This window comes from Aeromicrobium sp., assembly GCF_047606445.1.
Taxonomy (GTDB): domain Bacteria; phylum Actinomycetota; class Actinomycetes; order Propionibacteriales; family Nocardioidaceae; genus Aeromicrobium.
In genome coordinates this window covers 55,264-111,582 of the sequence record NZ_JASGEK010000010.1, presented here as the reverse complement: position 1 = coordinate 111,582, position 56,319 = coordinate 55,264, and the positions used below count along the sequence as shown (strand labels likewise).

Annotated in this window: 57 protein-coding genes and 1 tRNA gene (1 of these 58 only partly in view); 35 read left to right on the top strand and 23 right to left on the bottom strand. The window is 69.6% G+C overall.

The genetic code is table 11. The features are described 5' to 3' along the window. Positions 1-104, top strand: the final stretch of a protein-coding gene (locus QM621_RS02685; RefSeq protein WP_414988809.1) for an SURF1 family protein. 667 nt of this gene lie to the left of the window's left edge; only the last 104 of its 771 coding nucleotides appear in the window; its start codon lies off the left edge, out of view; it ends in the stop codon at positions 102-104. Continuing rightward, the gene (locus tag QM621_RS02680; RefSeq protein ID WP_414988808.1) at positions 101-448 is read left to right on the top strand and encodes a DUF3817 domain-containing protein; all 348 of its coding nucleotides are present in this window, start codon (positions 101-103) and stop codon (positions 446-448) included. The genes QM621_RS02685 and QM621_RS02680 overlap by 4 nt, the downstream gene beginning before the upstream one ends. An 89-nt stretch (positions 449-537) precedes the next feature. On the opposite strand, the gene QM621_RS02675 is transcribed toward QM621_RS02680, so the two are convergent. Beyond that, positions 538-1,323 (bottom strand): enoyl-CoA hydratase/isomerase family protein, encoded by a 786-nt coding sequence (locus QM621_RS02675; RefSeq protein WP_414988807.1) that lies wholly within the window; start codon positions 1,321-1,323, stop codon positions 538-540. Between the two features lie 246 nt (positions 1,324-1,569). Between QM621_RS02675 and QM621_RS02670 the strand changes: the two genes are divergently transcribed. Further along, positions 1,570-2,097, top strand: a complete 528-nt coding sequence (locus QM621_RS02670) for a peptidylprolyl isomerase (protein WP_414988806.1) — start codon at positions 1,570-1,572, stop codon at positions 2,095-2,097. Positions 2,098-2,219: 122 nt separating this feature from the next. Continuing rightward, positions 2,220-2,939, top strand: a complete 720-nt coding sequence (locus tag QM621_RS02665) for a rhomboid family intramembrane serine protease (protein WP_414988805.1) — start codon at positions 2,220-2,222, stop codon at positions 2,937-2,939. A 153-nt stretch (positions 2,940-3,092) separates the two neighbouring features. Here the strand turns inward: QM621_RS02665 and QM621_RS02660 are convergent, their stop codons facing one another. Then, entirely contained in the window at positions 3,093-3,539 is a 447-nt protein-coding gene (locus QM621_RS02660) for a cell division protein CrgA (protein ID WP_414988804.1), read from the bottom strand. Between the two features lie 93 nt (positions 3,540-3,632). On the opposite strand from QM621_RS02660, the gene QM621_RS02655 reads away from it, so the two are divergent. Then, the gene (locus QM621_RS02655) at positions 3,633-4,361 is read left to right on the top strand and encodes a DUF881 domain-containing protein (RefSeq protein WP_414988803.1); all 729 of its coding nucleotides are present in this window, start codon (positions 3,633-3,635) and stop codon (positions 4,359-4,361) included. A gap of 65 nt (positions 4,362-4,426) precedes the next feature. Here the strand turns inward: QM621_RS02655 and pknB are convergent, their stop codons facing one another. The 6 genes from pknB to QM621_RS02625 all read right to left on the bottom strand — a co-directional run bounded on the left by pknB (position 4,427) and on the right by QM621_RS02625 (position 11,545). Then, positions 4,427-6,157 (bottom strand): Stk1 family PASTA domain-containing Ser/Thr kinase, encoded by a 1,731-nt coding sequence (gene pknB / locus QM621_RS02650; RefSeq protein ID WP_414988802.1) that lies wholly within the window; start codon positions 6,155-6,157, stop codon positions 4,427-4,429. Between the two features lie 70 nt (positions 6,158-6,227). After that, positions 6,228-7,700 carry a penicillin-binding transpeptidase domain-containing protein gene (locus tag QM621_RS02645; RefSeq protein ID WP_414988801.1) on the bottom strand — a complete coding sequence of 491 codons (1,473 nt, stop codon included), beginning with the start codon at positions 7,698-7,700 and terminating at the stop codon, positions 6,228-6,230. Continuing rightward, entirely contained in the window at positions 7,697-9,067 is a 1,371-nt protein-coding gene (locus QM621_RS02640) for an FtsW/RodA/SpoVE family cell cycle protein (protein ID WP_414988800.1), read from the bottom strand. Before QM621_RS02640 ends, QM621_RS02645 begins: the two co-directional genes overlap by 4 nt. Continuing rightward, positions 9,064-10,329, bottom strand: a complete 1,266-nt coding sequence (locus QM621_RS02635; RefSeq protein ID WP_414988799.1) for a PP2C family protein-serine/threonine phosphatase — start codon at positions 10,327-10,329, stop codon at positions 9,064-9,066. The genes QM621_RS02640 and QM621_RS02635 overlap by 4 nt, the downstream gene beginning before the upstream one ends. A gap of 2 nt (positions 10,330-10,331) precedes the next feature. Continuing rightward, a complete protein-coding gene (locus QM621_RS02630; RefSeq protein WP_414988798.1) occupies positions 10,332-10,823 on the bottom strand; it encodes an FHA domain-containing protein in 492 nt (163 codons plus the stop codon). Further along, positions 10,823-11,545 carry an FhaA domain-containing protein gene (locus tag QM621_RS02625; RefSeq protein ID WP_414988797.1) on the bottom strand — a complete coding sequence of 241 codons (723 nt, stop codon included), beginning with the start codon at positions 11,543-11,545 and terminating at the stop codon, positions 10,823-10,825. The genes QM621_RS02630 and QM621_RS02625 overlap by 1 nt, the downstream gene beginning before the upstream one ends. 117 nt (positions 11,546-11,662) lie before the next feature. Here QM621_RS02625 and QM621_RS02620 point away from each other — a divergent pair. Beyond that, positions 11,663-11,745 (top strand) — tRNA-Leu (locus QM621_RS02620). Between the two features lie 195 nt (positions 11,746-11,940). On the opposite strand, the gene QM621_RS02615 is transcribed toward QM621_RS02620, so the two are convergent. Next, positions 11,941-13,389 (bottom strand): NAD-dependent succinate-semialdehyde dehydrogenase, encoded by a 1,449-nt coding sequence (locus QM621_RS02615; RefSeq protein WP_414988796.1) that lies wholly within the window; start codon positions 13,387-13,389, stop codon positions 11,941-11,943. 23 nt (positions 13,390-13,412) lie between these two features. Here QM621_RS02615 and QM621_RS02610 point away from each other — a divergent pair, with 23 nt between their 5' ends. Further along, complete coding sequence (locus QM621_RS02610; protein WP_414988795.1) at positions 13,413-14,216, top strand: crotonase/enoyl-CoA hydratase family protein; 804 nt, start codon at positions 13,413-13,415, stop codon at positions 14,214-14,216. A gap of 76 nt (positions 14,217-14,292) precedes the next feature. Here QM621_RS02610 and QM621_RS02605 read toward each other — a convergent pair whose 3' ends face one another. Then, a complete protein-coding gene (locus QM621_RS02605) occupies positions 14,293-14,823 on the bottom strand; it encodes a TetR/AcrR family transcriptional regulator (protein WP_414988794.1) in 531 nt (176 codons plus the stop codon). A 59-nt stretch (positions 14,824-14,882) separates the two neighbouring features. Here QM621_RS02605 and QM621_RS02600 point away from each other — a divergent pair, with 59 nt between their 5' ends. Next, positions 14,883-16,367: an MFS transporter gene (locus QM621_RS02600; protein ID WP_414988793.1), complete on the top strand. Its 1,485-nt coding sequence runs from the start codon at positions 14,883-14,885 to the stop codon at positions 16,365-16,367. A gap of 142 nt (positions 16,368-16,509) precedes the next feature. Here the strand turns inward: QM621_RS02600 and QM621_RS02595 are convergent, their stop codons facing one another. The 9 genes from QM621_RS02595 to QM621_RS02555 all read right to left on the bottom strand — a co-directional run bounded on the left by QM621_RS02595 (position 16,510) and on the right by QM621_RS02555 (position 26,116). Beyond that, positions 16,510-17,514: a nucleotidyl transferase AbiEii/AbiGii toxin family protein gene (locus tag QM621_RS02595; RefSeq protein ID WP_414988792.1), complete on the bottom strand. Its 1,005-nt coding sequence runs from the start codon at positions 17,512-17,514 to the stop codon at positions 16,510-16,512. Further along, on the bottom strand, positions 17,511-18,209 hold the full coding sequence (locus QM621_RS02590) for a hypothetical protein (protein ID WP_414988791.1): 699 nt from the start codon (positions 18,207-18,209) through the stop codon (positions 17,511-17,513). The genes QM621_RS02595 and QM621_RS02590 overlap by 4 nt, the downstream gene beginning before the upstream one ends. Before the next feature lie 183 nt (positions 18,210-18,392). After that, entirely contained in the window at positions 18,393-19,199 is an 807-nt protein-coding gene (locus QM621_RS02585; protein WP_414988790.1) for an alpha/beta fold hydrolase, read from the bottom strand. A 430-nt stretch (positions 19,200-19,629) separates the two neighbouring features. Next, entirely contained in the window at positions 19,630-20,424 is a 795-nt protein-coding gene (locus QM621_RS02580) for an ABC transporter ATP-binding protein (protein WP_414988789.1), read from the bottom strand. After that, positions 20,421-21,419, bottom strand: coding sequence for a FecCD family ABC transporter permease (locus tag QM621_RS02575; protein ID WP_414988788.1), 999 nt, complete (start codon positions 21,417-21,419; stop codon positions 20,421-20,423). Before QM621_RS02575 ends, QM621_RS02580 begins: the two co-directional genes overlap by 4 nt. Next, a complete protein-coding gene (locus tag QM621_RS02570; RefSeq protein WP_414988787.1) occupies positions 21,416-22,417 on the bottom strand; it encodes a FecCD family ABC transporter permease in 1,002 nt (333 codons plus the stop codon). The genes QM621_RS02575 and QM621_RS02570 overlap by 4 nt, the downstream gene beginning before the upstream one ends. Further along, positions 22,417-23,052, bottom strand: coding sequence for a hypothetical protein (locus QM621_RS02565; protein ID WP_414988786.1), 636 nt, complete (start codon positions 23,050-23,052; stop codon positions 22,417-22,419). Before QM621_RS02565 ends, QM621_RS02570 begins: the two co-directional genes overlap by 1 nt. 235 nt (positions 23,053-23,287) lie before the next feature. Continuing rightward, positions 23,288-24,271 (bottom strand): ABC transporter substrate-binding protein, encoded by a 984-nt coding sequence (locus QM621_RS02560; RefSeq protein ID WP_414988785.1) that lies wholly within the window; start codon positions 24,269-24,271, stop codon positions 23,288-23,290. A 45-nt stretch (positions 24,272-24,316) separates the two neighbouring features. Next, the gene (locus QM621_RS02555) at positions 24,317-26,116 is read right to left on the bottom strand and encodes an ABC transporter ATP-binding protein (protein WP_414988784.1); all 1,800 of its coding nucleotides are present in this window, start codon (positions 26,114-26,116) and stop codon (positions 24,317-24,319) included. Between the two features lie 155 nt (positions 26,117-26,271). Here QM621_RS02555 and QM621_RS02550 point away from each other — a divergent pair, with 155 nt between their 5' ends. Beyond that, positions 26,272-26,676: a hypothetical protein gene (locus QM621_RS02550; RefSeq protein WP_414988783.1), complete on the top strand. Its 405-nt coding sequence runs from the start codon at positions 26,272-26,274 to the stop codon at positions 26,674-26,676. Beyond that, positions 26,673-26,996 carry a hypothetical protein gene (locus QM621_RS02545; protein WP_414988782.1) on the top strand — a complete coding sequence of 108 codons (324 nt, stop codon included), beginning with the start codon at positions 26,673-26,675 and terminating at the stop codon, positions 26,994-26,996. Before QM621_RS02550 ends, QM621_RS02545 begins: the two co-directional genes overlap by 4 nt. 90 nt (positions 26,997-27,086) lie before the next feature. Here the strand turns inward: QM621_RS02545 and QM621_RS02540 are convergent, their stop codons facing one another. Then, on the bottom strand, positions 27,087-27,383 hold the full coding sequence (locus tag QM621_RS02540; RefSeq protein WP_414988781.1) for a helix-turn-helix transcriptional regulator: 297 nt from the start codon (positions 27,381-27,383) through the stop codon (positions 27,087-27,089). Continuing rightward, positions 27,380-27,697: a type II toxin-antitoxin system RelE/ParE family toxin gene (locus tag QM621_RS02535; RefSeq protein WP_414988780.1), complete on the bottom strand. Its 318-nt coding sequence runs from the start codon at positions 27,695-27,697 to the stop codon at positions 27,380-27,382. Before QM621_RS02535 ends, QM621_RS02540 begins: the two co-directional genes overlap by 4 nt. Before the next feature lie 146 nt (positions 27,698-27,843). Here QM621_RS02535 and QM621_RS02530 point away from each other — a divergent pair, with 146 nt between their 5' ends. The 13 genes from QM621_RS02530 (at position 27,844) to QM621_RS02470 (ending at position 34,189) form a co-directional block, all read left to right on the top strand. Next, the gene (locus tag QM621_RS02530) at positions 27,844-29,013 is read left to right on the top strand and encodes a CaiB/BaiF CoA transferase family protein (protein ID WP_414988779.1); all 1,170 of its coding nucleotides are present in this window, start codon (positions 27,844-27,846) and stop codon (positions 29,011-29,013) included. Between the two features lie 23 nt (positions 29,014-29,036). Beyond that, the gene (locus tag QM621_RS02525) at positions 29,037-30,179 is read left to right on the top strand and encodes an acyl-CoA dehydrogenase family protein (protein ID WP_414988778.1); all 1,143 of its coding nucleotides are present in this window, start codon (positions 29,037-29,039) and stop codon (positions 30,177-30,179) included. Further along, the gene (locus QM621_RS02520) at positions 30,176-31,225 is read left to right on the top strand and encodes an alpha-hydroxy acid oxidase (protein WP_414988777.1); all 1,050 of its coding nucleotides are present in this window, start codon (positions 30,176-30,178) and stop codon (positions 31,223-31,225) included. The genes QM621_RS02525 and QM621_RS02520 overlap by 4 nt, the downstream gene beginning before the upstream one ends. A gap of 56 nt (positions 31,226-31,281) precedes the next feature. Further along, on the top strand, positions 31,282-31,629 hold the full coding sequence (locus QM621_RS02515; RefSeq protein ID WP_414988776.1) for a helix-turn-helix transcriptional regulator: 348 nt from the start codon (positions 31,282-31,284) through the stop codon (positions 31,627-31,629). 172 nt (positions 31,630-31,801) lie between these two features. Continuing rightward, entirely contained in the window at positions 31,802-32,122 is a 321-nt protein-coding gene (locus tag QM621_RS02510) for a helix-turn-helix domain-containing protein (protein ID WP_414988775.1), read from the top strand. Further along, a complete protein-coding gene (locus QM621_RS02505) occupies positions 32,119-32,328 on the top strand; it encodes a hypothetical protein (RefSeq protein ID WP_414988774.1) in 210 nt (69 codons plus the stop codon). The genes QM621_RS02510 and QM621_RS02505 overlap by 4 nt, the downstream gene beginning before the upstream one ends. 113 nt (positions 32,329-32,441) lie before the next feature. Beyond that, positions 32,442-32,621 (top strand): toxin-antitoxin system HicB family antitoxin, encoded by a 180-nt coding sequence (locus QM621_RS02500; protein WP_414988773.1) that lies wholly within the window; start codon positions 32,442-32,444, stop codon positions 32,619-32,621. Then, positions 32,618-32,755, top strand: coding sequence for a hypothetical protein (locus tag QM621_RS02495; protein WP_414988772.1), 138 nt, complete (start codon positions 32,618-32,620; stop codon positions 32,753-32,755). The genes QM621_RS02500 and QM621_RS02495 overlap by 4 nt, the downstream gene beginning before the upstream one ends. Before the next feature lie 11 nt (positions 32,756-32,766). Further along, complete coding sequence (locus tag QM621_RS02490) at positions 32,767-33,054, top strand: HigA family addiction module antitoxin (protein WP_414988771.1); 288 nt, start codon at positions 32,767-32,769, stop codon at positions 33,052-33,054. A 75-nt stretch (positions 33,055-33,129) separates the two neighbouring features. Further along, entirely contained in the window at positions 33,130-33,300 is a 171-nt protein-coding gene (locus QM621_RS02485) for a hypothetical protein (protein ID WP_414988770.1), read from the top strand. A gap of 46 nt (positions 33,301-33,346) precedes the next feature. Continuing rightward, positions 33,347-33,556, top strand: coding sequence for a type II toxin-antitoxin system HicA family toxin (locus QM621_RS02480; protein WP_414988769.1), 210 nt, complete (start codon positions 33,347-33,349; stop codon positions 33,554-33,556). Positions 33,557-33,573: 17 nt separating this feature from the next. After that, positions 33,574-33,957, top strand: coding sequence for an XRE family transcriptional regulator (locus tag QM621_RS02475; protein WP_414988768.1), 384 nt, complete (start codon positions 33,574-33,576; stop codon positions 33,955-33,957). Between the two features lie 22 nt (positions 33,958-33,979). After that, positions 33,980-34,189, top strand: a complete 210-nt coding sequence (locus QM621_RS02470; RefSeq protein WP_414988767.1) for a helix-turn-helix domain-containing protein — start codon at positions 33,980-33,982, stop codon at positions 34,187-34,189. Positions 34,190-34,326: 137 nt separating this feature from the next. Here QM621_RS02470 and QM621_RS02465 read toward each other — a convergent pair whose 3' ends face one another. Next, a complete protein-coding gene (locus QM621_RS02465) occupies positions 34,327-34,674 on the bottom strand; it encodes a type II toxin-antitoxin system PemK/MazF family toxin (RefSeq protein WP_414988766.1) in 348 nt (115 codons plus the stop codon). Positions 34,675-34,873: 199 nt separating this feature from the next. On the opposite strand from QM621_RS02465, the gene QM621_RS02460 reads away from it, so the two are divergent. Further along, positions 34,874-41,731: a hypothetical protein gene (locus QM621_RS02460; RefSeq protein ID WP_414988765.1), complete on the top strand. Its 6,858-nt coding sequence runs from the start codon at positions 34,874-34,876 to the stop codon at positions 41,729-41,731. Here QM621_RS02460 and QM621_RS02455 read toward each other — a convergent pair. After that, positions 41,709-42,440, bottom strand: coding sequence for a MerR family transcriptional regulator (locus QM621_RS02455; protein WP_414988764.1), 732 nt, complete (start codon positions 42,438-42,440; stop codon positions 41,709-41,711). The genes QM621_RS02460 and QM621_RS02455 overlap by 23 nt on opposite strands. Before the next feature lie 142 nt (positions 42,441-42,582). On the opposite strand from QM621_RS02455, the gene QM621_RS02450 reads away from it, so the two are divergent. The 11 genes from QM621_RS02450 (at position 42,583) to QM621_RS02400 (ending at position 56,289) form a co-directional block, all read left to right on the top strand. Then, positions 42,583-43,797 carry an acetyl-CoA C-acetyltransferase gene (locus QM621_RS02450; protein ID WP_414988763.1) on the top strand — a complete coding sequence of 405 codons (1,215 nt, stop codon included), beginning with the start codon at positions 42,583-42,585 and terminating at the stop codon, positions 43,795-43,797. A 30-nt stretch (positions 43,798-43,827) separates the two neighbouring features. Continuing rightward, positions 43,828-46,014 carry a 3-hydroxyacyl-CoA dehydrogenase NAD-binding domain-containing protein gene (locus QM621_RS02445; protein WP_414988762.1) on the top strand — a complete coding sequence of 729 codons (2,187 nt, stop codon included), beginning with the start codon at positions 43,828-43,830 and terminating at the stop codon, positions 46,012-46,014. Between the two features lie 220 nt (positions 46,015-46,234). After that, positions 46,235-47,254, top strand: coding sequence for a FecCD family ABC transporter permease (locus QM621_RS02440; RefSeq protein ID WP_414988761.1), 1,020 nt, complete (start codon positions 46,235-46,237; stop codon positions 47,252-47,254). Beyond that, the gene (locus QM621_RS02435; RefSeq protein WP_414988760.1) at positions 47,251-48,276 is read left to right on the top strand and encodes a FecCD family ABC transporter permease; all 1,026 of its coding nucleotides are present in this window, start codon (positions 47,251-47,253) and stop codon (positions 48,274-48,276) included. The genes QM621_RS02440 and QM621_RS02435 overlap by 4 nt, the downstream gene beginning before the upstream one ends. Beyond that, positions 48,273-49,073, top strand: coding sequence for an ABC transporter ATP-binding protein (locus tag QM621_RS02430; RefSeq protein ID WP_414988759.1), 801 nt, complete (start codon positions 48,273-48,275; stop codon positions 49,071-49,073). Before QM621_RS02435 ends, QM621_RS02430 begins: the two co-directional genes overlap by 4 nt. Positions 49,074-49,216: 143 nt before the next feature. Further along, positions 49,217-50,575, top strand: a complete 1,359-nt coding sequence (gene allB / locus QM621_RS02425; RefSeq protein WP_414988758.1) for an allantoinase AllB — start codon at positions 49,217-49,219, stop codon at positions 50,573-50,575. After that, positions 50,568-51,788: a pyridoxal-phosphate-dependent aminotransferase family protein gene (locus QM621_RS02420; RefSeq protein ID WP_414988757.1), complete on the top strand. Its 1,221-nt coding sequence runs from the start codon at positions 50,568-50,570 to the stop codon at positions 51,786-51,788. Before allB ends, QM621_RS02420 begins: the two co-directional genes overlap by 8 nt. Continuing rightward, positions 51,785-53,038, top strand: a complete 1,254-nt coding sequence (locus QM621_RS02415) for an allantoate amidohydrolase (RefSeq protein ID WP_414988756.1) — start codon at positions 51,785-51,787, stop codon at positions 53,036-53,038. Before QM621_RS02420 ends, QM621_RS02415 begins: the two co-directional genes overlap by 4 nt. Continuing rightward, positions 53,035-53,763 carry a GntR family transcriptional regulator gene (locus tag QM621_RS02410; protein WP_414988755.1) on the top strand — a complete coding sequence of 243 codons (729 nt, stop codon included), beginning with the start codon at positions 53,035-53,037 and terminating at the stop codon, positions 53,761-53,763. Before QM621_RS02415 ends, QM621_RS02410 begins: the two co-directional genes overlap by 4 nt. A gap of 245 nt (positions 53,764-54,008) precedes the next feature. Further along, positions 54,009-55,544 (top strand): NCS1 family nucleobase:cation symporter-1, encoded by a 1,536-nt coding sequence (locus tag QM621_RS02405; protein WP_414988754.1) that lies wholly within the window; start codon positions 54,009-54,011, stop codon positions 55,542-55,544. A gap of 1 nt (position 55,545) precedes the next feature. Continuing rightward, on the top strand, positions 55,546-56,289 hold the full coding sequence (locus tag QM621_RS02400; protein ID WP_414988753.1) for an aspartate/glutamate racemase family protein: 744 nt from the start codon (positions 55,546-55,548) through the stop codon (positions 56,287-56,289). Positions 56,290-56,319 lie beyond the last annotated feature (30 nt).

The following is a 56,319-nucleotide window of genomic DNA, read 5'->3' as shown; positions in this document are numbered from 1 at the left end:
TCGGCCTCTTCGCGCTGTTCATGTGGTGGCGCTGGGGTCGCGACATGGTGGCTGACCAACGGGCGGCCGAACGTCTGGTTCCGGCCGATAGCCTGACGCCGTGAGCGAGACGACGTCAGAACTCGGGCCGCTGCGGCCCTATCAGGTCATGGCCACCATCGTGGGCCTCAATCTCTTGGTCGTGATGGCCGGTTTCCTCGGCAAGCTGCTGACCGACGACACCTCGTGGTGGAACCGTGAGGACGTGCAGAACACCTTCATGGTCATCGACCAGGTGCACGGCCTGCTGTTCATGATCCTGCTGGTGCTCATCGCCATGCTCGCGACGAAGCACCGCTGGACGCCGGCCTTCACGCTGACCACGATCCTGCTGGCTTGCGTCCCCTTCGTCAGCTTCTGGGCCGAGCGCCGCGCCACCCGCACCGTCCTCACCGCCGCCCAGGGCTAGCGTTCCCACCAGATTTGCGCCCAGTTCAACCGAATCTGCGAAGGAAAACGGTTGAACTTGGCGCACATCTGGGAAGAAGGTGACCCGGGTCAGCGGCCGGTGAAGACAGCCTTGCCGGGGCCGTTGTCGAGGAACGACTTCATGCCGTGCTGCAGGTCCTCGGTGTCGAAGAGCCCGGCGGCGATGGCGGTGGTGTGCTCGACCGCCTCGGGCACGCCGCCGACCTCGTAGTGGCGCAGGATCTGCTTGGCCGCGCCGAAGGCCTTCGTCGGGCCGACCGCGATCTGCTCGGTGAAGGACAGGACGGCCGCGTCGAAGTCGTCGCCGTCGAGCACCCGGTTGACGACGTTCCAGCGCTCCAGCGTGGCCGCGTCGTACAGCTCGCCGGTGAACACGAACTCCTTGGCCCGGGCGACCCCGGCCCGCGCCGCGAACCGTTGTGTGCCGCCCATCGTCGGGGTCAGGCCGATGACCCGCTCGACCAGCCCGAACTTCGCCCGGGGCGCCGCCAGCAGCAGGTCGCAGGCCAGCGCGACCTCCAGCGCCCAGGTCAGTGTCAGGCCGTGCGCGGCGAAGATCGTCGGGTAGTCGAGCGCGTCGAGGCGGTCCGGCAGCGCCATCATGTCGTCGTAGAGCGCCTTCGTGTCGTCCTTGCTCTTGCGCGCGTAGAACTCCGCGACGTCGACCCCGCCGGAGACCAGGCGGCCCTCGGCGCGGATCACCAGCGCGCGCGGCGGATCGGCGTCGAGCTCGTCGAGCGCGGCGTCGAAAGCCTCGTGCATCGCCCGCGAGTAGAGGTTGACCTCGCCGTCGGCGAAGGTGAGGACGGCGACCTCCCCGTGGCGTTCGACGGTGACGGTCGGGGTCGGGCTCATCGCTGCTCCTCCGGGTCGTACACGCCACCGCGGTCGGCGGTGGCCAGCCGGACCACCACGGCGGCGGTGGTCGCGGCGACGGCGGCGAGCAGGAGGCGGCGTCCAGTCAGCTTCATAGGATCACTGTAGAGGGGGTGAGAACGCGGGTGATTCCGACGACAGCGCGCGCCGCGCGCGCGTCGGTGGCCGGTCGTGTCAGTCCCGCGTGGGAGACTAAAGCAAGAATTCGCATGTGAAAGGAATCTCGTGGCCGCCTCATCGCTGATCGCGACGTTACACACCAATCTCGGGGATATTCCGATCGAGTTGTTCGAGCATCATGCGCCGACCACGGTCGAGAACTTCGTCGGCCTGGCCGAGGGCACGAAGGAGTGGGTCGACCCCACCTCCGGCGCGGTCACCACGCGTCCGTTCTACGACGGCCTCGGCTTCCACCGGGTCATCTCCGGTTTCATGATCCAGGGCGGCTGCCCGCTCGGCACCGGCACCGGCGGTCCGGGCTACGCCTTCGGCGACGAGTTCCATCCGGAGAAGAAGTTCGACCGCCCCTACCTGCTGGCGATGGCCAACGCCGGTCCGGGCACCAACGGCTCGCAGTTCTTCATCACGGTCGGCGCCACGCCGCACCTGAACCGCAAGCACACGATCTTCGGCGAGGTCGTCGATCCCGAGGGCCGCAAGGTCGTCGACGCCATCGCGACCACCCGCACCGACCACTTCGACCGGCCTCTGCGGCCGGTCGTCATCGAGAAGGTCGACATCGCGCGCGCGTGAGCGAGCCCGTCTGTTATCGCCACCCTGACCGCGAGACGTATATCGCGTGTCAGCGGTGCGAGCGCCCGATCTGTATCGACTGCATGCGCGATGCGTCGGTCGGCTTCCAGTGTCCTGACTGCGTGAGGGCGGGAGCGAAGGCCGTCCGACAGCCGCGCACGGTCGCCGGGGGGGCTGTCCCCGCGCCGGGTCGCGAGAATCTGGCCACGATGACGCTGATCGGCGTCAACGTCGTTGTCTACCTGCTGACCGGCCCGTTGGCCTTCGACCAGCTGACCGCGTACGGCGCTCTCATCGGCGGCCAGGTCAACTACCACGGCGTCGTCGACGGTGTGGTCGGAGGCGAATACTGGCGGCTCGTCACCTCCGCCTTCCTGCACAACGGCCTGCTGCACCTGGTGTTCAACATGATGGCGCTGTACCTGTTCGGGCCGTTCCTCGAACAGCGTCTCGGCGCGGCGCGCTTCGTCGCGTTCTATCTCGCGGCGGCGCTGTTCTCCGGCGCCGTGGTCTTCTGGCTGACCGATCCGTACACGGTGACGGTCGGGGCCTCCGGCGCGGTGTTCGCGCTCTTCGGCTTCGCCTTGGTGACTTTGGTCAAGGCCGGACAGAACGTCAGCACGCTCGTGGTGTTGTTGCTCATCAACGGCGTGTTCAGCCTGCGGGAGGGCATCAGTTGGCAGGGCCACCTCGGCGGTTTCATCGCCGGGGTGCTGTTCGGCCTGGTGCTCGTGCTGGTCGCGCCGCGCCGGGGGGCGTTGGCGCAGACGCTGGGGGTGGCAATGCTGGTGGCGGGCGCCGTCGTCGTGGTGGCGCTACGCACAGCCTCCCTCACAGCCTGAGCGGGTTTATCCCCAGTCTGCCTCCCTGATCCACAGTTATCCACACAGGTTATCCACACTGTGCATAATCACACCGCTGTCATTCGGTGAACGGCGGAGAAACGCGAAGGGCGCGCCGGGAGGACCCGGCGCGCCCTTCGCGTGTGGTGAGGGTCACTCCCACTTCGTGGCGAAGCCGAAGGCGGCGACGATGAAGCCCATGCCGACCACGAGATTCCAATTCTGCAGATCGGTGATGACCGGGATGTCGATGTCGGTGTTCGAGATCGTGTAGAAGGTGACGATCCACAGCAGGCCGATCACCGCGCAGGCGACCATCAGGTGCGGGGCGTAGCGCCAGCCGAGGCTCGCGCCCGGCTCGGGCTCGGGCGCCGTGCTCGACGCGACGAAGGACGCCGCCAAGGCGAGGGCTGCGGCGATCGCCCAGTTCCAGTTGCCGAGGTCGGAGATGAACGAGGGGATCTCCGGTCCGGGCAGGTTGGTGTCGATCCCGTAGAACAGCCAGGCCACGAACCAGCCGAGGCCCAGGACGCCCAGGACGATGGCGGCCGGATGCCACCAGCCGCCACGGATGCGGGATGTGGAGTCGGACTTGCTCACAGGACACCTCGAAGTTGACAAAGGATTGCGAAGGATCAGGGCGCGAACGCCTCCGCTAGCGTAGTCTCAGCGGCCAGAGGTCGGGAGGTCGGCATGGGGATACCACCGCAGTCGCGCGCGTGGCGCATGGGCGCGCTGTGTGTCGGCATGGCGGCCGGGTACGCCTTCGTGTCGAGCGCCGTCACCTCGCGCGGCTCCGATCTGCGGCCCGCAGGTGGCGACATCTCGGTGCTGTTGCAGGATCGCGCCCGCGAGGTCGAGCAGCAGCGTGACACCGCGACGTCGTTGGAGCGGCAGATCGCCGAGATGTCGTCGGCCGTCGGCGCGCCGGAGCTCGACCAACTGCTGGCCGCCGGCGACACTGCTGCGGTCGAGGCAGGCGTGTCGCCGGTGTCCGGGGCCGGTCTGCGGATCACTCTGACCGACGCCCCGCGCAGCGCCGATGAGAGCGCGGTGGACCCCAATCAGCTCGTCGTGCACCAACAGGACATCCAAGGATTCGTCAACGCTCTGTGGTCGGGCGGCGCGCGGGCGGTCACCCTCCAGGGGCAGCGGCTCGTCTCCACCTCGGGCATCAAGTGCGTGGGCAGCACGGTCGTCGTCGACGGCGTCCCCTACTCCCCGCCGTATGTCATCGAGGCGGTGGGGGCTCCCGCCGACCTGACCCAGGCGCTGGAGGACTCCTCGCAGGTCCGGGTCTACCGCGAGTACGTGCGCGCCTTCGGGCTCGGGCTGCGGACCGAGACGCGTGACTCGGTGGTCGCCCCGGCCTACACCGGCCACGTCGACGTGCGGCATGCCGAGGTGATCGACCCGCTGTAGCCTCTCGCCCGCGGAGACGACGAGGCCCGGCCCCCAGGGGAGCCGGGCCTCGTCGCATGTTCCGGTCAGGGCGTGGGCGTCGCCGTCGTCTCTTCCGGCTTGGGACCGAGCGAGATGGTCAGCGTGATCGTGCTGTCCGGGCTGATCCGGCTTCCTTCGCTCGGATCGATCGCCATCACCATGTCCTTGGCGTACTCGTCGGAGTAGTCGGTCTGCGTCGGGATGCTGCCGGTGAAGCCCTGCTCCTGCAGGATGCTCTTGACCTCGTCGGCGGTCTTGCCCACCAAACCCGTCGGGATGTCGACCTGTCCCTTGGAGACGTACACCTTGACGGTGCTGCCCTTGGCCACCGAACGGCCCTCGGTCGGCGTGACCTGGAAGACGGTGTCCTTCGGGGCGGCGTTGTCTTGGTCGATGCGCTCCACGACGAAGCCGAGCGACGTCAACTCCGATTCCGCGTCAGAGAAGGACAGGTCGATGACGTTGGGGATCTCCTCCTGCTCCGGCCCGGCGCCGACTTTCAAGGTCACCTCGGTGCCCTCGTCGACCTTCGTGCCGGGGGCCGGGTCGGTGTCCATGACGAGTCCGGCCTGCTCGGCGGTGCTGGTGACCGAGACAGTCTCGGTGGCGACTTCCAGACCGGCGTCTTGCAGGACGGTCGTCGCGACCTCGACGGTCTGGCCGACGATGCGTTCACTGCTGGGCACGGTGACCTGCTTGGCCGGATCCTCGTCCGGCTCGGTGAGTTTCCAGATGGCGAAACCGGCCACGATGAGCAGGATCAAGGCGATGACACCGATGATCCACCACTTGCGCTTGCTGGCCTCCTCCTCGTCCTCCTCGGGGAGAGCGCGGCGCGCGCCCGGTTTGGCGGGCTCGGTCACCGACGGGACCACCTGGGTGGCGGAGGTCGCTCCGGCGAGGGCGGTGGGCGCGTCGACTGGCTGACCGACGATGGCCCGCTCGATGTCGCGGCGCATGTCGCCGGCCGACTGGTAGCGGTCCTCGACGCGCTTGGCGAGCGACTTCGCGACGATGTGGTCGATGGTCTGGGAGACCTCGGGGTTGAACTGCGATGGTGGCAGCGCCTGCTCGCGGACGTGCTGGTACGCGACCGAGACCGGGCTGTCGCCCTGGAACGGCGGGCGTCCGGCCAGCAGCTCGTAGAGCACGCAGCCGGTGGAGTAGATGTCGCTACGGGCGTCGACCGTCTCGCCGCGGGCCTGCTCGGGGGACAGGTATTGGGCAGTCCCGATGACGGCCGCGGTCTGGGTCATCGCCGAGGAGGCGTCGGCGATGGCGCGGGCGATGCCGAAGTCCATCACCTTGACCTGGCCGGTGGGCGTCAGCATGACGTTGGCCGGCTTGATGTCACGGTGGACGATGCCGGAGCGGTGGCTGTAGTCGAGGGCGTTGAGGATGTCGCCGGTGATCGACAGCGCCCGCTCGGGCAGGATCTTGCGATCGTTGCGCAGCACCTCGCGCAGCGTCTGGCCTTCGACGTACTCCATCACGATGTACGGGATGGACACACCCATCTCGTTGGGGGCCTCGCCGGTGTCGTAGACCGCGACGATCGACGGGTGGTTGAGCGAGGCGGCCGACTGGGCCTCACGACGGAACCGCTCCTGGAAGGTCGGGTCGGAGGCGAGGTCGGCGCGCAGCTGCTTGACGGCCACCGTCCGTCCGAGCCGCAGGTCTTGGCCGATACGGACGTCGGCCATGCCTCCGCGACCCAGGATCTGGCCGAGCTGGTAACGACCGCCGAGGAGCGCGGCGCTGTGGGGTTCGGTCATGAGGGCATTCTCCCAGTGTCGAGGGCGAAATCGGCCGAGGGTGCGGGTTTTTCGTCGAGTGTGTGCAGAGTCATGATGTCAGCAAGGTCTCCATGACGGCTTTCGCGATGGGCCCGGCGAGCCGTCCGCCGGAGATGTCGTCGGTGCCAGCAGGCGCCTCCACCATGACCGCGACCGCGATCTTCTGGTCGCCGTCGATGGCGAAGGAGGTGAACCAGGCGAGGTTGGGCAGGTCGTCGCCTCGTTCGGCGGTTCCGGTCTTGCCACCCACCTGGACACCCGAGATCTTGGCGGAGGTTGCGGTGCCCGCGTCGACGGTGGCGATCATCATCTGCTGCAGCATGCCCGCCTGGTCCGGCGTCAGCGCCGTGTCGTACTCCTCGGGCTCGGCTTCCGACAGCACCTTGAGATTGGGGGCGCGCACCGTGTCGACGAGGTAGGGCGTCATGACGACGCCGTCGTTGGCGATGCCGGCCGAGACCATGGCGATCTGCAGCGGCGTGGCGGCGACGTCCCTCTGGCCGATGCCGGTCTGTGCCAACGCCATGCGGTCGAGCGTCTCGCCGTCCTGGCTGACCCGACTGGCGCTGCTGGCGACGTCGCTGATGATCTTGTCGCCGAAGCCGAACTTCTTGGCCTGCTCCTCCAGGGCGCCCTGGCCGATCTGGTCGGCGAGCGAGCCGAAAGCGACGTTGCAGGAGACCTGGAGCGCCTTCTCCAAGGTGATCTGGTCACCGCCGCAGTCGCTGCCGCCCTGATTGACCAGCGGAGTGGACCATCCGGGGATGGCGTAGGAGGAGCCGCCCTGCACGACCGAGGACGGAGTGAGATTGAGATTGCTGACGGCTGCTGCGGCGGTGACTAGTTTGAAGGTCGAGCCGGGCGGGGCGATCTCCCGTGCGGCGCGGTTCGCCATCGGCCTGTCGGTGTTGGCGGGGTCGATGAGCGAGGCCCAGGCGGCGTCGACGGCGGCGAAGTCGTGCGAGGCGAGCGTGTTGGGGTCGTAGGACGGCTGGGTCACCATGACTTTGACCGCGCCGGTCTCGGCGTCGATGGCCGCGACCGCGCCCTTGGTGCCTGCGGGCAGCGCGGCCAGCGCGTCGGCGGCGGTGGTCTGCGCGGCGCCGCTGAGCGTCAGCTCGACGCTGCCGCCCTGCGGCTGCTTGTTCGACAGCAGGTCGATGACCCGGGTGACGAAGAGCCGGTCGTCGCTGCCGGACAGGATCGGGTTCTGCGTGTCCTCGATCCCGTCGCGGCCGTAGGTGTAGGAGAAGTACCCGGTGACCGGCGCGTACAGCGGACCGTCGGCGTAGGCGCGCTGATAGACGTAGGAGTCTCCGGAGTCGACGCTCTCGACGATCGGCTCGCCGTCGACGAGGATCTCGCCCCGCTCGCGCGAGTACTGCTCGTCGATGACGCGTTTGTTGGTCACGTGGCTGTTGAGCGCGTCGGCCTTGACGTACTGGACGTAGGTCGCGTTGCCCATGAGCGCCAGGAAGAGCACCAGGGAGGCGATGGCGAGTCGGCGGATCGGTGTGTTCACAGCTTCACCACCTGGGTCGCGTCGTCCTCGGTGACCGGCTGGACGCTCGGCGCGGGACGACGGGTCTGGTCGCTGACGCGCAGTAAGAGCGCGATGATCGCCCAGTTCATGACGATCGACGAGCCGCCCTGGGCGAGGAACGGCGTGGTCAGGCCGGTCAACGGGATGAGGCGGGTCACGCCGCCGATGACGACGAAGACCTGCAGGGCCAGCGAGATCGCGAGGCCGGCGGCGAGCAGCTTGCCGAAGGCGTCACGGCAGGTCAGAGAGATGCGCAGGCCGCGTTCGACGATCAGCCCGTAGACGAGCAGGACCGCCATGAGGCCGGCCAGGCCGAGCTCTTCCCCGAGCGAGGTGGCGATGAAGTCGGAGTAGGCGAAGGGCGTCAGGTCGGGGCTGCCCAGCCCCCAGCCGCGGCCGAGCATGCCGCCGTGCGCCATGCCGTAGAGCGCCGTGACGAGCTGGTAGTTGTTGTCGATGTCGTCGAAGGTGTGCAGCCAGACGTCGAAGCGATGCCGGACGTGGCCGAAGCACTGGTAGCCGAACCACCCGCCGACGACGAACAGGCCGCAGCCGACGACCAGCCAGCCGGACCGCTCGGTGGCGATGTAGAGCATCACCACGAACAGGCCGAAGAACAGCAGCGACGAGCCGAGGTCGCGCTGCAGCACGAGGACGCCGATGCTGACGAGCCAGCCGACGATGATCGGGCCGAGGTCGCGGCCGCGCGGCAGGTCGATGCCGACGACCCGCCGTCCGGCGAGCGCCAGCACCTCGCGCTTCTCGGCGAGATAGCTGGCGAAGAAGATCGCGAGGCAGATCTTCGCGGCTTCGCCCGGTTGAAAGCTGAACGGTCCGACGGCGATCCAGATCTTCGCGCCGAGGTGGGCGGTGCCGAGGCCCGGGACCAGCGGCAGGATCAGCAGCACGATCGCGGCCAGGCCGAAGCTGTACTGCATGGTCTGCAGGCGGCGGTGGTCGCGCACGACGGTCAGGACGAGGGCGAAGGCACCAAGGCCGAGCGCGGTCCACATGAGCTGATTCGGTGCGAGGGCGCTCCACTCGTCGCGGTGCTCCGACATGCCCAGGTCGATCCGGTAGATCATCGCCAGACCGATGCCGTTGAGGCACAGCACGAGCGGCAGCAGGACGGGGTCGGCGTAGGGGGCGAGGCGACGGATCAGCAGATTCGCGGTGATCGCCGCGATGATGAGCGAGCCGGCGATGCCCATGGCCCCGGCGGGGACGTGCCCCTCGACGCCCAGGCCGACCGCGCAGTAGGCGAACACGCCGATCCCGACCGCCATGACGGTCAGGATCAACTCGGCGCCGCGGCGTTTGCGGGGCACCCAGGTGGTGTCGCTCACGGCGTCACCGGCTCCGCGGTCACCGTGCCCGGCTTCGGTGTGGGCGTTGGTGTGGGTGTGTTCTGCTGCTCGGTCTCGGCGCGCAGGTCGTCGACGATGCGCTCGGCGTCGGCGAGGTTGTCGGCCTCCATGCCGCCGGAGACCTGGTCGCGGCGGTGCGAGGGCAGCTCGTCGAGTTCGAGGTCGGTGCGCGACTCGACCTCTTTGAGGGTGATGAGCGGCAGGTCGGCGTTGACGCCGCGGTAGATGGCCACATAGCCGCCGTCCTCGGCGACGAAGTACTGCTGCTGACTCCATCGATAGGCGTACCAGCCGCCGACGCCGATCAGGCCGAGCAGGACGAGGAGGAAGGCGATCCAGCGCACGAAGCGCCAGCGGCTCGGCGGACGGGGCGCGTAGCGCAGCTCCTCGGGGTCGACGTCGACGTGCGCGGTGGAGTCGATGAGGTCGACGTCGACCTGCTGTGACTGCGGGTTCGCGGCAGCCGCGCCGACGAGCTGGGGGCGGCCGTCGGCGCAGGACAGATCGCTGCCGTCGTCGTCGGCCTCCACCATCTCGCCGATGACGACGGTGACGTTGTCGGCGCCGCCGCCCTCCAGGGCGAGCCGGACCAGCTCGGTGGCGGCGACGTCGATGGACTCCGCGCTGAGCGCGGCGGCGATGGCGGCGTCCTCGACCATGTCGGACAGGCCGTCGCTGCACAGCAGATAGCGGTCGCCGGCGTGCGGACGGAGCCAGGAGTACTCGGCCTCGAGGTCGTCGCGGCCCAGCATCGCGCGCAGCAGCAGCGAGCGATGCGGGTGGAAGCGGGCCTCCTCGGGGGTGATGCGCCCCTCGTCGACGAGGCTTTGGACGAACGTGTGGTCGACGCTGAGCTGGGTGAGCGTGCCGTCGCGCAGCAGATAGGCGCGCGAGTCGCCGAGGTGGGCGACGGCGAACTTCTCACCGTCCCACAGCATCGCCTCGATCGTGGTGCCCATGCCCTCGACGGCCGGGTCGGCCTCGATGAGGTCGCCGAGACGGCGGTTCGCGGCGTCGACCGCGTCGGTGAGGTGGTCGAGGGCGTCGCCGGGGGAGGTCTCGCCGTCGACGCGCCGGATGACGCGGACGGCCTCCGAGGAGGCGAGGTCGCCTGCGGCGGCGCCGCCCATGCCGTCGGCCAGCAACAGCAGATGGTCGCTGGCGTAGCCGGAGTCCTGGTTGTTGGACCGCCGCAGACCGACGTCGGTCAGGGCGGTGTAGCGCAGTGTCAGCCGGGTCATCGTCACTTCCGCAGTTCGACGATCGTCTTGCCCATGCGGACCTGCACGCCGAGCCCGATGGGTGTGGGGCTCGTGATGCGCTGGCTGCCGATGAACGTTCCGTTGGTGGATCCGATGTCCTCGACGAACCACTCCGCGCCGTTCGTGGCGAAGCGGGCGTGGCGGGTCGAGACGTAGTCGTCGTCGAGCCGGATCGCCGCGTCGGTGCCGCGGCCCAAGACGATGGGCTGCGTGCCGAGCGGGACGCTCTGGCCGGCGTTGGGTCCGCTGATGATGGAGAGCACGCGCGGGACGCCGCGTTGGGGTTTACGGGGTTTGCGAGGCTTCTCGGGTTTCTTCTTGGTGGCGGCCGGTCGTGCGCTGCGGGCCGTGGCGCTCGCCGGGGCCTTCGTGCCGAAGATGTCGGTGCGGATCACCGAGATCGCCGAGAGCACGAAGATCCACAAGACGACGAGGAAGCCGAACTTGATGAGGGTCAGGGTCAGTTCGGACATCAGGCCCCCTTCTCTGTGAGCCGCACCATGATGGTCGTGTTGCCGAGGCGGATCTCTGAGCCGTCGGGCACGGGCGCTGTGGAGACGCGGCGGCCGTTGAGCACGACGCCGTTGGTGGAGTCGAGGTCGGTGACGTCGACCCGGACCGACTCGCCGGTGTCGTGCAGAGTGATCTCGCAGTGGCGCCGGGAGATGCCGGGGTCGTCGATGCGCAGGTCGGACTCCGAGCCGCGGCCGATGACGAGCCCCGGCGCGGTGAGCGGGTGGCGGAGGTCGCCGATCTCCAAGAAGGCTTCGGCCTCGCGGGCTGCCTCCTCGTTCAGTCGGACTGCCTGGGTGGGCCGGACCGAGGCGTTGGTGCGGCTGCGCACGCGGTAGCGGCCGGTGGCCAGCTCGGGCGCCTCGACGAGCGCGATCGACAGGCCGCCGGCGAGCGTGTAGCGCTGCTCGCGGACGTGGTCGCGGACCAGGGTGCTGAGTTCGTCGATGAGGATCGGTCCGGCCGAGACGAGACGTTCGTGATCGCTTGGGGAGAGCTCGACGTTGAAGTCGTTGGGGACGAGGCGGCGGTCGCGCGAGAGGATCTGCGCGGAGTTGTCGATCTCGCGTTGCAGGGCCGCAGCGATCTCGACCGGCTGCACCTCGCTGCGGAAAGCGCGCGCGAACGCGCCGGTGACCACGCCTTCGAGGCGTTGCTCGAAACGTTGGAATGCCCCGGCCATCGCACGTCCCTTCTCGTCGCCCTCCGAATGTTCCGTCTCTGATCCTATCGACACCCACCGTGCGTTGTCGCAGCCTGATGCTAGACTCACTTTTCGTTCGGCTCAGCCGAGCATGTCGCGCGAGTGGCGGAACGGCAGACGCGCTGTCTTCAGGTGGCAGTGTCCTTATGGGCGTGGGGGTTCAAATCCCCCCTCGCGCACGCGACGACTTTGGGAGGACCCCCGTTCTTTGGGGGTCCTCCCAAAGTTCGTTTCATGGACTAGTGGGACTCCGTCGCGCGTCTCATGATGAGCGACGGGGTCCCCCCTCGCGCACGCGACATTGGCAGAGCCCCACCCTCGTTCTTTGAGGGTGGGGCTCTGCCAATCTCTCATGGACGAGCGGATCGGCCCGGTCACCCCCAGGCGATGGACAGGTACTGGGTTTGTCGGAACTCCTCCAGGCCCTCGCGGGCGCCCTCGCGGCCGAGGCCGGACTGCTTCATGCCGCCGAAGGGGGCCGACGGGTCCGAGACGATGCCCCGGTTGACGCCGACCATGCCCGCCTCGACCGCCTCGCCGACGCGGATCGCGCGCTGCAGGTCGCGGCTGAACACGTAGGCGGCCAGGCCGAACTCGGTGTCGTTGACGGCGGCGAGCATCGCGGCCTCGTCGGTCCAGGTGACGACGGGCGCGACCGGGCCGAAGGTCTCCTCGACCACGAGCCGGGCGTCGGCGGGCACGTCGGCGAGCACCGTCGGCGCGAGGAAGTGTCCGGGGGAGTCGTCGGGGATCGGCGCCTGGTGGGTGATCCGGGCGCCGGCCGCGACGGCCTCGTCGATCTTCGCGGCGATCTCCGCGACCGCCTTCGCGCTGACCAGCGGGCCGACCTCGGCCCCGTCGGCCGCCGCGCCGACCGTCTGCGCCGCCACGCGCTCGCCGAAGGCGCGGGTGAACTCCTCGGCGACGTCGGCGTGCACGTAGAAGCGGTTGGCCGCCGTGCAGGCCTGGCCGCCGCCGCGCAGCTTCGCGATCATCGCGCCCTCGACGGCTTGGTCGACGTCGGCGTCGTCGGCGACGATGAACGGGGCGTTGCCGCCCAACTCCATGCTCGACACGAGGACGCGGTCGGCGGCCTGGCGCAGGAGGAGCCGACCGACCCGGGTGGAGCCGGTGAAGGAGACGAGCCGGACGCGGGGGTCCTCCATCCACGCGGTCACGACCGCGCCCGCGTCGGTGGTGGGCACCAGGTTGACGACGCCGTCGGGCAGCCCCGCCTCGGCCAGCAGCCGGGCGATCTTGAAGGCCGTCAGCGGGGTCTCGGCGGCGGGCTTGAGCACCGCCGTGCAGCCCGCCGCGAGCGCGGGGGCGAGCTTGCGGGTCGCCATCGCGGCCGGGAAGTTCCACGGCGTGACCATCGCCGCGACGCCGATCGGATGGTGGGTGACGAGGTTGCGCGCGCCGCCGGCCGGGGCCTCGCCGTACGTGCCCGAGGTGCGCACCGCCTCCTCGCCGAACCACCGGAAGAACTCGGCGGCGTAGCCGACCTCGGCGCGCGCGTCGGCCAGCGACTTGCCGTTCTCGGCGCTGATCAGCGCGGTGATCTCGTCGGCGTCGCGGTGCATCAGCTCGAAGGTCCGGCGCAGGATCTCGGCGCGCTCGCGGGGGGCGATGCGTCGCCAGGACGTGAAGGCCTCGGCCGCCGCGTCGACCGCGCGGGTCGCGTCGTCGGGGCCGCCGTCGGCGACCTGGGCGATGACCTCGGTGGTCGCGGGATCCTCGACGGCGAACTCGCCGAGACCGCCGGGCTGCCACCGGCCGCCGATGAACAGTCCGTTCGCGGGTCCGGGGTTTTGCGCGCTCATAGGCTCAGGCTACGGTCACGGGCATGAGTTCTTCCAGCGTCCTGACCGATGTCGACGGCCCGATCGCGCGAGTGCGCCTCAACCGTCCCGACAAGCTCAACGGCGTCGATTTCGGCATTCTCGAAGGGCTGCTGGACAGCGCCTCCGACCTCGCGAAGAACCGCGACCTGCGGGTCGTGCTGCTGTCGGGCGAGGGCGACTCCTTCTGCGCGGGCCTGGACTTCCCGTCGGTGATGAAGCAGCCGCGCAAGGTCGCGACCGGCTTCATCCCGAACCCGCTGCGCGGCGCCAACCTGTTCCAGCAGTCGCTGTGGGCGTGGCGCAAGCTGCCGGTCCCGGTCATCGCGATCACCCGAGGTCACGTCTTCGGCGCGGGCATCCAGCTGGCGCTCGCGGCCGACTTCCGGTTCACGACGCCCGACGCGAAGTGGTCGGTGCTGGAGGCCAAATGGGGCCTGGTGCCGGATATGAGCGGGACGGTTCCGCTGGTCGAGCAGGTGCCGCTCGACCTCGCCAAGCGGCTGACGATGACCGGCGAGATCTTCTCCGGCGAGCAGGCCGCCGCGTGGGGTCTGGCCTCCGGCAGTGACGTCGACCCCGACAAGCTGGCGCTGGAGCTGGCCGGCCAGCTGATCGAGCGCTCGCCCGACTCGGTCAGCGGCAGCAAGCGGCTGCTCAACGAGGCCGCCCGCCGCAGCGTCCGCGCCCAGTTCGCGCTGGAGCGCCGCCTCCAGTTCCACATGCTGCGGTCCGAGAACGCCAAGATCGCCCGGATCGCCGGGACCAAGGGCGAGACCCCCCGCTTCGGCCCCCGCACCCTCCGCTGACCGTCCTCCCCAGATTTGCTGGCTTATCCACCGTTTTGCCGTGTGAGAACGGTGGATAAGTCAGCAAATCTGGGTTTCACAGCACGTTCAGACGGCGGAGGACGTCGCGGACGTGGGTGAGGGAGTCGGGGTCGCGCAGGCCGGTGGTGTCGTCGAGGTAGAGGCCGTCGCCGATGAGCTGGATCGTGCGGGCCATCGCCTCGTCGCCGAGGTGGTCGGCGAGCACCGTGAACCAGGCCGCGCGGGCCGCCGCGAGCGCCGCCGCGGCACGGGGGTCCTTCTCCTGGGCGACGCGTGAGGCGGCGATGAGCGCGCGGTCGAAGTCGCTGCCGGAGTCGACCGAGGTCTCCAAGTAGTAGTCGACCGGACCCTCGGGGGCGTTCTTCATCTTCTCGGCGTCCGCCTCGGCCTGCTCGGCCAAGCGCGCCAGCATGCCCTCGACCAGCTCGTCCTTGCTGCCGAAGTGGTAGAGCAGACCGCCTTTCGACACGCCCGCCTCGGCGGCGACCGCCTCGAGCGTCGTGGCCCGGCTGCCGCCGCTGACCAGCAGCGTCTCGAAGGCGTCGAGCAGGCGGTCGCGGGTCTTGCGGGCGGACGGGGAGGCCATGGCAGGAGTCTAGGCGCTCGATTTTTGTCTATACCGTCCAGACGGTACAGTAAATCTCCATGAGCCTCGATCTGATGACACGACGGGCGACGCGCCGGGACTGGGCCGCGCTGGTCGTCTTGATGCTGCCGGTCCTGCTGGTCTCGGTCGACAACACCGTCCTGAGCTTCGCGCTGCCCGAGATCAGCTCCGGCCTCGCGCCCACCGGCGCCCAGCTGCTGTGGATCGTCGACGTCTACCCGCTGATGCTCGCCGGACTGCTCATCGCCATGGGCAGCCTCGGCGACCGGCTCGGCCGACGTCGGCTGCTGGTCACCGGCGCGACGGGTTTCGGCGTCGTCTCGCTCATGGCCGCCTTCAGCCCCGGCGCCGAGACGCTGATCGCCCTGCGCGCCCTGCAAGGCTTCTTCGGCGCGATGCTCATGCCGTCGACGCTGTCGATCATCCGCAACGTCTTCGCCGACGCGAACGAGCGGCGGCTCGCCATCGCGGTCTGGGCGGCGATGTTCTCCGGCGGCGCCGCGCTCGGACCGGTGCTCGGCGGCTGGCTGCTGCAGCACTTCTGGTGGGGCTCGGTCCTGCTCATCAACGTGCCCGTCGTGGCGCTGTTCGTCCCGCTGGCGCTGCTGTTCGTGCCGGAGTCGCGCGACCCGAGGCCGGGTCCGGTCGACCCCGCCTCCATCGCGTTGTCGCTGGTGACGATGCTGCCCGCGGTCTACGGGATCAAGCACCTCGCGCACGCCGGCGTCGACGATGTGACGGCGGCCTGCTTCGCCGCGGCCGGACTGTTCGGCACGCTGTTCGTGCGACGTCAGGCCCGCAGCGCCACGCCGATGCTCGACGTCGGCCTGTTCCGCGACCGGGTCTTCGCCGGCTCGGTCGTCGCGAACCTGCTCAGCCTGATGGCGCTGACCGGCTTCCTCTTCTTCGGCGCGCAGATCCTGCAACTGGTGATCGGCCTCGACCCGGTGGCCTCCGCGCTGGTGCTCGTGCCGGGCCTGATCGCCACCGTGGCGGCCGGATTCGCGGCGGTCGCTTTGGTGCGGCGCTTCCCGGCGCGGGTGCTGGTGACGTCGAGCTTCGCGGCGTCCGCGGTCGGTTACGCGCTGGTGGCCTTCGCCGGGACGCCGACGGTGGCGAGCGTGCTGATCGCCTTCGTCGTCATGGGCGCGGGCATCGGTATGGCCGAGACGCTGACCAACGACCTGGTGTTGAGCCACGCTCCGGCCCACCGCGCGGGGGCGGCCTCGGCGATCTCCGAGACCGCCTACGAGATCGGCGCGGTCCTGGGCACGGCGGTGCTCGGCAGCGTCGTCACCGCGACCTACCGCTCCCAGTTGGGCGAGGGGCACGAGACGCTGGGCGCCACGCTGGAGCACGCCGCGACCCTGCCCGACCACGTCGGCGCGGCGCTGGCGGAGTCGGCGAAGGCCGCCTTCGGCCTCGGCGTCCAGTACTCGGCCGGCGTCGCGATCCTGGTCGCCCTGGCCGCCGCCCTCATCTCCTGGCGCACCCTGCCCGACCACTCTCCGACAGGCCGCTGAAACAGGGAAGCCAGTCTGAAACGAGGCTGGGGCCGAGGTAGGCGATCGTGTTTCACGGAGGATGCGGATGCGTCTGGTGGTGTGGCCGAGGAGGTCGTGGTGGTCGAAGGACGGCGTGCGGTGCGTCCGACGCGGAGTAGTTTCAATCGGTGGTCAGCAGAGAGCTGTTGGCATGGATGCGCTCCAAGACCTCGTCAAAGGTCGGCGGCGTGTCGGTGCCGTAGTAGAGCCCGTCCATCGCTGCGTCGTGTTCGGCGCGTAGGCGTCCCGTCAATGGACCCTCGCCGTTGAACGCCGGGCTGGCCGCGAACCCGCCGTCGGGAACCGGCAGGTCGGGAGTGAACGCTCGGGAGACCCTGTAGCAGCTCGCGAGCACCTCGGCGACGGTTGCCCTGTCGTGGAGGAACGTCAGTACCTCGTCGTCGCCGAGAAGTGCCCATGCGTCGTAGAACTGGCGTCCGACGCGTGGCCAACCGTGGACTCCTTCTTGCGCGGTCGGGTCGCTGGCGAAGTTGTTGATGCGCAGCAGCTTCTCGATGAGTGTCCGTCCCGGATGCAGGATCGCGACCTCGAACGGCGACAGATCACTCCATGCGGTGTTGTCGAAGCCGGCGGCGTCGAGTTGACGCGCCAACAACGAGGTGACTTGACGAGCAGCGTGTGGATTCGGTCCACCGGACTGACCGAGTTCGACGAGGATCGCAGCGGCATCGGCGATCGACCCTGGTTGGCCGGAGTGCGATAGGGGTGGGGCGAGGTAGGCGCTGCGGTGGAAGCTTCCCGGCTTGCCGCCGCTCCGCCCGCCCGAGGCATCGGCTCCGGTCGCGCGGGCGGCGGCCTCGATCATCGACTTCAGCGCGCGTGCGGTCGCGCGGTGGGAGCCGTACTGGCCGACCACCAACAGGTCGAGGTCTTCGGAGAACCGCCGGATGATCCGGAGCTTCTCCAAGCTCGTGCCGCCCTTGAACACCACTTCGCCCGGATGTGCGACGGTGATGGCCCGTAGCGCTTCGCACGCCCAGTAGTCCTTCTCGACCGCCAGCGGCCGGACGCCAAGCTGCCGGGCTGCGGTCACGACGACGTCGGCGAACCCGTCGGGGTCTGAAGCCCGCCAACTCGGCACTGCCTCATGCGTCGGCGGGGTCATGCGGCGCTTCTGAGGATTGCCAGGGCGCTGTCGGTGGTGCGACGGTCGGGCATCGGAATCTGCTCGGCGAGAGCGTGCTCGCCGAGAGACTCCAAGAGTGCGCGCAACCGCGCCCGTACCGTGCCCGGCTCGGTCTCGGAACCGCGGGCCAGATGGTCGGCACGCAACTGCCCGCTACGGATCAACTCGCCGAACCGCTCCCACGCCTCGGCCGGAGGCAACTCGACGGTGCGCTCCCACTGGTCGAGGGCTTCGAGCAAAGCCACTTCACCTGCGCCAAGCCCTGCGGCGACCCGGGCGCGACGCGCGGGCCTGGCGTAGAAGTCGATGTCGTACGTCGACTCAGGCGCGCGTCGCGGCACCGCGATGTGCGCCTTCTGAGGAACCTGGGTCGACACCCGCAGACGGTTCGACGCGTCAAGCTCGGTCGGTCCCACGCCAGGTCCGGGAGCGAGTTCGGCGATCACCAGTTCCGTTGGGGGATAGCTCATCCCCAACGGAGTCCTGTTCCCGCGCCAGTAGAGGCCGCGACGGATACGGCGAAGCTCGCCAGCCTCCACCAGCCCGGACAGAAGGTGCAGGGTCGTGGAGCCGGACGTCGCAAGATCCGAGGGTCGCCAGAACTCATCACGTGAACGCAGGACGCGCTTACGCTCCTGTGCCGCAGTGCTGCGGTCACGGGTGATGGTGGGCATGGCGGCCTTCCTCACGCAGAACGACACGCGAAACGTCTTCAGATCAGACTACATCTTGATACGCGAAACGTCTCTACTGAATAGCGGTCCTTCGCCGAGCACCCAGTTCCTGGCGAACCGCCCGCCCTGTCATCGCCCGCGACAACCAACCAACTTGCGGGGGTTCCGAAAGCCTCTTGTGGGTCAGGGGCGCAGGGACTGGCCCTCGGCGACGGTCTCGTGGATCAGCTGCACGACGCGCTGGGGGTCGTCGATCATCGGGACGTGGCCGGCGCCGACGAGGTCGACGTGGCGGGCCTGGGGGAGGCGCTGGCGGGCGGTCTTCGACTGAGAGTGGGGCAGGATCAGGTCTTTCGTTCCCCAGGCCACGGTCGTGGCGACCGGCACCTGATGGTCGAAGCGGTAGCCGAAGGCCCGCATGGCGGTGCGCTCGAAGGCCGTGCAGTACTTCAGGAAGAAGGCGTCGCGCACGGTCGCCTCGGCGCTCATGCGCTCGGGGTGGGCGTAGAGCAGCGTGCCGATGAGACGGCGGCCGAGGGCGGTCCCGGCGAGCTTGCGCACCACGACGTCCGGGCCGACCGCCGCGAAGAAACGCAGCACGAACAGCGCGAAGAGCGCCTGCAGCTTGCTGATCGGGCCGAAGAAGCCCGCCGGGCTGAGCGCGGTCACCGACGACACCAGGCCGCGGGCGCCGAGTTCCAGGGAGATCGCGCCGCCGAGGGAGTTGCCGACGACGTGCGGCTTGACGACGCCCCACTTCTCGAACTGCCCCGCGAGGTGGTCGACGGCGGTCGGCATCTGGTAGGCGATGCCGCCGGCGAAGGCGGGCGACTCGCCGAAGCCGGACAGGTCGGGCGCGATGACGTCGTACTTCTCGGCGAGCACGTCGACGACCGGGTCCCACGCCCCCTTGTTGTGGCCGATGCCGTGCAGCAGCACGACGGTGGGGCCGGAGCCCTTGCGGACGTAGGCGAGATCGGGGAGTTGCATCGCGGAGCCTTCCTGGACGAACCAATGCGCCACTGATGATGACACGTTTCGCGTGGCAGTGTGCGGGGGGTCGGACCGCTCTGTGTTGACGGGGGTGGAGCGTCGCCCTCGGCGATCTCGACAGTAGCTGCCATGGACCTTTGTTTTGGTCGAATATGGTGCAGTCGACCTCCCGAGCGCACCGAGCAACGTGTTCCGACCGACTGCTGACCGCTCGACTTTCCGCGCCGACAGACCTTCGAGTCGCCGTCAGAGGCTTCTCAACCGTAGGGACACCTGCTTCCGCCTAGGAAATCACCATGGGGTTCAACCCGAAGGACACACCGGACTCGGCCAAGGACATCGCGCAGAACGCGCTGGAGAACGCATCGGAGCGTCGAGCTCCCCGTCGAGGAGTAGTCCTCGTCGGGTCCGAGTTCTTCGATCCCGGTCAGGCGTGGCGGCTCACCGGGACGATCACCGGCAAACCCTCGTCGTCGAGGATCCGCACCGTCTGACCGAACACCTCGCGCACCAACTCGGCATCCAGGATCTCGCGCGGTGGCCCGGAAGCGACGATCCGCCCCTCCCGTACGGCGACCAGGAAGTCCGCGTAACGCGCGGCCTGGTTGAGATCGTGCAGCACCATGATGATCGTTTTCGCCGACGTCTCGTTCAGCTCAACCAGTAGGTCCAGCACCTCCACCTGGTGGGCCAGATCGAGATAGGTGGTGGGCTCATCGAGCAGCAGGATGTCGGTCTGTTGCGCCAAGGCCATCGCAATCCAGACTCGTTGACGTTGGCCACCCGACAGCCCGTCGACGCCGCGGTCTGCCAGAGAGGTCGTCCCGGTCGCCTCCATCGCCCACGCGACTGCCTCGCGGTCCTCGGCCTTCCACGGTTGCAGGAACCCGACGTGCGGGAACCTGCCCCGTGCAACCAGGTCGCCGACCGTGATGCCGTCGGGCGCCGTCGGAGACTGCGGCAACAAGCCGACCGCCCGCGCCACGTTCTTGGTCGGTTGGCGGTGGATGCTGTGGCCGTCCAGCAGCACAGCCCCTTGCGTCGGTTTCAGCAAACGCGCCGCCGTCCGCAACAACGTCGACTTCCCGCACGCGTTCGGGCCGACGATGCACGTCACCTTGCCGGCGGGGAACTCCAAGGACATCTGCTCGATGACCGTGCGAGTCCCGTAACCCACGGTGACCGTCTCGGCCTGCAACTGGTGATGTGCCGTCATGCTCATGCCCCTCGTTCGACCTTGCCGGCCGTGGCCAGCAAACAGATGAAGTAGCCGCCGCCGATCAAGCCGGTGACCACGCCCACAGGCAAGGCGACCCCCAGCAGCGCGGTGCGGCCCACCAGATCAGCGAGCGGAACCAGGAGCGCCCCGAATGCCGCGCTCGGGAAAACGCTGACCGTGCTGCCCACCAGCGCCCGCGCCACTGCGGGAGCCACGAACGCGACGAACGTGATCGGTCCGGCCGCAGCAGTCGCGGTGGCCGCCAGCGCCACCCCCGCCAGGACCAACACCCCGCGGGTGATCTCCAGCCGCAATCCCAAGGACTTCGCCGAATCGTCCCCCAGCATCAAGACGTGGATGGAACGTGCCAGGGCGACAACCAACGGGACCAGCACGACAACGGTGACGGCCAGCACCGGCACGTGGTCCCATTCGCGGTCCGTCAGCGACCCCGTCATCCACACCGTCGCACGCTGCAACTCGTTCCTTGCCGCCCGTACCAACAAGAACGCCGTGATCGCCGACAAGAACGCGGCCACCCCGATGCCCACCAGCACCATCCGGTAGCCCGACATCCCCTGGCGCCAGGACAACAGGTAGATCACCGCCGCGGCGGCAAACCCACCGGTGAACGCCAACGCGCTCAACGCGGTGCCCGACACCCCGAAGGCGACGATTCCGACGACAGCGGCTGCACTGGATCCCGCGGTGACGCCGATGATGTCGGGAGACGCCAGCGGGTTGCGGGCGATCGCTTGGAAGATCGCGCCGGACACCCCGAAGGCAGCCCCCGCGAGAACCCCGACCAGCGCGCGAGGCAGACGCAGGTCGGTGACGACGTACTGCACGCGCGGCGTGCCCCGGCCGAACAGTGCCCCGAGAACGTCGCCGAAGGACACGAAGTAGTCGCCGACCGCGATGCTGCCCACGAACACGCCTGCCACGGATGCCACCAGCACGGCCCCGACGATGACCGAACGCCTCCGGTTGCCGGTCACAGCTCGGCCATCCGGCGCCGGCTCGCGACAATGATGAAGAACGGTGCGCCGATCAACGCCGTCATGATTCCCACCTGGATCTCTTGTGGCCGGTCCACGACCCGGCCGAGCACATCGGCGGCTATCAGCACGATCGGCCCGAGCAGTGCTGAATACGCCAGCACCCAGCGGTTGTCAGGACCGGTGGCGACGCGGGCCAGATGCGGAACGATCAATCCGATGAACCCGATCGGCCCGGCGGCGGCCGTCGCCGCACCGCACAGCAACACCACCGCGATGCCGCACTGCAGGCGTGCCCGCCACGGCCGCTGACCGAGCGCGGCCGCCAGTTCGTTGCCCAACGCCAACGCGTTCATGTGCCGGCCGAGCGACAGGGTCAGCACGACGCCGAGTGCGATGAACGGGCCGACCACCATGGCCGTGTCGAGGTCGCGGCCGCTCAACGAACCCACCGCCCATTGCCGGAACCCGGTCAACGTGTCGATGTTGCGGATCAGGATCGCGGCCGTCACGGATGAGAGGAACAACGACACGGCCGCGCCCGCCAACGCCAACTTGACCGGACTGCCGCCGTCGCGACCCGTCGCACCGAGCACGTACACGCCGGCTGAGACGACTGCGGCACCGAGAAAGGCGAACCACACGTACCCCACGACGTGGCTGGCCCCGACGAAATAGATCCCCAGTACGACCGAGAGCGACGCGCCCGCTTCGACACCGAGGATTCCGGGGTCCGCCAGTGGGTTGCGGGTCAAGCCTTGCATCAACGCGCCAGCCAGGCCGAGGCCGACGCCGACCATGATCGCGATCACGGTCCGGGGGACCCGCACCGTCCGGACGATCACATGATCGGTGACACCGGGCTCGGGGCGCAGCAACGCATCCAGCACGACAGACGACTCGATGGGTTTCGATCCGAACATCAGCGATGCCAAGACGGCCGCGACCAAGAGTGCCGCCAACACCAGCAATCCCGGCACCAGAAGCTGGCGGCTCATCAGTGCGCCTCGTAGGCACGAGCCCACAGCGTCCGTGCCACCACATCGTCGAACGTGCGGAACTTGCAGGTGCCGCAATACTCCGGCTCGCCCTCGGAGGCAGGAAACGCCTCGGCCAACGCTTGCTCGTAGGCATCGATCTCGGTGCCGGTACTCGCCTCGGCGGTGAAAGCCTGGCAGCAGCCGCCGCGATGACACACCACCGCAGGGCCACAACCGGACTCGACGAGGTCAATCCGCGCCAAGCGTTTCCACGGGCGCCGGGGCACCGAGATCAACTCCCGCAATCGTTCGACCTCGTCCACCGTTGCCGGGTGGGGGCGTTCGCCGATGCTGGCGGCCAAGGCATCGGATACCTCGTGCCAGAGCCCGGCGACGCCGGCTCCCGAACGTTCACGAATCACGGCGACAAGATCTCCCACGGCAGCGACCAAGGCGGTCACCGTCGCTTGCGCAACGTCGGCTTGGGTGTCGAGCACGGTCACCGACGGCTGCCCTGCCCAACCGTGCCCTGGCGCCACCACCACCTCGGTTTCATCGGAAACCCTCAGACCGGCCGTCCACCCTTCGAGGTGCAGCCACCACTGCAACGCTCCAGGGGTGATCAGCAGACCCGCACCGGTCTCGGCGTACAACGCACCGACGATGTACGACGGTGACGCCGGCAGCCAACCGGCCAGATACGTGCCTGCGGCCGCAGGCGGGAATCCGTCCGCGCCCAAGCGTGCCAACGCCGAGGCCACCGTCGCTCGAACACCCGCAGTGCTCAGTGGAGCGCCACCATCGTCCGGAGGCGGGAAGACCACCGCGCCCCGCTGGCGCCACCAGGAAGGGAACCCGTCATAGGCCGGGCCGTCCCCTGCGGCGAGGTCAGCTAGCGTCAACGCTCTTGGTGACGTTGTCGACGATCTCGTCAACGATGGCACCCAGTTGCAGCAGGTCACCGTTCCACCACTTCGCGGTGAACATGATCACCTTGTGGTTCTCGACCGGCGTGAGCGACTTCCACACATCCGACTCCAGGATCGACAGCTTGCTCGGGTCCGTGTCGGTTTCCACGAAGAACGTGTCCGGAACGTCGAGTTGCTCAAGGGTCTCGAGTTCCACCTGGAAGTACCCGTCGGCGTTCGCAGCCGGCCACTCCGGGACCTTCAGGCCCAGGCCCGGGAGCAAAGCGGTCGCCACGACGTCTTCCACCCGCGCCCCGACCCACGGTTCGTCAGTGACCCGGATGATGCCCACGGTGCCGAGTTGCTCGACGTACGGCGCCAGTTCCGCTTTGCCGTCCTGGAGCTTCTTCTCGAACTCGTCGATGGTCGTTTCAGCCTCGTCCGAACGCCCCATGTCCTTGGCGAACTCGCGGTACTTCGTGTAGACGTCGTCGATGTCCTTCCAGCCTTCGTCCAGCGCATACGTCGGGATCGGGCTCTTCTTGTAGCGGTCGATGTTCTCCTGGTTCCAGTCCGCCTGCTGGGTGACGATCAGGTCGGCGTCGAGATCGAGAGCCTTGTCGAGGCTGACGGTCCAACCGTCCTCGGCGACGATGTTGGGAACCTGCACGCCATCGGGTTTGAAGTACTCCGTCGGAACGCCTTCGGGAAGGACTGCCGCAATCGGTTCGATGCCGAGCGACACCAGCTGGGCGTAGGTGGACGCGTCGGCCGCCACCACCCTCGTCGGCTTCGCCGGGATGGTGACTTTGCCGCTGCCATCGGTGACGGTGCGAGTCGCCGTGTCGGAGTCATCGCCGGCAGTGCCGCAGCCGACCGCCAGGAGGAGCATGCTTGCCGCCAGTGCGCCGATGATTGCCCGGGTGCGGCGGGCGCGACTGACAGGGTTCCGTACGTGACTCATGACTTCTCCTTGTTGCGCGGGCAGCTCGGCACACCGCAGTGATGGTTAGGCGAGGCTACCATCACCTTTTTCGCCGGTCTGGACGCGCCAGAGCGCCGCGTAGTGGCCGCCGAGCGCCAGCAGTTCATCGTGCGTACCCGATTCCACGATCGCGCCGGCGTCCATCACCCAGATGCGATGGGCGTGACGAACGGTCGACAGCCGATGCGCGACCACCACGGTGGTGCGACCGTGAGCAGCCAGGCGCAGTGACCGCTGGATCGCCGCTTCGGTTTCGTTGTCGACCGCGCTCGTCGCCTCGTCGAGCACCAGGATCTCCGGGTTCCCGAGCAGTGCCCGTGCGATGGCGACCCGCTGGCGTTGCCCGCCTGACAACGTGACCCCGCGTTCCCCGACCCAGGTCTGGTAGCCGTCGGGAAGTGACTCGATGAACTCGTCGAGCGCAGCAGCCGTGGCCGCCCGGGCCACCTCGTCGGCGGATGCGTCCGGCCGGGCGTAGGCGATGTTGTCGGCGATGGTGCCGGAGAACAGGTAGATGTCTTGCGGCACCAGGCCCATGGGCGCACGCAACGCTTCCCAGGTCAAGGTGGTGATGTCGTGCCCGTCGAGCAGGACGGCGCCGGATCGCGGATCGTTGAACCGGGTGATGAGCCGCAACAGCGTCGACTTGCCTGACCCGGTCGCCCCGACGATCGCGTGTGTTTCGCCGGCGCCGATCGTCATCGACAGATTCCGTACGACGTCCGGTCCATCGGCGTAGCCCGCCGTGACGTCGCGAAGTTCGATGTCCCCGCGGACGGCGCCGTCGAGAGTCTGCGTTCCCGCGGCGAGCTCGATCGGCTCGGAGATCAGCCGCAGAATCCGCACTGTCGACGCCCGTGCTTTCTGATACCGCTGCACCATGTCGGCCACATCGGTGAGTGGCCACAGCAGTCGTTGGGTCATGAACACCAGCACGGAATAGAGTCCGACGCTGAGTTCGCCACGCAGCGCCATCCAGCCACCCAGCAGCAGCGTGCAGGTGAAGCCGGCGAGGATCGCCATCCGTACGACGGGGACGAAGGCGAATGCGACGTACACCGCCTTCATGGTGGCGTCCTTGTAGTTGCCCGCCACCGTTGCGACGTGGTCGCGTTCGCGCTTCTCGGCATGAAAGGCCTTGATCGTCATCAGCCCGGCGAGGTTCGCCGTCAGGGTCGCCGAGAGGTCGTCGACGACAACACGAGTGCGCTCCCACAGCGGGGTGAGCACGTGCTGGAACCGCAACGTTCCGTAGAGAATCACCGGGACCGGCAGGAACGCCCAGAGCAGCAACTGCCAGGACGCCGCCGCGAACACGATGCCCACGAAGATCACGTTCAGGACGGTTTGGACGATGGCGGTCGCGCCGAAGGTCAGGAACTCCTCAAGCTGGTTGATGTCGTCGAAGATCACCGCGAACGTGGCGCCTTGACGACGTTGTTCATGCCAGCCGAGCGGCAAATGTTGCGCCCGGTCGTAGGCCTCGATTCGCAGGGTGCGCTGGACCTCTTGAGCGAGGCTCATCCACAGCACTTCCATGATGTATTCCGACAACGACTCGATGACCCACACGACCACGTTGAACCCGGCAAGCCAGGCCAGCTGGCCGAACTGGGATTCGACGCCGAGGAGCGAACTCACCCACGATTCGTCTCCGCGCACCACGACGTCGACCGCAACCCCGATCAGGAGCTCCGGCATGATGTCGGCCAGTTTGTTGATCGTGGTCACGGCCAGCGCGGCGATGATCCTGCCGCGCAACGTCCGGTAGCGTTTCCACAACTCCAGGAGCGGTTGGGAAATGTCAGGGTGCTCTGCAGTCACGAGGTCACCCTATGGCCGCTGCGATCTCGTCACGACCGGGCGAGCCCGACCGGCCAGGCGATTTTCCGGAAGGTGGTGGCCCAGGCGCCACGGGGACAACAAGCGGGCCGTCCACGAGAATCAGTACTCCTACACCGTGCCGAAGGGCGGTTGTCATGACGGTCGAGTCGAGACGGTCCTTTGCGCACTGCGACGCGTCGAAATCCGGGAGGAAGTCCGTGAGCAAGCCCAGGAGAGGAACCACCGAGCAGGTGCTTGCCCAGGTGGAAGCGAGCATGGGCGAAGCGGCGCGCCTTCTGGCAGACGGCAACGCACCCTACGCCCGGCTCTACAGGGAGAGCGCGAGAGAGGCTCACGAGCTTCTCCGCAGGGGTGCCGGGAGCGACGAGGTAGCCGCCTGGGCTCGGGGGTTCGAGCACCTCCCCGGCCTTGCCGACGAGGCGACTCGTGAGCGCGAGTACGGGGCGCGGCCGACTCCAGGCTCCGCCGCTGACGAGTTACGGACACGCCTGCTCGCCCTCCAGGGGCTCGTGGCTTCTCTCCGGCGAGCACTTCCGTGACCGAACACCTCTACACCTGGACTGAGCGCGAGAGGCAACTGGCCAGAGCGTTGAAGCTCGCCACGCGCCTGGCAGGGCTCACGGGCAGCGAGTTCTACGGGAACCTGGTCCGGGAGATCGAGTCGCATCTCGCGTCGCGCCGCCCGGACGAAGAGTTGCGCGCCTGGGCCAGAGACCTCCCCTCCCTGCCCGGTTATGTCCCGCCCCAGGCGCGGTCGTGGAGTCAGAGGCCGGACGCCGACGACATCCTCCTAGAAGAACTCGTCGACCGTCTCGGCGGCGCACTCCTCACCCTTCGTACTCGCGGCTACCGGCGATGAAGTCTTCCGCGCGGCACAGCGATCGACGGCCGGTTCACGCCTCTTGAGGCCGAACCTGAGGCGCTCACCGTCTTCGGCCCTCGGGCGGCGTCAGGCCGCGATCTGGACGTGCAGGCTGCCGCCGACCGCGCGGGCGACCTTCGCGAGGGTGGTAAGCGTGGGGATGCCGCCCCCGCCTTCGAGGGCGGAGACGTGGGACTGGCTGACGCCCATCGCCTCGGCGAGCTGAGCCTGGGTCATGCCCGCGGCCTGTCGGGCGTCGTAGATGGCCTGTGCGAGGTCGAGGGCGAGGTCGGCCTCGACGGAGGCTCGCTCGAACTCGGCTCGCTCTTCGGGGGTCATCGCGGCGAGGCGCTTCTCGTGGTACTCGGTGGCGGTGGTGGTCATGGCTGCTCCTTCTGGGCTCGGCGCGCACGGAGGATCTCGCGGCGCTCGTTGTTCTTCTGCTTGTGGAAGGTGGTGAGGGTGATGACGCGTTCGGCGGGCTCGAAGGTGTAGGTGACGCGGCGGGCCTTGCTGCCGAGGTTGAATCGCAGTGCGAAGAGTCCCTCGCCGAGCGGCTTGGACAGCGGCATGCGGAGCATGTTCCCTTCGGTCTCCAGTCGGGCGATGGCGCGTCGGGCGACGGCGTAGTCCTCGCGGCTGAGGCCGTCGAGCCATTCCCGGACTTCGTCGGAGTAGACCACCATCCACATCGTCATGTCCTGATATTACTGTAAGTAGATATCCAAGACAAGCACTCTCATTGCCATGAGGGCCGGACGGGCGGCTGCGCATCCCCTGCGGTCCGCCAGGTGCTCCGAGGGTCGGTTGAGAACCGTGACAGCACTACTGTCACACTGTTGCTGTGACGATTCAGAACACCGCCCCCAGCGGACCCCTGGCGGGCGTGCGCGTCGTCGAGCTCGCCGGGATCGGCCCCGGCCCGTTCGCCGCCATGCTGCTCGCCGACCTCGGCGCCGACGTGGTGCGCGTCGACCGGCCCAGCGGTCCCGGCCTCGCGATGGCCCCCGCCCAGCGCGACATCCTCGGACGTGGACGCCCCAGCGTCGCGGTCGACCTCAAAGCCGACGGCGGCGTCGACCTCGTCCTCGACCTCGTCGCGAAGGCCGACATCCTCATCGAGGGCTTCCGCCCCGGCGTCACCGAGCGGCTCGGCCTCGGCCCCGACGTCTGCCTGGAGCGCAACCCGAAACTCGTCTACGGCCGCATGACCGGCTGGGGCCAGGACGGTCCGCTCGCGCACAGCGCCGGCCACGACCTCAACTACATCTCCGTCGCCGGCGGGCTCGACCCGCTCGGCCGCTTCGGCGAGGCCCCCGCCTTCCCGATGAACCTGCTCGGCGACTTCGGCGGCGGCTCGCTCTACCTCGTCACCGGCGTGCTCGCCGCGCTCACCCACGCCCGCACGACCGGGCAGGGCCAGGTCGTCGACGCGGCCATCACCGACGGCGTCGCGCACCTCATGGCGATGGCCGTCACGATGCAGCAGAACCACCTGTGGGACGGCCAGCGCGGCACCAATCTGCTCGGCGGCGCGGCCCCCTTCTACGACGTCTACGCGACCTCCGACGGTCGGCACCTGTCGGTCGGCGGCCTGGAGCCGCAGTTCTGGGCCGAGATGGAGCGGCTGCTCGCCGAGGCCGGATTCGACGACCTGCCCGACCGCAACGACCCCGCCCAGTGGGGCGCGCTGCGCGAGCGGCTGGCCGAGGTGTTCGGGTCGAAGACGCAGGCCGAGTGGGCCGAGATCTTCGAGGGGACCGACGCCTGCGTCGCCCCCGTCGTGCCGCTCACCGAGGCGTACGCGCACCCGCACAACGTCGCGCGCGGCACGTACGTCGAGCGCGACGGCGTCACCCAGCCCGCCCCCGCCCCCCGTTTCTCGGCGACTCCCGCCGAGCTCGGCGCCCCGCCGTCGGCCATCGGCGCCGACACCCGCGCCGCCCTGACCGCCTGGGGGATCGACGACGTCGACGCCCTCATCGAGCGCGGCGTCGCCGTCCAGAACGACTGACCACGACAGAGACGAGAGAATCCATGGAACGGACTATTTTCGAAGCCGAGCACGAGGCCTTCCGCGACACGATGAGGGTCTTCTGCGACAAGGAGATCGCGCCCTATCACGAGGAGTGGGAGAAGGAGGGCATCGTCCCGCGCGACCTCTGGCTCAAGGCCGGCGAGCTGGGCATCCTCGGCTTCATGATGCCCGAGGAGTACGGCGGAGGCGGCATGCGCGACTTCCGCTACAACGCCATCGTGCAGGAGGAGCTGACCCGCATCGGCGCGAGCGGCGTCGGCTTCGCGCTGCACACCGACCTCGTCTCCACCTACCTGCTGTCGTACGCCAACGACGAGCAGAAGGCGCGCTGGCTGCCGAAGTTCTGCTCCGGCGAGACGATCACCGCCATCGCGATGACCGAGCCCGGCACCGGCTCCGACCTCCAGGGCATCAAGACCACGGCGGTCAAGGACGGCGACCACTGGGTGCTCAACGGCTCCAAGACCTTCATCTCCAACGGCATCCTCGCCGACCTCGTCCTCGTGGTCTGCCAGACCGACCCCGACGCGGGCGCGATGGGCTTCACGATCATCGCCGTCGAGCGCGGCATGGAGGGCTTCGAGCGGGGCCGCAACCTCGACAAGATCGGCCTCAAGGCGCAGGACACCGCCGAGCTGTTCTTCGACAACGTGCGCGTGCCGGTCGCCAACACCCTCGGCCAGGAGGGGCAGGGCTTCATCTACCTGATGGAGAAGCTGCCGCAGGAGCGCCTGACCATCTCGGTCGTCGCCGCCGCCGCGTGCCGCACGGTCATCGACCAGACGGTCGAGTACGTCAAGAGCCGCAAGGCCTTCGGCCGTCCGATCGCCAACTTCCAGAACTCGCGCTTCGTGCTGGCCGAGTTGGAGACCGAGGCGCAGATCGCCCGGGTCTTCGTCGACCGCTCGATCATGGAGCTGAACGCGGGCACGCTCACCGTGCAGGACGCCGCCATGGGCAAGTGGTGGAGCACCGAGCTGCAGAAGAAGACGGTCGACAAGTGCCTCCAGCTGCACGGCGGCTACGGCTACATGACCGAGTACCCCATCGCGCGCGCCTATCTCGACACGCGCATCCAGACGATCTACGGCGGCACGACCGAGATCATGAAGGAGATCGTGGGTCGTACGCTGCTGGGATGAGTGGTCTCAGCGATCTCGAGGACCTGCTCGGCCCCGACGCTTTCGGCTATTTCGCCGGAGGCGCCGGGGCCGAGCTCACGTTGCGCGACAACCTCGCGGCGTGGGAGCGGTACGCCTTCCACCCGAAGGTGCTGGTCGACGTCGGGGTGCGCGACCTGAGCACGACGCTGCTCGGCCGGGAGCGCGCCCATCCGGTCGTCGTGGCGCCGATGGCCTATCAGCGGCACGCCCACGAGACGGGCGAGCTCGGCATGGCGGCGGCCGCCGCGGCCACCGACTCGCTCATGGTGCTGTCCTCGCAGACCACGACGAGCCTGCCGGAGGTGGCCGCCGCGTCAGGCGAGTCCGACCGGTGGTTCCAGCTGTACGTGTTCAAGGAGCGCTCGGTCTCCCTCGACCTCGTCGCGCAGGCGCGCGAGCACGGCTACGAGGCGTTGGTGCTGACGGTCGACTTCCCGGTGGCGGGCTGGCGTGAACGGGGTTCCGGCTTCCGGGTGACCCATCCGCTGGCGCTCAACCCGTCGGGCGCGCCGCTGACCACCGAGCAGTTGTTCGGCATGCACGACCCGACCCTGACGTGGGACGACCTCGGCGCGTTCGCCGAGGCGGCGGACCTGCCGCTGCTGGTCAAGGGCGTGCTGCGTCCCGACGACGCGGTGCGCGCGGTGGACGCGGGCGTGGCCGGGATCGTCGTGTCGAACCACGGCGGCCGCCAGCTCGACACGACGCTCGCCGGAGTCGACGCGCTGGTCCCCGTCGTCGACGCGGTGGGCGACGCGGTGGACCTGCTGGTCGACGGCGGGGTCACCCGCGGCTGGGACGTCGCGAAGGCGTTGGCGCTCGGCGCGGACGCGGTGCTCGTCGGGCGGCATGTGTTGTGGGGCCTGGCCCGGGGCGGCCCGGCCGGCGCCGAGGCGGTGCTGCGGCAGCTGGTCGAGGAGTTCGACACCACCCTCGCGCTCCTGGGCTGCCCGAACGCGCGTGATCTGGATCGGTCGTATGTCTCAAGGTTTCCGGAGAGAAAGAACGTGCCGCCGCATGGCTAGCGATGGAAGTTAAACTATTCGATAAATCAGTTAAGGGATGGTTGAAGGAGGTTTGGGTGGCTCGCCGACCGGTTGTCGCATTTCCTGCCGCCGCCGACGCGGCGCGTGTGCTGGGGCAGCAGATCAAGATGGCCCGTCACGAGCGCCAGTGGACCGTGGCGGAGTTCGCCGAGCGTCTCGGCGTCTCCCCGGTGACGGTCCGCGCTATCGAGAATGGCGCACACGGCACTGCCATCGGCACCGTGTTCAACGCCGCTGTGCTGACTGGAGTCGACTTGTTCGGCACCGACGACAAGGCAGAACTCGCCCGACTGCGTCGTCGTGGCGAGGAGCGGTTGAACCTCATGGCCCGTCGGGTCCGCCCGCCTGCCCTGAAAGAAGCCGATGACCTCCTCGACTTCTGACGTCTACCGAACCGCTGAGCCGGTGTCGACGACGGGCCGATTGACGTGGCATGCCGCCATCGACATGCTGGAAGCGGAGGGGACAAGGCCGGGAACTGGTCGGACTGGTACGAGAAGAACATCCCAGTCGCCGAAGCGCGGTACGAGCGGTGGATCGAGAAAGGTGAGTGAGATGGCGGCGAAGAGCTGGCGTGAGGTCCGTGCGGCCGGGCACGCCGTCCGAGAGGTCGACGAGGCCAAGATCGCAGGTCTGCGCGACGACATGCTGGCCGAGGTCCGTGCGCATCGACTGGCCGAGGTCCGCAAGGCGCAGCGTGTCTCCCAGGCCGAGGTCGCCACGGCGATGGGAGTGTCGCAGCCCCGGGTGTCGCAGATCGAGCGCGGCGTGATGGACGCGGCCGAACTCGGCACCCTGCGGGCGTACGTCGAGGCGTTGGGCGGAACGCTGCGAGTCGTCGCGGACTCCGGCGACCAGAGCCTGACCGTCGGGTGACCGCCACTGAGCCATGGCTCGACTCACTCGACCCGGCCACCCTCGAAGCCCGCGATGCCTCGAACTTCCGACGCATCATCGCCGCACGCAAAGCCATCGCCGACGCTGAAGCCGAACTCCGCGCGGCCGGCGACTCGTGGACCGTCATCGGCGCCGCCCTCGACACCACCCGACAGGCGGCCTTCCAACGCTTCGGCCGCGACTGACGCGCGTCGGACCAGCCGGGCACGTCGCCATCGTCGACGAGTTCCCCTCCCTGTCCTGGCTCGACCCCGACCAAGTCGACGCCCTGCGAGGACTGGTCGCCCTCGTCTCCGACGTGTTCGACGACATGGCCGCGACCGGAGAGACCCCGCCTGTGCCCATCGCCGACCGCCGCTACTCCGGCAAGTTCATGGTCAGGGTGCCCGAGTCGCTGCACCGGTCCCTCGCGCTCGCCGCAGCCGAGCAGAACGTCAGCCTCAACCGGGTCGCGTCCGAGCGACTGGCCCGCGCGTGACGCCCACGCCGACCCACTCCGTCGACGTCCGCCGCGACGGCCGTTGGTCGGTCCGCGTCAACGGGAACTGGCGGGCGACCTTCGCGTTCACCGGCCCCGACGTCGAACTGCTCGACGACGAGGACGACCGCTGAAAGGAAGCGCCATGACCACCATGAAGACTCCCGTCCACCCTGGCGAGGTGCTGCGCGAGGATGTCCTCGCCGACCTCGGCCTCACCGTCTCCGAAGCGGCTGACCGGCTCGGCATGTCCCGCGTCGCGCTCTCGCGCGTGCTCAACGGACACGCGGCGGTGTCCCCGGCGCTGGCCCTGCGGTTGGAGGCGGCGGGCGTCAGCAGCGCCCGTATGTGGCTCAACCTCCAGTCCGCCTACGACCTCGCCGTCGAGCGAGGCCGCGACCACGGATCCGTCCGTGCGTTCGCCTCGGCGTGAAACGCCGCGCCCCACCATCCTCGGCATCAGCCGCGCTCGCGTTCCCAGCTGTTCAAGGCGAGCTAGCCAGTGGCGATGACGCACCACTTCACCTCGACCGCGACCCGTGAAGGCCGCTGGTGGGTCGTGCGATACGACCAGCACCCCGGCGCGCTGTCCCAGGTCGCCCGACTCGAGCAGGCCGCCGAGCACCAGCGCGAGGCGATCTCCTTGGCAGTCCGTCACCGACCTGCCCGACGGGTATGAATAGCCCCTCTGTACATCTACGTCTAGGGTGGGGTATACCAAAATCGTGAAGCCGCAGAAGACCAAGGACGTCATCAGCCACCTCAAATCAATCGGCTGGGTCTTCCTGCGTGACGGGCAAGGCAGCCACGAGATCTGGGGGATGCCCGACGAGTCAGTCAAAGCGTCCATCCCCGCAGGCCACAAACAGGTCTCCGCCGGAGTCCTCAACCAACTCAAACGGGCCGGTGTCCCAATCCCCCGGCAATGGCGATGAGCGGCAAGGAGCCAGATATGACAGAACAGACCTACTCCGTCGACGTCCGACGCGACGGCCGTTGGTGGGTGTTCGACATCCCCGAACTCGGTACGGGCGGGCAGGCCCGCAGTCTCGCCGAAGTCGCCCACGAGGCACAAGGCGTCGCAGCGATGTGGCTCGACGTCGCGCCCGAGGCCGTCGCGGTCGACGTGACCGTCCACGTCGAGGACGACCTGATCGCGCAGTGGCACGAGGCCGAGCGCGACGAGGAGGAGGCGAGGAAGGCCCAGGCCCGCGCCGCAGCCCGACGTCGCGAGGTGGTGGCGGCCCTCCGGGAGAAGGGCTACAGCGCCCCCGACGCGGGCGAAGTCCTCGGCATCAGCCGCGCCCGCGTCTACCAGCTGTCCAAGGCGAGCTGACCTGCGCGCCGCTGTCGACTTCGTGTTCAGCGACCTCGACCTCGCCCAAGCCATCTACGACGCCCGCACCGCCGCGGGCATGACCCAGGCGCAGCTCGCCGAGGCGATGGGCGTCAGCCAGTCCTACATCTCCGACCTCGAAGGCGGCGGCAGCGTCCCGATGGTGCTCACGCTCGCGAAGGTCGCCCACGCGGTCGGCGGCAGCCTGCGCGTCCAGATCGCGGCAGCCTGAACGCGATCGCCTCCTGAGCATCCGGTGACCCCGCGAGTCCGGCACTGGCCAGGCTCACCGATTGGTATACTTTACGGTATATATTCTGTGTGTTTTCAGCACGTGACCAGGACGCCGTGTCCGACGGCGCGGTGGGCTCAGGGCAGGGCGAGGAAGTCGCGGAGCCAGACATCCACCTCGCGCATGGTGGCCGCGTCGACGAAACCGGCGACGTCGACGAGGCGTTCGCGGGTGATGGTCCGGATCTGCTCGGTCATGGCGAAGGTCGGCTGGGCGAGGTGGAGGTCGGAGCCGGCGAGCCGGACGTGGTTCGGCCAGCCGCGGTCGGCGGTGGTGGCGGGGACGATGATCGCGAGGGCGTCGGCCTGCTGGAGGAAGAGGTCGCTGGCGACCACCAGCACAGGCCGTCGGCCCGCTTGCCCGCGTCCTCGTGTCGGGTCGAGGTCGGCCCAGGCGACGGCGCCCCGACGGAGGTCAGCGGTCACGCAGACCGTCGTCCAGGGCGAGGTCCCACTGGCGGAACTCGTCCCAGTAGTCAGGGCCGACGTCTCGATTCGAGGGTGAGAGCGAGGGTGAATTTTCTCTAAAAAGGTGCGGGGGGGGGGTCGCGTGCCCTAGGCTGCGCCTGAGAGACGCGGGTCACACGGTCCGTGGCGGTCGGGGAGCCTTCACAGGGAGTCGTGCATGTCTGAGTCTGGGACGGTCGTCGGGGTCGGCCGTTGGCGGCGTCCGGTGGCGTTGGCGATGATGCTGCTGGCCGCGTTCGTGGTGCTCGGTCTGAGCGAGCGGTCGAACGCGGAGCCGGGCAACACCTGGGTGATCCAGCTGAAGCGGATCAGCGCGGCCGAGCAGCTCTCCGGCGCGCCGGTGACCTTCCGGCTCAGTCTGCAGTGCGCGGCGCTGACGTCGTCGAGCTGCGACGGCGGCCAGGTCGCCATCCCGCTGCCGGAGGGCCGCATGACCACCTCGGTGGGTGCGCACCCTTACATCAGTGGTTACAGCGTCTCCAATAACGTCTTGACGATTGATCTGATCTCGTCCTTCCCGGCGGGGGCGTCGATCCAGACCGATATTTCGACCGGCTTGGTCAACGGCTACACCCCGGACGGCACGGTGTTGAGTCTGCAGGCGACCGTGGGTGCCGACAACACCCAGACGGTGACGTCGGGGGTGGCGTCGGCCACGATCCGGGCGAGCGCGAACCTGACCGTCCACAAGAGCCTGCCGGCCAATTCCGCCGATGGTGCCCCGATGCCTCGCGATTACGACCTGACCTACCGGTTGGGTCCGTGTACGTCGGTGGGGTCCACCGGAGCCTTGTACATGCAACCGGGGATGACGGTGGTGGATCAGTTGCCAGCGGGTGCGGTGTTCGTGGATGCCTCCTCCGGTGGCGTGTACGACGCGACGACGAACACGGTGACGTGGACCACCGATGGTGGTCTGCCCACGTGTGGGTACCGCAGTCAGCCAGCCGGGCCGTACTGGGTGACGGTGAAGTATCCGTCGGCCACGTTCGCCGCAGGTCAGAGTGTGACGAACACCGCGATCGCGACGGGTACCCCGATCGGTGAGACGACACCGCTGACGGCCACCTATTCGCGCAACCACACCTTCGGAGCACCGGGGAACTCCGGGTCGTTCTGCAAGAGGGCCATTACGCCCCTGATGACCGGCAGCATCCTCAACGGCACGTGCAATACCAGTACCGCGATGGCTACGTGGGCCGGTGACTGGGCGGAGACCATGGAGCCGCTCGCCTTCCCGACCTTCTCTTTCCCCAGCACCAGCGGCCACCCGCGCGGCTCTTACGAAGGCTCATTCCTGTTGTCGATTACCAACACCTCAGTGTTGCCCGCAGTCGGTGAGATCGTGGACCCGGTGCCGTGTCTGGACAACTACGACGCGACGCAGAACATGTACCTGCCCAATGCTCCCGGCGTTCTGTGTCAGCACCCGGCTTATCACATCTGGGCTGTAGGGCGGACCTATTTGTCCGGCACCGGGCCGAGCGCCGAGTACTACTACGTGACGCCCGACGGCACGGAGAAGGAGTTCCTGCCGCCGGAAACCGCAGGTGGGTATGCGCACGTCCTGGTGGCCGACGGTGATGTGGTCGCGGAGGTCCGCATCCGCAACATCGCCCTTGACGCATCGAGCAGCACCGCGACCTTCGATGTCTGGGGCCACCTGGACGGATCCCTCACGAACGGGCAGCGGATTCATAATGTGGGGTACTTCACTCGTACGGTGGAGGGGGCTAGCACCCCCGTGGTGACCGGAACCCAGATCGGACGCATGGTGGCGACCGATCAGGTGCGGGTCAACGCCTACAAGTCCGCCACGTACTCGGCTTCGGGCAGTTCCTTCACCTTGAGGGCCGGAGTGATGGGGCCGAACATGGAGGGCGGCTATTCCGGTCCGGTGACGATCACCGACCTGCTGCCGGCGGGCATCCCCTCGGCGACGCTGACGTCATTTGTTTACCGCCCTTATGGCTCGGAGTGGCCGAGGAACGTCGTAGTCGCAGGTGTGTCGAGTCCGGAGGACACCCCGGTTCCGGAATCGGCCTATACGCTGGAGCAGATTCCGAACTGGAACGGTTCGGGGCGCACATTGATCCGCATTTCGATCCCGGCAGGGGCACTGCATCTGGCATCGACGTCGCCGACCTCCCTGTGGGCCACGTTCTCGGTGCCGGGCGGCTGGCCGCCGGGCACGACGGTCAACAACATGCAGGTGGTCCTCCCCGGCACCGACATCGACGCGTGCAGCGCTGTCAACTACCACAGCTGGACGGGCGGCTCGCTCGGGTTGAATCCGGCGGGTCCCGGTGCCGCGCCGACCACCCCGAACACGGCCAACCCGGAACACGTAGCGGCGGGTGCTCCGTTCTGCGGGGCGTCGGCGTCGGTGACGAATGCGACGCCGGGGCCGCTGCTGCAGGCGTTCAAGGGCGTCAAGGGCAGTGGGGACGCGGAGTTCGCGGAGTTCCCGGCGGTCGGCATGATCGACCCGGACAACCCCGGTAGCGCCGAATACCGGGTGCGCGTCCGCAGCGGTGGCACGGTCGCGCTGAAGGACGTCGTTCTCTACGACGTGCTGCCGACGCCCGGCGACATGGGGGTGTCGGGGGCGATGAGCGCGAACGCGCGCGGCTCGGACTTCCGTCCCGAGCTGACGGGCGGGGTGACCGTCACCGACACGGCGACGGGCTCGGCGAGCCGCACCTGGCAGGTCGCCTACTCGACGTCGGACAACCCCTGCCGCGACGAGGTCCGCGGCCTGGCGGACGACGCTCCGTGGCCCGCCTCCTGCGACGACGACTGGTCGACCACGCTGCCGGCCGACCCGTCGGCGGTGACGGCGCTGCGGTTCAAGCTCACGGCGGGCTCCCTCGCGGCGGGCCAGGAGGCCGCGTTCACCTGGCCGGTGGCCGAGCCCGATCCGCTGCCCGCTGCGGGCGAGGTCGCGTGGAACTCGGTCGCGGTGGCCGCGAACCGAGCCGACGACAGCACCGCGCTGCTGCCGTCCGAACCGCCCAAGGTGGGTCTGGCCGTGCCGCAGGCCGACGTGTCGGTGGCCAAGAGCGTCGACAGGGAGACGGCCATGGCCGGGCAGGAGGTCACCTTCACCGTCAAGGCCAGCCACGACACCAAGGTCGTGACCGACCCGGTGACCGGTGCGGCCTCCTATGTCGACGAGAACGGCGACCCGACGTCGGCGGTGGCCCCCGCCTACGGGCTGAAGCTCACCGACGTGCTGCCCGCGGGCTTCACGCTGGTGCCCGGCTCGGCCGTCGTCACGCAGGGCAGCTTCGACGCGGGGACCGGCGTGTGGACCGTCGGCGACCTGCCCGTCGGCGCCACCCGCACGCTCACCTACCGCGCCGTCATGAACGCGGCCGGCGGCCACACGAACACCGCGCAGGTGTCCGGCATGGACGTCGAGGACCTCGACTCGACGCCGGGCAACTGCGCCGAGGACGACGGCGAGGACGACTGCGCCACCGCGTCGGTGAGGCTGGTCGAGCCGTCCCTGTCGCTGACCAAGCTGGTCGAGACCGAAGCGGGCTCGGACGACTACGTCGACGAGGCCGAATACGAGTCGGGCGCGCCGGTCCGCTACCGCTACGTCGTCCGCAACGACGGCGAGGTGCCGCTGACGAACGTCACGCTGGACGACCCGTCCGTGCCGTTCTTCTGCGACGAGACGTCGCTGTTCGACCTCGACACGCTGGATCCGGGCGAGGAGGTCACGGTGGAATGCGCCTGGCCGCTCGGCTGGCCCGAGGGCACCCACGACTACACCGGCACGGTCAGCGGCACGACGCCGGTCGGCACGACGCTCGCCGCCGCCGACAACGCCGTCGTGGTCGTCACGCCGTTCACCACCGCCCCGGCCGTCGGCGTCGAGGTGACGACGAACGGCGTGGACTTCGACGACGACCTGGCGCCGGGCGACCCCGTCACCTGGACGTACGTGGTGACCAACACCGGCGACGAGGCGCTGACGGAGGTGACGCTGTCCGACGACCGCAACCCGGCGGTGACATTGAGCGAGGACGCCTGCACGCGCTCCGACGGCGACGCCTGGGGCCAGCCGCTGCCCGCCGGGGAGTCCATCACCTGCGAGTTCGACGGCACGGCCGACGAGGACACCTACTTCAACACCGCCAGCGCCACCGGCGTCGGCGTCGCCTCGGACACCGACGTCGCCGACGACGACGTGACCGGCTACAGCACCGTCGACCCGGCCCCGTCGGTCTCGGTGACCGCCACGACCGACGGCGTCGAGTTCGCCTCCGGCCTGACGGCGGGCGAGGAGGTCGTCTGGGAGTACGTGGTCCGCAACACCGGCAACGAGCCGCTGACCGACGTCACGCTCGCCGACGACCGCAACCCGGCGGTGGCCTTGACCGAGGACGCCTGCGTCCGCTCCGACGGCGGCACGTGGGGCGACCCGCTGACGCCCGGCGAGACCATCACCTGCTCCTTCACCGGGTCGGCCTCCGACGGGGTGTACCTCAACACCGCCACCACGCAGGGCACGGGAACCGTCTCGACCGAGACGGCCACCGCCACCGACTGGACCGGCCACAGCGTCGCCGCGACGAACGGCCCCGCGCCGCGCGTCGGCATCGAGGTGACGACCAACGGCGTCGAGTTCGCCGCCGATCTGACCTCGGGCGGTCCGGTGACCTGGGAGTACGTGGTGACGAACACCGGCGGCGAGCCGTTGATCGACCTCGCCCTCGTCGACGACGTCAACGGGACGGTGGCGCTCGACGAGTCGGCCTGCGTCCGCTCCGACGGCGCCGCCTGGGGCCAGCCGCTCCCGGTGGCCGCGACGATCACCTGCACGTTCACCGGCACCGCCGACGACGCCCTCCGCCTCAACATCGGGTCCGTGGACGCGGAGGGAGTGTCGAGCGGGCAGGCGGTGAGCGCCGAGGACTGGACCGGCTACAGCACCGAGACGGCCGACGTCCCGGGCGTGAGCGTCACGGCGACCACCAACGGCGAGGATTTCGCCGCCGGCCTGGCCCCCGGCGACCCGGTGACCTGGACGTACGTGGTGACCAACACCAGCGACGAGGCGTTGAGCGACCTGACGCTGTCCGACGACCGCAACCCGGACGTCGAGCTGACCGAGGACGCCTGCACCCGCTCCGACGGCGGCGACTGGGGCGACCCGCTGCCGGCCGGGGAGTCCATCACCTGCGAGTTCGAGGGTGAGGCGGTCGAGGGCTCCTACGTCAACACCGCGTCGGCCACCGGCGTCGGCGAGACCAGCGGGAACACCGTCGACGACACCGACCCGACGGGCTATGTGGCGCTCGCGCCGCTGCCGGCCGCGGGCGTCTCGGTCAGCGTCACCACGAACGGCGTCGAGTTCGCCGAGGACCTGACGGCGGGCGAGGAGGTCGTCTGGGAGTACGTGCTGACGAACACCGGCGAGCAGCCGCTGGAGAGCCTGACCCTCGCCGACGACCGCAACCCGGCGGTCGCGTTGAGCGAGGACGCCTGCGTCCGGTCCGACGGGGCCGCGTGGGGAGCGGCCTTGCCGGTCGGCGAGTCGATCACCTGCACGTTCACCGGCACGGCGTCCGACGGGTCCGACGGGGTGTACCTCAACACCGCCACCGCGCAGGGCACGGGCACGGTGTCGGGCGAGAGCGCCGAGGCCGACGACTGGACCGGCTACAGCGTCGCCGAGCCGGACGACTCCGTGCCCGGCCTCACCGTGGAGGTCACGACCAACGGCGTCGAGTTCGCCGAGGACCTGACACCGGGCAGCACGGTGACCTGGGAATACGTGCTGACGAACACCGGCGACGAGCCGCTCGTCGACCTGACGCTCGGCGACGACGTCAACGGGACGGTGGCGCTCGACGAGTCGGCCTGCGTCCGCTCTGACGGCGCCGCCTGGGGCGCTCCGCTCCCGGTGGACGCGACGATCACCTGCACGTTCACCGGGACCGCCGAGGACGCCCTGCGCCTCAACACCGCCACGGCGAACGGGGTGGGCGCGTCGAGCGGGCAGGCGGTGAGCGCCGAGGACTGGACCGGCTACAGCACCGTCGTCGCCAGCACCCCCGGCGTGAGCGTCACCGCGACCACCAACGGCGAGGAGGTCGCCACCGGCCTGAAGCCGGGCGACCCCGTCACCTGGACGTACGTGGTGACCAACACCGGCGACGAGGCGCTGACCGGCCTGACGCTGTCCGACGACCGCAACCCGGACGTCGAATTGCGCGAGGACGCCTGCACCCGCTCCGACGGGGCCGCGTGGGGGTCGCCGCTGCCGCCCGGGGAGTCCATCACCTGCGAGTTCGAGGGCACGGCGGTCGAGGGCGCCTACGTCAACACCGCGACGGCCACCGGCGTCGGCGAGACCAGCGGGAACACCGTCGACGGCACCGACCCGACGGGCTATGTGGCGCTCGCGCCGCCGGCTCCGACCGCAGGCATCTCGGTCAGCGTCACCACGAACGGCCTGGAGTTCGCCTCCGGCCTCGTCACCGGCTCGCGAGTCGTCTGGAAGTACGTCGTGACCAACACCGGCGAGCAGCCGCTGGAGAACCTCACCCTGTCCGACGACCGCAACCCGGCGGTCGCGCTGACCGAGGACGCCTGCGAGCGGTCCGACGGCGCCGAGTGGGGTTCGCCGTTGCCGCCGGGGGAGACCATCACCTGCGAGTTCGAGGGGACGGCCGTCGACGGCCTCTACGCGAACTCCGCGCACGCCACCGGCGTCGGCACGGTCACCGGAACGCCGGTGGAGGCCACCGACGCCACCGGCCACGAGGGCAGCGCGGCGACCGACCCGGACTCCGAGACGCCGACCGACCCCGACTCCGAGACGCCGGGCGCGGACACCCCCGCCGCCTCGTCGTCGGGCGAGGCCGACGACGACGGACTCCTGCCGTCCACCGGCGTGCTCGTGAACGCGGCGCTGCTGGCCGCCGCCCTGGCGTCGGTCCTGCTCGGCGCGCTGATCAGCCGGAGGGAGAGGGTCAGCGGTCGGTCCGACGAATGACCGTGCGGCGCTTCTCGTCGTCGACGGCCTCCTCGTAGGCCGTCACGAGCGCCTGCACGGTCAGCGGTTTAAACCGCTCGACCATCGAGGTGAGGAGCTCGGGGGGATAGCCGGACGCCTTCAGGCGAGGCCAGACCTCCACGCGGAACATCTCGGTGAGCCGCTGGGCGAGCCGGGCGCTGTGCTCGGCGATGATCCTGCGGGCGCTGAGCGCGGCGTCGATCGGCAGGCCCGCGTCGAGGAAGCTCACCCCGATGGCGAGGTGCGCGGGGGAGAGGCGGAACTGGTCTTCCACCGGCGTCGGCTCGACCACGCCGAGGGCGACCAGCACCTCCACGTCGTCGTCGGTCAGCGTGCGTCCGCAGCGGGTCTCCAAGGTGGAACGGTCGAGGGTCTCGGGCATGCCCGGCGTCCACGGGGCCAGCAGCGTCCGGTGCAGCGCCACCTGTTCGGGGGTCGCGTCGACGGGGATGCGCTCCAGATAGCCCTCGATGGCCGAGAGCGTGAAGCCGTGCGCCTGGAGCTCGCGGACGAGCTCGAGCCGGGCCAGGTGGCCGGGGCCGTAGAAGCCGTTGCGGCCCTCCCGGCGCGGCGGCGGGATGAGGCCCCGCCCGGCGTAGAAACGCACGGTCCGCACCGTCATCCCGACCCGCGCCGCCAGTTGTTCCACGCTCAGCGTCTCGGCCGGCCCCTGTTCGTCGTCGCTCACGGCCCGAGCCTAGAACAGGCCGCGAGACGACGCTGACAGTAGCGGTGTCACAATGTCCGTAGCGCGGCTCACACCCGTGCCCTCCGTGCTGGCATCGTTGAGGCCAGTCGACATGACCCATCCGTCTGCGAGGACTCATTTCATGACCGAAGCTTTCATCTACGACGCGATCCGCACCCCCCGCGGCCGCGGCAAGAAGACCGGCTCACTGCACGAGGTCAAGCCGATCTCGCTCGTGACCACGCTGCTCGACGCCGTCAAGGAGCGCAACCCGGGCCTGGCCCCGAACGAGGTCGACGACGTCGTCCTCGGCGTCGTCTCCCCGGTCGGCGACCAGGGCGCCGACATCGCCCGCACCGCCGTGCTCGCGGCGGGCTTCGGCGAGCAGGTCGCCGGCGTCCAGCTCAACCGCTTCTGCGCCTCCGGCCTGGAGTCGATCAACCAGGCCTCGGCCCGCGTCAAGTCCGGCTGGGAGGACCTCATCCTCGCCGGCGGCGTCGAGTCCATGAGCCGTGTGCCGATGGCCTCCGACGGCGGCGCCTGGGCGATGGACCCCAAGACCGCGCTCGACACCGACTTCGTGCCGCAGGGCATCGGCGCCGACCTCATCGCCACGATCGAGGGCTACAGCCGTGACGACGTCGACGCCTTCGCCGCCGAGTCGCAGGCCCGTGCCGCCGCCGCCATCGAGGCCGGCTACTTCAAGAACTCGATCGTCCCGATCACCGATATCAACGGCCTGCCGATCCTCGACCACGACGAGTTCGTGCGTCCCGGCACCACCGCCGAGTCGCTGGCCGGCCTCAAGCCGTCCTTCGCCGACCTCGGCGACTTCGCCGGCTTCGACTCGGTCGCGCTGGAGAAGTACCTGACGGTCGAGAAGATCCACCACGTCCACCACGCGGGCAACTCCTCGGGCATCGTCGACGGCGCCTCGCTGGTGCTCGTCGGCAACGAGTCGGCCGGCGAGCGCCACGGCCTCACGCCGCGCGCGCGCATCGTCTCGACGGCCGTCATCGGCTCCGAGCCGACCATCATGCTGACGGGCCCCGGCCCCGCCTGCCGCAAGGCGCTCGACAAGGCCGGCCTGTCCATCGAGGACATCGACCTCATCGAGATCAACGAGGCCTTCGCCGCCGTCGCGCTCAAGCTCATGCGCGACCTCGACGACTTCCCGCACGAGCGCACCAACGTCAACGGCGGCGCCATCGCCATGGGCCACCCGCTCGGCGCGACCGGCGGCATGATCCTCGGCACGCTCGTCGACGAGCTGGAGCGCCAGCAGAAGCGCTACGGCATGGCCACGCTGTGCATCGGCGGCGGCATGGGCATCGCCACCATCGTCGAGCGCGTCTGACCCGACCTCATCTCAGGAGAAAGAACTCACATGACTGAAGCAGTGCGTTACGAGGTCGAGAACGGCATCGTCAACCTCGTCATCGACGACCCGACGCAGTCGGCCAACACCATGAACAAGGCGTACGCCGCGTCGATGGAGGCGGCCGTCAACCGGCTCGCCGACGAGATCGCGGCCGACGCCGACTCCATCAAGGGCGTCATCGTCTCCAGCGCGAAGAAGACCTTCTTCGCCGGCGGCGACCTGAAGCTCATGATCCAGTCCACCCCCGACGACGCCCAGGACCTCTTCGAGGAGATCGAGGGCATCAAGGCGACGCTCCGCAAGCTGGAGAAGATCGGCAAGCCCGTCGTCGCGGCCGTCAACGGCGCCGCGCTCGGCGGCGGCCTGGAGATCGCCCTGGCGACCCACCACCGGATCGCCGCGGAGGGCCGCTACGAGATCGGCCTGCCCGAGGTCACCCTCGGTCTGCTGCCCGGCGGCGGCGGCGTCACCCGCACGGTGCGCATGTTCGGCATCCAGGACGCCCTCATGAACATCCTGCTGCAGGGTCCGCGCATGAAGCCGGAGAAGGCGCAGGCCGTCGGCCTCATCGACGAGATCGTGCCCGCCGACGAGCTGCTCAGCGCGGCGGCGGCGTGGATCGAGTCGGTCCAGGGCGACGAGACCGCGGCCAGCCAGCCGTGGGACCGCAAGGGCTACCGCATGCCCGGCGGCACCCCGTCGAACCCGAAGCTCGCGATGAACCTTCCTGGCTTCCCGTCGATGCTGCGCAAGCAGCTCAAGGGCGCCGGCTACCAGGCTCCCCGTGCGATCCTCGCCGCTGCGGTCGAGGGCGCCCAGGTCGACTTCGACACCGCCAGCCGGATCGAGTCGCGCTACCTGGTCAACCTCATCATCGGCCAGCAGTTCAAGAACATGACGCAGGCGTTCTTCTTCGACCTGGGCGCCATCAACGCCGGCGGCTCGCGTCCCGACGGCGTCGAGCCGACGAAGGCGGAGAAGGTCGCGGTGCTCGGGGCGGGCATGATGGGCGCGGGCATCGCCTACGTCTCGGCGCGCGCGGGCATGGAGGTCGTGCTCAAGGACATCAGCAAGGAAGCCGCCGAGAAGGGCAAGAACTACTCGGTCACGCTCCTGGAGAAGGCCGTCGCGCGCGGCAAGATGACGCAGGAGAAGGCCGACGAGGTGCTCGCCCGCATCACGCCGACCGACGACTACGCCGACCTGAAGGGCTGCGACTTCGTCGTCGAGGCCGTCTTCGAGTCGGTCAAGCTCAAGCACGAGGTCTTCGGCGAGGTGCAGAAGGTCGTCAACGCCGACGCGCTGCTCGGCTCGAACACCTCGACGCTGCCCATCACGATCCTGGCCGACGGCGTGGACCGTCCCGAGGACTTCATCGGCATCCACTTCTTCAGCCCCGTCGACAAGATGCCGCTGGTGGAGATCATCGCCGGTGAGAAGACCTCCGACGAGGCCATCGCCCGCGTCATCGACTACACGAAGGCGATCAAGAAGACGCCGATCGTCGTCGGCGACAGCCGTGGCTTCTTCACCAGCCGCGTCATCGGCACCTTCGTCAACGAGGGCATCGGCATGCTCGCCGAGGGCGTCCACCCGGTCACCATCGAGCGGGCCACGACGCAGGCGGGCTTCCCGGCCGCGGTGCTGCAGCTGTCCGACGAGCTCAACCTCGAACTCATGGTCAAGATCCGCAACGAGTCGAAGGCGGCCGTCGAGGAGGCGGGCGGAACCTGGGAGTCGGCCGCCGCCGAGGGCGTCATCGACCGCATGATCGAGCTCGGCCGCTCCGGCAAGCTCAAGGGCGCGGGCTTCTACGACTACGCCGAGGGCAAGCGCCAGGGCCTCTGGTCGGGCCTGACCGAGGAGTTCCCGGTCGCCGACGAGCAGCCGGACTTCGCCGACCTCAAGGAGCGGCTCACGTTCATCATGAGCCTGGAGACGGTGAAGTGCCTGGAGGAGGGCGTGCTGCGCACGATCCCCGACGCCAACATCGGCTCGATCTTCGGCATCGGCTTCCCGGCGCTCCAGGGCGGCGCGATCCAGTACATCAACGGCTACGAGGCCGCGGACGGACGGATCGGCGTCGAGGCGTTCACCGAGCGCGCTCAGGAGCTGGCCGCCACCTACGGCGACCGCTTCGCCCCGCCCCAGCTGCTGCTCGACAAGGCCGCCAAGGGCGAGAAGTTCGAGTGAGCTGACCTCTCCGCCCGACGGACACGGCCCCGCTCCCACGAGGGAGCGGGGCCGTTCGCCCTTCGGGGGACGCAGGATGATGGCTTTGGGTTGCTGGGACTGCCCGAATCCATCATCCTGCGTCTCCTGGGGCTGGAAGGGTGATGGATCGAGGTCGTGATGGCTGCCGAAATCCATCATCGTGCGTGGGTAAGGCTCGCCTCAGCTAGGCTCGGCTCTCGTGACCACCCCCGACCTTCGCCAGCCCTCGCAGTTGGCGGGCGGCCTCGTGCTCGCGGGTGTGGTGCTGGTGCTCGTGGCCTTCGCGAGCGTCGTGCTCGGGTCGCGGGGGGTCGGGCCGGGGACGATCTGGGACGCGGTCGTCCACCACGACCCGGCGGCGACCGGTCACGCCGTCATCCGCGACATGCGACTGCCCCGCACGATCCTCGGGCTGCTCGCCGGGGCCGCGCTCGGCCTGGCCGGGACGATCCTGCAGGGGCTCACCCGCAATCCGCTCGCCGACCCCGGCGTCATGGGCGTCAACGCGGGCGCGGCGGCCGCCATCGTCGTGTCGATCCTCGTGCTCGGCCGCTCCGACGTCAGCACCTACATCTGGTTCGGCTTCCTCGGCGCGGCCCTGGCGACCGTCGCGGTCTACGGGGTCGCCGCCTTCGGGCGGGAGGGCGCGACGCCGGTCAAGCTCGCGCTCGCCGGCGCGGCCATCAGCGCGGGCCTCTTCTCGCTGACCACCGGCGTCATCATGATCGACTCGACCGCCCTCGACGACCTCCGCTTCTGGCAGGTCGGCTCGCTCGCCGGACGCTACTGGCCCATCGTCGAGCAGACCACGCCGTTCCTGATCGTCGCCATCTTCGCCGCGCTGTTCGTCGGGCGCTGGCTCAACGGACTCGCCCTCGGCGACGACCTCGCCACCGCGCTCGGCCAGCGGGTCGGCCGCACCCGCGCGGTCCTGTTCGCGCTCGTCGCGCTGCTCGCCGGGGGAGCGACCGCCGCCTGCGGCCCCCTCGTCTTCGTCGGGCTCGTCGTGCCGCACGTCGCCCGGGCCATCTGCGGACCCGACTACCGCTGGATCCTGCCGTACGCGCTGCTGCTCAGCCCGATCCTGCTGCTCGGCGCCGACATCCTCGGACGGCTCGTCCAACTCACCGGCGAGCTCCAGGTGGGCGTCGTGCTCGGACTGTTGGGCGCGCCCGCCTTCGTGTTCATCGTGCGACGCCGCGGGATGGCCGAGCTGTGAGCGCCGTCGTCGCCCGGGTCCGTCGTCGTCGCCGCGTCCGCGCGCTCGTCACGACGACGACGCTGACAGCCCTCGTCGTGACGCTGTTCATCGTGACGTTGTCGATCGGCTCGATGCCGCTCTCCGCCGGGCAGATCGTCGGCGCCCTCGTCGGCCTCGACACCGGCCCCGGCGTCGACTATGTGGTGCGGGACCTCCGGCTGCCGACCGCCGCCACCGCCCTCGGCGTCGGCCTCGCGATGGGCCTGTCCGGCATCGTCTTCCAGCGGCTGCTCGCCAACCCGCTCGCCTCGCCCGACTTCGTCGGCGTCTCGGCGGGCGCGAGCTTCGCCGCCGTGCTGGCCATCGTCGTGCTGGGGCTGGCCGGACCGTGGGTGTGCCTCGCGGCGCTGGTCGGCGCGGTCACGGCCGCCACGCTCATCTACCTGCTGGCCTGGCGCGACGGGGTCAGCGGGTACCGGTTCATCCTCGTCGGCATCGGCGTCCTGCAGTTCTTCACCGCCGGGAGCGGCTATGTGCTGTCCCGGGCCACCCGGTACGAGGCGCGCGAGGCGATGACGTGGATGGTCGGCGGCGTCGGCCAGGCGGGCGCTTTCGAGCTGCGGCTGCTGTGGGTCGGCATCGCCCTGGTCGTGCCGGTCGTGCTCGTGCTGACCCGCCATCTGGCCACTTTGGAGCTCGGCGACGACACCGCGACCGCGCTCGGCGCGCCCGTCCAGGCGATGCGGCTGGCGTTGACGCTCGCCGCCGTCGCGCTCGTCGCGCTCGCCACCGCCACGGCGGGTCCGATGGCCTTCGTGGCGCTCATCGCCGGGCCGATCGCGCTCCGTCTGGTGGGGGTGGGCGGCCCGGCGCTGCCCGCGTCGGCGCTCGTCGGCGCGGTGATCGTGCTGACCGCCGACCTCGTCGCCGTGCACGCCTTCCCCGCGCAACTGCCGACCGGCGTCGTCACCGGCGCGATCGGCGCCCCCTATCTGATCTGGCTGCTCGTCTCGACGAACCGGGAAGGACGTGGCGGATGACCACGCGGACCACCCACGACCTGCGCGCCGCCGGGCTGACCCTCGGCTACGGCGGCGCCGACATCCTCGGCGACCTCGACCTCGTGATCCCCGACGGGAAGGTGACGGTGATCGTCGGGGCGAACGGCTGCGGCAAGTCGACGCTGCTGCGCGGTCTCGCGCGGCTCCTGCCGCCGCGTCGCGGGACGGTCGAGCTGGACGGCCGTCCGTTGGGCGACTGGCGTCCCGCCGAGCTCGCTCGCACGCTCGGGCTGCTGCCGCAGAACCCCGTCGCGCCGGACGGCATCACCGTCGCCGACCTCGTCTCCCGGGGCCGCTATCCGCACCAGGGCTGGTTCCGCCGGTGGAGCGCCGCCGACGAGGCCGCCGTCGAGCGGGCGCTGGCCGCGACGAGCACGACCGACCTCGCCGACCGGACGCTCGCGGAGCTGTCGGGCGGACAGCGCCAGCGCGTGTGGGTGGCGATGGCGCTCGCCCAGGAGACCGATCTGCTGCTGCTCGACGAGCCGACGACCTTCCTCGACATCAGCCACCAGGTCGAGTTGCTGGAGCTGCTCGCCGACCTCAACCGCGACCGGGGAACGACCGTCGTCATGGTCCTGCACGACCTCCACCTGGCCTGCCGTCACGCCGACCACGTCGTCGCGATGCAGGACGGCCGGATCGCCGCCGAGGGCGCGCCGTCACAGGTCGTCACCGCCGAGTTGGTCGAGGAGGTCTTCGGCCTGGCGTGCCGGGTGATCCCCGACCCCGAGACCGGCACGCCCCTGGTCGTGCCGCTCGTCCGCCGCCGCTGAAATTGCGAAATCGGGCGTGAAAGCGTTGCAGAATCGGTCATGCCGAGGCTGTGAGCGCGCGTGACGTTCCTATAGCGCAGGCGTTACGCCGCTGACACGCGATCGAAGCACGGTTGACGGACGGCGGATTTAACCTGCAATTTATGAACGTCGACGCGGTGCGAGGCCGCAATGTGCTGGTCGACGGGACCTTCCGTCCCGCGACGCTGCGACTGGCCGGAGGGCGGGTCGCAGCCATCGAGCCGCTGACCGCCGAGGTGCCCGGCGTGGTGCTCCAGGCCCCGCCGAGCGCCTACGTGCTGCCCGGCGTCGTCGACACCCACGTCCACGTCAACGAGCCCGGACGCACCGAGTGGGAGGGCTTCGCCTCGGCCACCGAGGCCGCCGCGCGCGGCGGCGTCACCACCTTGGTCGACATGCCGCTCAACAGCCTCCCGCCGACCACCACGGTCGCCGGACTGCGCGCCAAACAGGCCGCCACCCCCGGCCAGCTCATGGTCGACGTCGGCTTCTGGGGCGGCGCCATCCCCGGCAACCTCGCCGACCTGGAGCCGCTGTGGGAGGCGGGCGTCTACGGCTTCAAATGCTTCCTGTCGCCCTCGGGGGTCGAGGAGTTCCCGCCGCTGTCGCCGGCCGAGTTCACCGCCGCGCTGCGCGAGGTCGCGCGGCTCGACGCGCTCATGATCGTGCACGCCGAGGACGCCGCGACCCTGGAGTCCGCGCCCTGCCGACCCAGCCGCGCCTACCGCGACTTCGTCGTCTCGCGGCCCGACGTCGCCGAGGTCGTGGCGGTCCGCCGGGTGCTCGACGGCGCCCGCGAGACCGGCGCGCGGGTCCACATCCTGCACCTGTCCAGCGCGCACGCCCTCGACCTCATCGCCGAGGCCCGCGCCGAAGGCCTCCCGGTCACCGTCGAGACGTGTCCGCACTACCTCTGCTTCGCCGCCGAGCAGATCCCCTCCGGCGCGGCGCAGTTCAAATGCTGTCCGCCGATCCGCGACGGCGGCAACCGCGAGGCGCTGTGGCAGGGGCTGCGCGACGGCCTCATCGACTGCGTCGTCAGCGACCACTCCCCGGCCAGCCCGGCGGAGAAGTCCAAGGGCGGCGGCGACCTGCAACAGGCGTGGGGCGGCGTCTCCGGCCTGCAGCTCGGGCTCAGCGTCATGGCGCACGAGGCCCGTCACCGCGGCATCCCGCTGGAGGACGTCGTGCGGTGGATGTCGACGAACACCGCCGACCTCGTCGGGCTGCGTCGCAAGGGCCGTCTGGAGGTGGGCGCCGACGCCGACATCGCCATCTACGACACCGCGGTCGACTTCCGCGTCGAGGCCACCCGGCTCGCCCACAAGCACCCCATCTCGGCCTACGACGGCCTGCGCTTCGACGGCCGGGTGGTGCGGACGGTGCTGCGCGGCCACGCCGTCGACATCGACCGCGTCGACCACGACCTCGGCCGGCTGCTGGCCCGTCAGCAGCTCCTCGTGGGGGCGCCGCATGCCTGAGTTCGGCCAGATCCACCCGCCCGCCCGACTGCTCATGGGTCCCGGACCGGTCACCGCCGACCCGCGCGTGCTGCGGGCCATGTCCGCGCCGCTCATCGGCCAGTACGACCCGGCGATGACGGCCTATATGAACGAGACGATGGCGCTCTACCGGGAGGTCTTCGCCACCGGGAACGAGCAGACCTTCCTCGTCGACGGCACCTCGCGCGCCGGGATCGAGGCGGCGCTCGTGTCGCTGGTCGAGCCCGGCGACCGGGTGCTCGTGCCGATCTTCGGCCGCTTCGGCCACCTGCTCGCCGAGATCGCCGGACGGTGCGGCGCGGAGGTCGTGACCATCGAGGTCCCGTGGGGCGAGGTGTTCGCGCCGGAGCAGATCGAGGAGGCGGTGGTCGCCCACCGTCCGAAGGTGCTCGCCGTCGTGCAGGGCGACACCGCCACGACCATGTGCCAGCCGCTCGCCGACCTCGGCGCGATCTGCCGCGCCCACGACGTGCTGCTGTACGTCGACGCCACCGCCTCGCTCGGCGGCAACGAGTTCCGCGCCGACGACTGGGGGGTCGACGTCGCCACCGCCGGACTGCAGAAGTGCCTCGGCGGCCCGTCCGGCAGCGCGCCCATCACGATCAGCCCCCGCGCGGTCGAGGTGATCGAGGGGCGCCGACACGTCGAGGCGGGCATCCGCGACGACGGCGACGAGGCGCGCGGACGGCGCATCGCGTCGAACTACTTCGACCTCGCGATGATCATGGACTACTGGGGCGAGCGGCGGCTCAACCACCACACCGAGGCCACCTCGATGCTCTACGGCGCCCGCGAGTGCGCCCGGCTGCTGGTCGCCGAGGGCATGGACGCCGCCGTCGAACGCCACCGTCTGCACGGCGCGGCGATGCTCGCCGGGGTCCAGGGGCTCGGCCTGAGCGTCTTCGGCGACCTCGACCACAAGATGCACAACGTCGTCGCCGTCCACATCCCCGACGGGGTCGACGGCGACCGGGCCCGCGCGGCGATGCTGGACGACTTCGGCGTCGAGATCGGCACCTCCTTCGGACCCCTGCACGGCAAGGTCTGGCGGATCGGGACGATGGGCTACAACGCCCGCAAGGACGCCGTCCTGCTGACGCTCGCCGCACTGGAGCAGGTGCTGCGCGCCGAGGGCACGTCGCCCGTGCCCGGCGGCGGGGTCGCGGCCGCGCGGGAGGTGTACGCCGCATGACGACGTCGGACGAGGTGATGCGGCGCTGCGCCGAGCTCGACCGGTTCTCCGCGCGCGCCACCGGCTTGGAGCGGGTCTACCTGTCGGCCGAGCACCGCGCCGCGAACGAGGCGGTCGCCGGATGGATGCGTGACGCCGGCCTGACCACCTGGGTCGACGCCGCCGGCAACCAGTACGGGAGGATGGAGGGACGCGAGCCCGGACTGCCGGCGCTGCTGCTCGGCTCGCACCTCGACACGGTGCCCGACGCCGGCAGCTACGACGGCATGCTCGGCGTGGTCATGGCGGTCGCCGTGGCGCGGCGGTTGCACGAGGACGACGTCGCGCTGCCCTTCGCGCTGGAAGTCGTCGGCTTCAGCGACGAGGAGGGCACCCGTTTCGGCAAGGCGCTGCTCGGCAGCAGCGCGGCCGCCGGACTCTGGGACGACGCCTGGTGGTCGGTGCGCGACGCGCGCGGGGTGACTCTGCGGCAGGCCTTCGTCGACTTCGGCCTCGACCCCGACCGGGTGGGCGAGGCGGCCCGACGTCCCGAGGAGCTGGTCGGCTATCTGGAGGCGCACATCGAGCAGGGCCCCTACTTGGAGGCGGCCGACGCCTCGCTCGGCGTCGTCTCGTCCATCGCCGGGGCACGCCGGTTCACGCTGAGCGTCATCGGGGAGGCCCGGCACGCCGGCGGCACCCCGTACGAGCGGCGCAAGGACGCGCTGGTCGGGGCGAGCGAGGCGATCTCGCTGATCGAGCGGCTGGCCCGCGCGTCGGTGTGCGTGGCGACGGTCGGGCAGATCAGCGTCGCGCCGGGCGGGGTGAACGTCGTGCCGGGCCAGGCCGACTTCAGCCTCGACCTGCGGGCCGAGCGCGACGTCGACCGCGACGTCCTCTGGGACCGCTATGTCACCGAGATCGGCGCGCTGTGCGCCGCCCGCGGATTGCGTTTCTGCTGGCACGAGACGCATTCGGCCCCGGCGATGCCGTGCGCGTCGTGGCTGCGCGAGGCGGTGGTCGAGGGCATCGCGGTCACCGGCGACCACGCTCCGATGGAGCTGTGGAGCCGCGCCGGGCACGACGGGATGGCGGTCGGACACGTCACCGACATCGGCATGCTCTTCCTGCGCTGCTTCGACGGCATCAGCCACCATCCGGCCGAGTCGGTGCGCGAGGTCGACGTGGCGCGCGGCCTGGACGCCTTCGAGGCGGCCGTGCTCGCGGTCGCCGCGCGGATCGACGCCCGGCGTGTGGAGGTGGTCGTGTGAATCGGCCGTCCCCGGGCGGCACGCGCCGCCGCTCCGTCTTCACCGCGCATCTGGAGAACACCGCCGCCCGCGGCGAGCAGCCGAACGTGCTGGAGGACATGCGCGCGGCGATCCTGCGCGGCGACGAGCCGCCGGGCACGATGATCCCCATCGACGCGGTGGCGTCCTTCTTCGGCGTCAGCCAGATCCCGGTGCGCGAGGCGTTGAAGATCCTGCTCGGCGAGGGCCTGGTCGAGCATGTGCCGAGGGTCGGCTACAGCGTCGCGAAGCTGACCTTCCAGGAGTTCCGCGAGCTGTACGAGGCGCGGCTGGTGCTCGAGGAGGCGTCGCTGCGGCTCGCCGTCGAGCGGGCCACCCCCGACGACGACGCCCGGGTGCGCGAGCTGCTGGAGGAGTTGGACGAGGCCCGCCATGCCGCCGCGCACCGCGACTACCACGAGGCCACCCGCGCCTTCCATCTCGCGCTGATCGCTCCGTCGGGCATGCGGCGGCTGCAGCAGATGTACGAGTCGGCCTGGAACCTCACCGAGCCGGCCCGCCCGATGGCGCGGGTCCACGAGCATGCCCGCGAGCAGTTCCGCCACGACCACAAGGCGATGGCCCGCGCCTTCTTCGAGCGCGACGCCGAATGGCTGGTCGCCTGCACCCGCGAGCACTACGAGCACCTGTTGGAGAGCATCGCCCCCCTCGCCGACGACCTCGACACCTTCCGCCCCGCCGAGTGACGCAGGATGATGGATTCGGGTAGCTCTGGCTGCCCTGATCCATCATGCTGAGCGCGTGGCGGGACACACGATGATGGGTTGAGGTCGTGATGGTTGCCGCAATCCATCATCGTGCGTCCTCCGCAGGCCGGCCGCCTCCTATATCGGTCGCGTGACGGAACCTTCACCTCGACGACAGCAGGGTCGAAACACCGTTTTTCTAGCGTCAGAAGTGCCCTGTTTCCCTGCTCTGTCAAGGAGTTCCCATGACGCGACCCGATGACGGTCCGCTGAACGACATCGTCGAGGCGGCCGGCTATCCGCCGGGCGCCGGCGTGCCCCAGCGCGACTACGACCCGCGCCTGACCAACGAGGACCTGGCTCCGCTCAAGGAGCAGAAGTGGACCTCCTACAATTTCTTCGCCTTCTGGATGTCGGACGTTCACAGCGTCGGCGGGTACGTCACCGCCGGCAGCCTGTTCATGCTCGGCCTGACGACCTGGCAGGTGTTCATCGCGCTGATCGCCGGCATCATGATCGTGCAGGCGCTCGCCAACCTCATCGCCAAGCCGAGCCAGAAGGCCGGCGTCCCGTACCCGGTCATCAGCCGGGCGTCCTTCGGCGTGCTCGGCGCGAACATCCCGGCCATCATCCGCGGCCTGATCGCGGTGGCCTGGTACGGCGTGCAGACCTTCCTCGCGGCCGGGTCGCTGTCGATCGTCTTGTTGAAGATCTGGCCGGGCCTGGCCGACATCGCCGGTGACGACACGTCCTTCCTGGGCCTGTCCTACCTCGGCTACATCTCCTTCACGATCCTGTGGTGCGCGCAGGCGTTCGTGTTCTGGCGGGGCATGGAGGCGATCCGCGCCTTCATCGACTTCTGCGGTCCGGCGGTCTACGTCGTCATGGTGGTTCTGTGCGGCTACATGCTCTACCGCGCCGACTTCGACATCAGCATGAACCTCAGCGACCACGAGCTGTCCGGCTGGGCGACCCTCGGCGCGATGTGCTCGGCGATCGCGCTGGTCGTGTCGTACTTCTCCGGCCCGACGCTCAACTTCGGCGACTTCTCCCGCTACGGCAAGAGCTACGAGGCGGTCAAGCGCGGCAACTTCCTGGGTCTGCCGGTCAACTTCACCTTCTTCGCGCTCCTGGTCGTGCTGACCGCCGCCGCGACCGTCCCGGTCTTCGGCGAGCTCATCACCGACCCGGTGCACACGGTGGAGAGGATCGACACCTGGACGGCGGTCCTGCTCGGCGGCCTGACGTTCGTCATCGCGACCGTCGGCATCAACATCGTCGCCAACTTCATCTCGCCGGCCTTCGACTTCTCGAACGTCGCGCCGCAGAAGATCAGCTGGCGCATGGGCGGCATGATCGCGGCGGCCGGCTCGGTGCTGCTGACGCCGTGGAACTGGTACGACAACGCCGACGCGATCTTCTGGACGCTGGGCCTGCTGGGCGCGCTCATCGGCCCGCTGTACGGCATCCTCATCGCCGACTACTACCTGGTGCGCCAGGAGAAGGTGGTCGTCGACGACCTGTTCACGCTGGAGGAGGACGGCGAGTACTTCTACACGAAGGGCTACAACCCGGCCGCCGTCTACACCGTGGCCGCCACCGGCGTGGTCGCGATCCTGTCGGTGGTCGTCCCGAAGCTGACCGGCACGCTCAGCGCGCTGCCGGACTACAGCTTCTTCGTCGGAGCGATCCTGTCCGGCCTGGTCTACATCGCGCTGGCCAAGCAGTTCGGCGTCGCCGGGTACGGGTCGGCCGCGACGAAGGTCGAGGAGACGGCCTGACATGCGAGTCCGCGTCATCAACCCGAACACCACGGCGTCGATGACCGCGACGATCGGGGCCTGCGCGCAGAGCGTCGCGGGCCCCGATCTCGTCGTGGACGCCGTCAGCCCGGCCTTCGGTCCGGAGTCGCTGGAGTCGCACGTCGACGAGGCGTTGGCGGTCCCCGGCGTGCTCGCCCGGATCGCCGAGGGCGAGGCCGAGGGGGTCGACGGCTACGTGATCGCCTGCTTCGGCGACCCGGGCCTGCTGGCCGCGCGCGAGCTGGCGGCCGGGCCGGTGGTCGGGATCGCGGAGGCGGCGATGCGCGCGGCGTCGTATCTGGGGCGCCGGTTCAGCGTCGTCACGACGGTCGACCGCGCCGTCGGCGGCATCGAGGAGTTGGCGCTGGCCTACGGGATGGAGCGGCAGTGCGCGGGCGTGCACGCCACCGGCATCCCGGTCGTCGAGCTGGAGACCGACCCGAGGGCCCGCGCGAAGGTGCTGGAGCTGTCGCGGGTGGCGCTGGCCGCCGACCGGTCGGACGTGATCGTGCTGGGCTGCGCGGGCATGGCCGAGTTCGCGGCGTGGCTGAGCGGCGAGCTGGGCGTTCCGGTGGTCGACGGGGTGGCCGCCGCGACGACGACGGTCGCGGGCCTGCTGGCGCAGGGCCTCGGCACCGGCAAGGCGGGTGAGTTCGCGACCCCCACCCCGAAGGCCCACGCGGGCCGCCTCGCCGACGTCGAACTCCCCTGGGTGGCCGCCTAGCTCTTCGCTCGCTCCGAGCAGGGCGGCGCC

Excerpts from the sequence above, each read along its gene's own strand:
- QM621_RS02675 (WP_414988807.1), bottom strand. The coding sequence starts at position 1,323 with ATGAGCCCGACCCCGACCGTCACCGTCGAACGCCACGGGGAGGTCGCC.
- QM621_RS02655 (WP_414988803.1), top strand. The coding sequence starts at position 3,633 with ATGGGGATACCACCGCAGTCGCGCGCGTGGCGCATGGGCGCGCTGTGT.
- pknB (WP_414988802.1), bottom strand. The coding sequence starts at position 6,157 with ATGACCGAACCCCACAGCGCCGCGCTCCTCGGCGGTCGTTACCAGCTC.
- QM621_RS02635 (WP_414988799.1), bottom strand. The coding sequence starts at position 10,329 with ATGACCCGGCTGACACTGCGCTACACCGCCCTGACCGACGTCGGTCTG.
- QM621_RS02630 (WP_414988798.1), bottom strand. The coding sequence starts at position 10,823 with ATGTCCGAACTGACCCTGACCCTCATCAAGTTCGGCTTCCTCGTCGTC.
- QM621_RS02625 (WP_414988797.1), bottom strand. The coding sequence starts at position 11,545 with ATGGCCGGGGCATTCCAACGTTTCGAGCAACGCCTCGAAGGCGTGGTC.
- QM621_RS02615 (WP_414988796.1), bottom strand. The coding sequence starts at position 13,389 with ATGAGCGCGCAAAACCCCGGACCCGCGAACGGACTGTTCATCGGCGGC.
- QM621_RS02610 (WP_414988795.1), top strand. The coding sequence starts at position 13,413 with ATGAGTTCTTCCAGCGTCCTGACCGATGTCGACGGCCCGATCGCGCGA.
- QM621_RS02605 (WP_414988794.1), bottom strand. The coding sequence starts at position 14,823 with ATGGCCTCCCCGTCCGCCCGCAAGACCCGCGACCGCCTGCTCGACGCC.
- QM621_RS02600 (WP_414988793.1), top strand. The coding sequence starts at position 14,883 with ATGAGCCTCGATCTGATGACACGACGGGCGACGCGCCGGGACTGGGCC.
- QM621_RS02595 (WP_414988792.1), bottom strand. The coding sequence starts at position 17,514 with ATGACCCCGCCGACGCATGAGGCAGTGCCGAGTTGGCGGGCTTCAGAC.
- QM621_RS02590 (WP_414988791.1), bottom strand. The coding sequence starts at position 18,209 with ATGCCCACCATCACCCGTGACCGCAGCACTGCGGCACAGGAGCGTAAG.
- QM621_RS02585 (WP_414988790.1), bottom strand. The coding sequence starts at position 19,199 with ATGCAACTCCCCGATCTCGCCTACGTCCGCAAGGGCTCCGGCCCCACC.
- QM621_RS02580 (WP_414988789.1), bottom strand. The coding sequence starts at position 20,424 with ATGAGCATGACGGCACATCACCAGTTGCAGGCCGAGACGGTCACCGTG.
- QM621_RS02570 (WP_414988787.1), bottom strand. The coding sequence starts at position 22,417 with ATGAGCCGCCAGCTTCTGGTGCCGGGATTGCTGGTGTTGGCGGCACTC.
- QM621_RS02560 (WP_414988785.1), bottom strand. The coding sequence starts at position 24,271 with ATGAGTCACGTACGGAACCCTGTCAGTCGCGCCCGCCGCACCCGGGCA.
- QM621_RS02550 (WP_414988783.1), top strand. The coding sequence starts at position 26,272 with ATGACGGTCGAGTCGAGACGGTCCTTTGCGCACTGCGACGCGTCGAAA.
- QM621_RS02540 (WP_414988781.1), bottom strand. The coding sequence starts at position 27,383 with ATGACCACCACCGCCACCGAGTACCACGAGAAGCGCCTCGCCGCGATG.
- QM621_RS02535 (WP_414988780.1), bottom strand. The coding sequence starts at position 27,697 with ATGACGATGTGGATGGTGGTCTACTCCGACGAAGTCCGGGAATGGCTC.
- QM621_RS02525 (WP_414988778.1), top strand. The coding sequence starts at position 29,037 with ATGGAACGGACTATTTTCGAAGCCGAGCACGAGGCCTTCCGCGACACG.
- QM621_RS02520 (WP_414988777.1), top strand. The coding sequence starts at position 30,176 with ATGAGTGGTCTCAGCGATCTCGAGGACCTGCTCGGCCCCGACGCTTTC.
- QM621_RS02510 (WP_414988775.1), top strand. The coding sequence starts at position 31,802 with ATGGCGGCGAAGAGCTGGCGTGAGGTCCGTGCGGCCGGGCACGCCGTC.
- QM621_RS02490 (WP_414988771.1), top strand. The coding sequence starts at position 32,767 with ATGACCACCATGAAGACTCCCGTCCACCCTGGCGAGGTGCTGCGCGAG.
- QM621_RS02485 (WP_414988770.1), top strand. The coding sequence starts at position 33,130 with ATGACGCACCACTTCACCTCGACCGCGACCCGTGAAGGCCGCTGGTGG.
- QM621_RS02475 (WP_414988768.1), top strand. The coding sequence starts at position 33,574 with ATGACAGAACAGACCTACTCCGTCGACGTCCGACGCGACGGCCGTTGG.
- QM621_RS02460 (WP_414988765.1), top strand. The coding sequence starts at position 34,874 with ATGTCTGAGTCTGGGACGGTCGTCGGGGTCGGCCGTTGGCGGCGTCCG.
- QM621_RS02450 (WP_414988763.1), top strand. The coding sequence starts at position 42,583 with ATGACCGAAGCTTTCATCTACGACGCGATCCGCACCCCCCGCGGCCGC.
- QM621_RS02445 (WP_414988762.1), top strand. The coding sequence starts at position 43,828 with ATGACTGAAGCAGTGCGTTACGAGGTCGAGAACGGCATCGTCAACCTC.
- QM621_RS02430 (WP_414988759.1), top strand. The coding sequence starts at position 48,273 with ATGACCACGCGGACCACCCACGACCTGCGCGCCGCCGGGCTGACCCTC.
- allB (WP_414988758.1), top strand. The coding sequence starts at position 49,217 with ATGAACGTCGACGCGGTGCGAGGCCGCAATGTGCTGGTCGACGGGACC.
- QM621_RS02420 (WP_414988757.1), top strand. The coding sequence starts at position 50,568 with ATGCCTGAGTTCGGCCAGATCCACCCGCCCGCCCGACTGCTCATGGGT.
- QM621_RS02415 (WP_414988756.1), top strand. The coding sequence starts at position 51,785 with ATGACGACGTCGGACGAGGTGATGCGGCGCTGCGCCGAGCTCGACCGG.
- QM621_RS02405 (WP_414988754.1), top strand. The coding sequence starts at position 54,009 with ATGACGCGACCCGATGACGGTCCGCTGAACGACATCGTCGAGGCGGCC.
- QM621_RS02400 (WP_414988753.1), top strand. The coding sequence starts at position 55,546 with ATGCGAGTCCGCGTCATCAACCCGAACACCACGGCGTCGATGACCGCG.